The sequence below is a fragment of the Stenotrophomonas sp. 93052_Sma genome, from assembly GCF_056481145.1.
This window is the reverse complement of sequence record NZ_CM151134.1, coordinates 4,912,501-4,970,171: the sequence shown is the minus strand read 5'-3', so window position 1 is coordinate 4,970,171 and position 57,671 is coordinate 4,912,501. Positions and strand designations below refer to the sequence as shown.

Genomic DNA, 57,671 nt, shown 5'->3' with positions numbered 1-57,671 from the left:
ATGGATGGCTCAGACTACCACCGAGCGCCCGCCTTCGGAATGCTTGTCCCCTACTTATTCACAAAAACATCCACAGCTATTGCACAGCCCGGTGAATTCGCGTAGCTGCCAGGGGTTGACTTGGGGCAGGGTACCTCTCTAGAATTTCCGGTTCTTTCCGTCCCATTCATACGAGAGGCCCCCAATGGCCACGAAGCGCACCTACCAGCCCAGCAACCTCAAGCGTAAGCGCGACCACGGCTTCCGTGCCCGTATGAAGACCGCTGACGGCCGCAAGATCCTGTCGCGTCGCCGCGCCAAGGGCCGCAAAGTCCTGAGCGCCTGATTGCCATGCCGCACATCGCGGCAGACGCAATCCCTTCGACAGTGAATACTGCAGACCCGCGCAAGCGATTCCCTCGCTCTGCGCGGGTTCGCACGCGTGCCGAATACTCAACGGTCTTCAACGGCGCCCGCCGTGTGTCCGATCCGCTGATGACCCTGCACTGGCTGCCGGCTGACCGGCCGGCCAGGCTGGGTCTGGCGGTTTCCCGCAAGGTTGATCCGAACGCCGTCGGGCGTAACCGGATCAAGCGCGTCCTGCGCGACATCCTGCGTCAGACACGTACCGACATCCAGCCAGGCGACTTTGTCGTCGTGGCTCGAAGTGCTGCGCGTTCCGCCAGCAACGACGAGATCCGCCAGGCCTTCCTGCGCCTGCTGCGTCGCCTGCGTGCATTGCCCACGCCGGGCGTGGACGGCACAATGCCGCCGCCTGATGGCATCGCAACTCCTTCTTTGACCGAGCCGGCATCGCGTCCCGGCCCCGCCGAGCCTGTCCGCTGATGAACCAGACCCGCGTATTCCTCATTTTTGCCTGGCTGATGGTGGCCGTGCTGCTGTGGATGGAGTGGAGCCGTGAAAAGGCTGCTCCGACCCCGGCACCGACGACCACGTCGGCCCCGGCCGCCGCACAGAGCGTTCCGGGCGCAACCCCGGGCGCCATCCCCAGCGCCCAGGTGCCGGGTGCCCCCGGCCAGGCCGCCGTGCAGGCCCAGGCCAGCGCCACGCCGGCCAGCCAGCGCGTGACCGTCACCACCGACGTGCTGCGTCTGGTGCTCGACGGCGGTCGCGTGCTCGATGCCGAGCTGCTGCAGTTCCCGCAGACCAAGGACGAAGGCAGCCCGCCGGTCCGCCTGCTGACCGAAGACCCCGCGCACCCGTACAGCGCGATCAGTGGCTGGGCCAGCGAAGACAAGAACACCCCGGTCCCCGGCGCCGACGGCTTCAAGCTGGTCGGTGACACCAAGGACTTCGTGCTGGCCAAGGGCCAGAACGAGCTGCAGATCCCGTTCGTGTGGACCGCCGACAACGGCGTGACCATCAAGCGCACGCTGACCGTCTCGCGCAACGAGTATGCCGTGCGCTTCAAGGATGAAGTCAGCAACGCCGGCGCCGCGCCGTGGAACGGCTACGTCTACCGCACCCTGGACCGCACCCCGACCATCCTGTCGCGGAGCATGACCAACCCGGATTCCTTCAGCTTCAACGGTGCCACCTGGTACGACAACGACAAGAAGTACCAGCGTCGTGCGTTCAAGGACTACCTGGAAGACGGCACGCTGAACCAGAACATCACCGGCGGCTGGCTGGCGATGCTCCAGCACCACTTCTTCACCGCCTGGATCCCGCAGAAGGACCAGACCGCACACTACGTGCTGTCGCAGGTGGCCGGTCGTGACCTGATCGAAGCGCGTGGTCCGGCCTTCACTGTGGCCCCGGGCCAGTCCACCAGCACCGAAGCCCGCCTGTGGGTCGGCCCGAAGCTGGTCAACCTGATCGCCAAGGAAGACGTGCCGGGCCTGGACCGCGTGGTCGACTACAGCCGCTTTTCGATGATGGCGGTGATCGGCCAGGGCCTGTTCTGGGTGCTGAACCAGGTGCACAAGCTGGTCGGCAACTGGGGCTGGGCGATTGTCGGCCTGGTGGTGCTGCTGAAGCTGGTGCTGTATCCGCTGTCGGCGACCCAGTACAAGAGCGGCGCCAAGATGCGTCGTTTCCAGCCGCGCATCGCGCAGCTGAAGGAACGCTATGGCGATGACCGCCAGAAGTTCCAGACCGCGATGATGGAGCTGTACAAGAAGGAAAAGATCAATCCGATGGGCGGCTGCCTGCCGATCCTCATCCAGATGCCGATCTTCTTCGCCCTGTACTGGGTGCTGGTGGAATCGGTCGAACTGCGCCAGGCGCCCTGGTTCGGCTGGATCCAGGACCTGACAGCACGCGACCCGTACTTCATCCTGCCGGTGATCAACGTGGCGGTGATGTGGTTCACGCAGAAGCTGACCCCGGCACCGGGCATGGACCCGATGCAGCAGAAGATGATGCAGTTCATGCCGCTGGTGTTCGGCGTCATGATGGCCTTCATGCCGTCCGGCCTGGTCCTGTACTGGGTGGTCAACGGCGGCCTGGGCCTGCTGCAGCAGTGGTGGATGACCAAGCGCCACGGCGGCGAGCCAGTCCCGGCCACCACCGCCCCGGCCCCGGTCAAAAAGAAGTAATCCGACCGGCAGGTCGCCGGCTTTGTAGAGTCGACCTTGGTCGACTGCCATTGAGCCCCGACCGACCCGCAGAAGCCCGCCGCAAGGCGGGCTTTTCGCATGCGGCGTTAGAATCGCCGGCACACCGTTCCTCCATCCATCGAGTCCGCCATGCCGCGTGCGTCGTCGTTCCGCCTGTTCCTGCCCTCGCTGTTGTTGACCCTGGTCGTTGCCGGCTGTGGCGACAAAGACGCGAAGGCACCGGTAACCGGCGTGACCCAGCCCAGCGCGCAGGCCGCGGCCGCCGCCGACCCGGCCGCCGCGCCGTTGCTGGCTGCGCTGCAGAAGCAGCTCGACGGTTACCGTCGGATCATCGTGCTGCTGGCCGACGAAGAACAGCAGTCGGCCGCCGACCGCGGCACCTCCACGCGTGTGGGCCAGCAGCTGTTCCATGATGGCCTGGAGCAACGTACGGCCATCGCCGCGCAGTTCGACACCCTGCTGCGCGGTTCCAGTCCGCAGCGCTTCGCCACCCTGGGTACCGTGCTGGACTACATCGAGTCCGCGCCGGAACTGTTCGATGCCGACCGCCTGGCCTTCCGCGAAGTGCTGCGTGATCTGCATGAGCGGGTCGGTACCAATTCGTCGCTGCCGGCGGTGAAGCTGCACCAGCGCATCGGCGAGGACCTGGAGGCGCTCGACGAGATCGAACGCAACTACAACCAGGAACTGACCCGCATCTTCAGCCGCTTCGAGCGCACCCGCGCCATCGAGCTGAAGCGCGAGAAGTGGGACGATTACATCGCGCACCTGCACAAGGACTACAGCCGCGAAGCGATCCTGCGCGACTACGGGGTGATCGAGCCGTACCCGATGTCCATGAAGGACAGCGACCGCGAAATCTTCGGCCGCGACCTGCCGGCCAAGACCGTGGTGCTGACCTTCGACGATGGCCCGCACAAGGCCTACACCGATGAAGTGGTGGCCATCCTCAAGCGCTACGACGTGCCGGGCGTGTTCTTCGAAGTGGGCCGAAACCTGGGCAAGGTCGAGGCCGATGGCAAGGTCAGCCTGGGCCCGATGGCGAAGATCAGCCGTAACCTGATGGAGGAGGGCTATGCGGTCGGCAACCACAGCCTGACCCACGCGCAGCTGTCGCGCACCACCGGCGACGCGCTGCGCCAGCAGGTGCTGGACACCGACACGCTGCTGAAGGACGTGGACAGCAAGCGCGCGCCCTGTTCCGCTTCCCGTACGGCGCGCAACGCCGAAGGCCTGCAGCTGCTCAACGAGGCCGGGCTGAAGTCGATCATGTGGAACATCGACTCGATGGACTGGGCCGACCCGGTACCGGAGTCGATCGTGCAGCGCGTGCTCGACCAGGTGAACAAGGAACAGCGCGGCATCATCCTGTTCCACGACATCCACGATCGTGCGGTGAAGGCGCTGCCGCAGATCCTCGACCGGCTGATCGCCGATGGCTACCAGTTCGCTGGCTGGAACGGCCGCGACTTCACGGTCGCCCGTGCGCGCAAGGGCGATACCGGTGCCGCCACCGTCACCACCGGCTACGAGAAGTCCTGGGCGATCGTGGTCGGCATCGACAACTACGCCAAGTGGCCGAAGCTGGAGTACGCCAGCCACGATGCGCAGGCGGTGGCCGATACCCTGACCGGGCAGTTCGGCTTCCCGTCCTCGCAGGTGATCGTGCTGAAGAACGAGCAGGCCACGCGCAACAACATCTTGGCTGCCTTCCACGACCGCCTGGCCGATGACCGCACTGGCAAGAACGATCGCGTGTTCGTGTTCTTCGCCGGCCATGGCGCGACCCGCCAGCTCGCCTCCGGGCGCGACCTCGGCTACATCATCCCGGTCGATTCGGACCCGAAGGAATTCGCTACCGACGCCATCGCGATGACCGACATCCAGAACATCGCCGAGAGCATGCAGGCCAAGCACGTGATGTTCGTGATGGATGCCTGCTACAGCGGCCTGGGCCTGACCCGTGGCGGTCCATCGTCGTCGTCGTTCCTGCGCGAGAACGCGCGGCGCAGCGCGCGGCAGATGCTGACCGCCGGCGGTGCCGACCAGCAGGTGGCCGACGCCGGTCCGAACGGCCACTCGGTGTTCACCTGGGTGCTGCTGCAGGCATTGGCCGGCAAGGGCGACCTCAACGGCGATGGGCTGATCACCGGTACCGAACTGGCCGCCTACGTTGCGCCGGCCGTCTCAGCCGTTTCACACCAGACCCCGGCCTTCGGCAGCCTGCCCGGTTCGCAGGGCGGCGAGTTCGTGTTCCAGGTGCCGGACAGCCAGGAGTTCCTCAATGCCGATACGCGCCAGTTGACCGCCGATGCGATCGCACTGAACAACAAGGTTGAAGCCGCCAGCGAAGCCAAGGGCAGCCAGGCGCCGGTGACGGTGGCCGACCTGCAGGGCGGCAAGGCCAAGCTGGTGGTGCCGACTGCGGGACCGGCGTCGGATCGCCAGCGTGCGCAGCAGGCCAATGACCGCGGCCTGCAGCTGTACCGCGAGAAGCAGTACGACGAGGCGGTGGCGCAGTTCACCGAGGCACTGAAGCTGCGTCCGGACTTCGCCCAGGCCGCCAACAACCTCGGCTTCGTCTACTACCGCCAGCAGCGCTATGCCGAAGCGGCGCGCTGGCTGGAGAACACGCTGAAGATCGACCCCTCGCGTGCAGTGGCCTATCTCAACCTGGGTGATGCCTACTTCAACGCCGGCGACAAGGCCAAGGCCAAGCAGGCCTACACCACCTACCTGGCCTTGCAGCCGCAGGGCAGTGGCGCGGCACAGGCGCGCACAGCTGGAGAAGCTCTGAGCCATGAACGACGCGATCCGCACCGACACCATCGTCGCCATCGCCAGTGCCCCTGGCGCCGGCGGTGTCGGCCTGCTGCGCCTGTCCGGCCCGCGTGCTGCGGCCATCGCCAATGCACTGGGTGCACCTGCACTGCGTCCGCGCCACGCGCACTACGCGCGCCTGCGTGATGCCGAAGGCGAGGTCATCGACGATGGCATCGTGCTGTGGTTCCCGGCACCGAACAGCTTCACCGGCGAGGAAGTGGTGGAACTGCAGGGCCACGGCAGCCCGGTGCTGCTGCAGCAGCTGGTCGCGCGCTGCATCGCGCTCGGCGCGCCAGGCGCGGCCGGGTGAGTTCAGTGAACGGGCATTCCTCAACGGCAAGCTCGACCTGGCCCAGGCCGAGGCCATCGCCGACCTGATCGCCGCGGGCGACAACCGCGCCGCGCGCGCGGCACGTCGCTCGCTGGATGGCGTGTTCTCGCGCCGCATCGACGCCGTGGTCGAGCAGCTGGTGCTGCTGCGCATCCACGTGGAAGCGGCCATCGATTTTGCCGACGAACCGCTGGATACGCTCGGTGGCGCGCAGGTGCGGCGTGGGCTGGAACAGGCGCGCAGCGATCTGGCCCTGCTGCGCCGCGATGCCGAACGCGGCCGTCGCCTGCGCGACGGCCTGCACGCGGTGCTGATCGGTCCGCCGAACGCGGGCAAGAGCTCATTGCTCAACGCGCTGGCCGGTAGCGAGCGCGCCATCGTCACCGACATCGCCGGCACCACCCGCGACACCCTGCGCGAGACCATCCGCCTGGACGGCCTGGAGCTGACCCTGGTCGACACTGCGGGCCTGCGCGACGGCGGCGACGCCATCGAACGCGAAGGCATGCGCCGCGCACACGTGGAAATCGAGCGTACCGACCTGGCGCTGATCGTGCTGGATGCGCGCGATCCGGCTGCGGGTGAAGCGGCGCTTGGCGATGCCGTGGCGGCGGTGCCGCACAAGGTCTACATCCACAACAAGTCGGATCTGCTGACGGCGCTGCCGACGCTGGACGATCCGGACCGCGTGTTCGTTTCGGCCGCCACCGGCGCCGGACTCGAAGATCTGCACGCGCGCCTGCGCTCGATTGCGTCGGCCGGGGCAGGCGAGCAGGTGGATGGCGAGTTTTCCGCGCGCACGCGGCATGTGGATGCAATCGAGCGTGCGCAGGAGCACGCGCAGCGCGCCGACGGCGAGCTGGCGCACGAGCACCTGGAGCTGGCCGCCGAGGAACTGCGGCTGGCGCATGACGCGCTGGGCGAGATCACCGGGCAGATGAGTGCCGATGACCTGCTGGGCAGGATCTTCTCCAGCTTCTGCATCGGCAAGTAAGGCGGAGCTCTGGTAGGTGCCAACCTTGGTTGGCACAGGGCGTCCGGGTCATCGACGCCCGCTGGCAGAGCGCCGACCAAGGTCGGCGACTACCAGATACATGGGTCGGAGCCCCTGCGGGGATCCGACCCCAGGTCCCCCACCTGTCACATTGCCGCCGCATACTGACGCCCATCACATACCGCTTGGGGAAGTCGCAGTGAAGTCGTGGGGTTGTGCGTTGCTGTTGTCGCTGGCCGTGGCACCATCGGTGGCCATGAGTGCTGAATCCTCCACCCCGGCCGCGCACAAGGTGTCGGTCTATGGCCACCGCGGGGCGAGCGCACTGCTGCCCGAGCACACCCTGGCGGCCTATGCGCAGGCCATCGCCGATGGCGCCGACTACATCGAACCGGACCTGGTGATGACCAAGGACGGGGTGATGGTGGCCCGCCACGAGAACGAGATCAGTGGCACCACCGATGTCGCCTCGCATCCGGAATTCGCCAGCCGCCGCACCAGCAAGGTCATCGACGGGCAGAAGGTCGATGGCTGGTTCACCGAAGACTTCACCCTGGCCGAGCTGAAGACGCTGTACGCGCGTGAGCGCCTGCCGGAACTGCGCAGCACCGCATACGATGGCCAGTTCCGCATCGCCAGCCTGGACGAGATCCTCGCATTCCTTGTCCAGCAGGCCGGGCGTGCCAACCGTGGCATCGGCCTGGTGCCGGAGATCAAGCATCCGACCTACTTCCAGTCGATCGGCCTGCCGATGGAAGACAAGCTCCTGACCGCGCTGCGCGGCAATGCCTATACCAACGTGGGCCCGGTCACCATCCAGTCGTTCGAGACCGCCAACCTGCGCTACCTGCGCGGCAAGATCGGGCGGGGCAGCAACATCCGCCTGCTGCAGCTGCTGTGGAAAGGCGATACGCAGCCGGCCGACATCGCCAAGGCCGGTGGCAAGCTGACCTACGCGCAGATGATGACGCCGGCCGGACTGAAGGACATTGCCAGCTACGCCGACAGCATCGGCCCGGAGCTGCGCTCGATCATTCCGCTGGACGCCAAGGGTGCACTGGGGACACCGACCACGCTGGTACAGGACGCACATGCAGTGGGCCTGATGGTGATTCCGTACACCTTCCGTCCGGAGAACCACTTCCAGGCCAGCAACCTGCGCAAGGGCGCCGACAACGCGCGCAATGCCGAGGGTTCGATTGCCGAGATGCGTGCCTATCTGGCTACCGGCATCGATGCCTTCTTCACCGATGACCCGGCACTGGGCCGGCAGGCGGTGGATGGCATGGGCGCGGCAGGGAATGCGGCGAACTGACGGACTCTGGTAGGTGCCAACCTTGGTTGGCGCACAACAACCGCGCCGACCAAGGTCGGCTACTACCGGTTCATGAGGGTGCCGGCCAGCGGCCGGCACTACCGGGGCATTTTCAGCCGCGCGGCTCGTCCGGCCGGCGGAACGGGATCACCACGTAGTCCTGGCCCTCGCGCGGCTGCCACAGCACCGGCACGCGCTGCGGTGACGGCGGCTCCAGCTCGTCGTCGGCCAGCGGTTCGACGTCTTCTTCTTCGTCTTCCCAGCTGTAGCGCGGGCGCGGCGGCAGCGGGTCGGCGTTGCGGAACAGCAGCGCAGCAATGATGCCGGCGAAGGCGCCGCCCATGTGCGACTGCCAGGACACACCATCGGCGTGCGGCAGGATGGTCATCAGCATGCCGCCGTAGAACAGCATGCCGATCAGGCCGGTGGCGATGGCCGCGCGGTCGCGGCGCAGCAGGCCCAGGCTGGCCAGCAGGAACATCAGGCCGTGGGTCACGCCGCTGGCGCCCAGGTGCACGCTGCCCGGATTGCCCAGCATCCACGCACCGATGCCCGAGCCCAGCCACAGCAGGGGCAGGGCGCGCACGGTGGCTTTCGGGTAGACGCTGCCGGCCAGCGTGCCGAGGATCAGGATCGCGATGCTGTTGGCGGCGATGTGCTCGACCGAGGCATGCAGCATCGGGCCGCCGATCAGGCCAAGCAGGCCCTTGGCTTCCAGCGGCGCGACCGCCCAGGGCCGCCAGTCGAAGGTGCCCTGCAGGGCGAACACGGCCACCAGCACCAGCACGGCGGCCAGGCTGACATTGAACGCCCGCAGGATGCGCGAGCGGTCATTGCGGGGGGCCGGTACGTCGCCGGCGGGCAGGGGCGCGTTGTTGTCCATACCTCAGCAATGGCGGTGACTGGCGCGAAACCAAGGCCACCGCAACGGGAGAGTGGGTGCGGCCGGCGGGACAATCCCGCCGGCCGGCCATGATCAGGCGTGGCCGGAGCCTTCCTTCGGCGGGTACTTCAGGCTCAGTACCACGGTGGCGGCGATGATCACCGCGACCACGCCCAGCGACACCGGGGTCGGGATCTTGAACAGGTCGATGATCATCATCTTGATGCCGATGAAGCCCAGCACCAGCGCCAGGCCATACGGCAGCAGGTGGAAGCGGTCGGCCATGCCGGCCAGCAGGAAGAACATCGCGCGCAGGCCCAGCACCGCGAACACGTTGGAGGTGAGCACGATGAACGGGTCGGTGGTGATCGCGAAGATCGCCGGGATGCTGTCCACGGCGAAGATCACGTCGGTGACCGCGATCAGGATCAGCACCGCGAACAGCGGGGTGAACCAGCGCACGCCGTCGCGCTTCACGCTCAGTGCGTTGCCGGCATAGTCCGGCAGCAGGCGCAGGTGCTTGCGCATCCAGCGCAGGGCGGGATTGGTCTCCAGGTCCGGCTCCTGGCCGGCGGCGAACCACATCTTCCAGCCGGTGAACAGCAGGAAGGCACCGAACACGTAAAGCAGCCAATGGAACTGGCTGATCAGCACGCTGCCGGCGAAGATCATGATCGTACGCAGCACGATCGCGCCCAGGATGCCGATGATCAGCACCTTCTGGCGCTGCTCCTCCGGCACCGCGAAGTAGCTCATGATCATCAGGAACACAAAGATGTTGTCGACCGCCAGCGCCTTCTCGACCAGGTAGCCGGTCAGGAACTCGAGGCCGACCTTGTTGGCCACCACCTGGCCGGCGGTCTCATTCAGGTAGTACCAGAGGCCCGCATTGAACAGCAGGGCCAGCGCGACCCAGCCGATCGACCACCACAGGGCCTCCTTGAAGGTGACCTTGTGCGGTCCACCATGGCGCATCAAAACGAGGTCGACCAGCAGGGCGATGACCACCACCGCTGCGAAGCCGCCCCACAACCACACGTTACCGATCGTCTGCATTGGGAATGTCCGTTGGAAAGATGAATGCCAGGCCGGACGGCGAGGATCTGCAACGGAGGATCGGGAGGGGGATCCAGGGACAGAGCTTCGCCAGTACGGCGAAGGTCTCGCTCGCAGTTCCAGTCGGCTGGAACTGCCGTTGCACCGGAGCCTGCGGGCTCGAAATGACGGCGACAACGTCTGGGAGCTACTCCCCTTCTGGCGCCGATTCTGCGGCCTGGCCGGGCTGCCGTCAAATGCCGGGTGGCCGGGGCCCCCGCCCTGGTAGATGCCAACCTTGGTTGGCACGCCTTGCCCGGGCCGTTCAGCAACGCCCGTCGCGCCAGCTCGACTCTACGAAAGCGCCCCCCGGCTACAATAGGTGGATGAATACCCCCCTTCCGATTGTCCGCCTCAAGAATGCGTGGCGTTCCAGCCACCCGTGGATCTTCCAGAAACTGGTCGAGAAACCGACCGTCCGGCCCAAGCCCGGTTCCATCGTCGACGTGGTCGGCATCGATGGCGAGTTCATTGGCCGCGGGTTCTACAACGGGCACTCGCGCATCGCCGTGCGCATCCTCGAAACCGACCAGAACGTGCCGGTCGATGCCGGCTGGTTCTCGCGCAAGATCGCCCAGGCGGTGTCGCTGCGCCGTGAGGTGCTGAAGCTCGACGCGGTCTCCGACGCCTGGCGCGTGGTGCACAGCGAAGGCGACGGCCTGTCCGGCCTGGTGGTGGATCGCTACGGAGACCTGGTGGTGGTCGAGTTCTTCGCCGCCGGCATGTTCCGCCACCGCGAATGGATCTACGACGCCCTGCGCGAGCAGTTCCCGGGCTGCCGTTTCCACAGCTTCGCCGACGAACACGTGCAGAAGCAGGAGAGCTTCGACTTCCACGGCAACACCACCACCGAAGCGTCGGTGATCACCGAGTACGGCATCAAGTTCCGCGCCGACCCGGCCGGCGCGCACAAGACCGGTTTCTTCGCCGACCAGCGCGAGAACCGCGAGTGGCTGAGCCAGCAGGTGGAAGGCAAGAGCGTGCTGGACCTGTGCTGCAACACCGGCGGTTTTGCCGTGTATGCCGCTGCGCGTGGCGCTTCGGAAGTGGTCGGCATCGACATCGATGAGGACGTCATCCAGATCGCCAAGGGCAATTCGCGCCTGAACAACGTGCGCCCGAAGTTCATCCAGTCCGACATCTTCCCGTGGCTGCGCGACGCCGCCAACCGCGGCGAGCAGTACGACGTGGTGATCCTGGATCCGGCGAAGATGACCCGCGACCGCGACCAGGTCATCACCGCGCTGAAGAAGTATCTGGACATGAATAAGCTGGCGCTGGGCGTGGTCAAGCCGGGTGGCCTGTTCGCCACGTTCTCCTGCACCGGCCTGGTGGCCGAGGACCAGTTCCTCGACATGCTGCGCCGCGCGGCCTACTTCTCCGGTCGCACGATCCAGATCCTGAAGGTGGCCGGCGCCGGCCCGGATCATCCGTTCATGGCCCACGTGCAGGAATCGCGTTACCTCAAGGCCGTGTTCTGCCGCGTGGTGGACTGATTTCCAGATGTAGAGTCGAGCGATGCTCGACTCGCGGTGCCTGATCAGTCGAGCACAGTTCGACTCTACAAATCCGCGGTCCGCAGCGCTATGGTCGGGCTCTTCCCATTGCCGGTGAGAGCCCATGCCATCGTTGCGCCACCTGTCCGTCGTGCTTGCCCTGGCGCTGTGCGCGCCACTGTCCGCCCACGCCATCGAGTTCAGCGCGCAGGAGCTGGCCCGTGCCAAAGCGCTGCAACAGCGCCTGGTCACCCTCGACAGCCATCTGGATACGCCGGCCAACTTCGGTCGCAGCGGCTTCGACATCGAACAGCGGCATGACCGAAACGCGCTTTCGCAGGTGGACTACCCGCGCATGGTCGAAGGTGCGCTGGACGGCGGCTTCTGGGCGATCTACACCGATCAGGGCGATCGCAGCCCCGCCGCGCACCTCGCCGAGCGTGACCATGGCCTGCAGCGGCTGCTGGAGATCCGCGAAATGCTGGCGGCCAACCCCGAGCGCTTCGCGCTGGCATTGACCGCCGATGACGCGGCGCGGATCAAGGCCGCCGGCAAGCGCGTGGTCTACATCAGCATGGAAAACGCCAGCCCGCTGGTGGAAGACCCGAGCCTGCTGTCGTTCTACCACCGCGCCGGCCTGCGCCTGCTCAGCACCGTGCACTTCGCCAACAACGAGTTCGCCGATTCGGCCACCGACCCCAAGGGTGCGGAGTGGAAAGGCCTGAGCCCGGCCGGCAAGGATCTGGTGCGGCAGGCGGTGAAGCTGGGCATCGTGATCGACCAATCGCATGCGTCGGACGCGGTGTTCGACGACCTGCTGGCGATGATGCCGGTGCCGTTCGTGCTCTCGCACAGCTCGGCCAAGGCGGTCTACAACCACCCGCGCAATCTGGATGACGCGCGCCTGCGCAAGCTGGCCAAGGCCGGCGGTGTGATCCAGGTGAACGCCTATGGTGGCTATCTGATCGACACCGCAAAGACGCCCGAGCGCAAGCAGGCCGAGGAAGCGCTGAGCAAGCAGCTGGGTGGCTGGGAAGGCATGGGCATCGAACAGGGCGTTACCCTGCTGAAGGCCGAGCAGGCGCTGGACCACGAGCACCCGGTGCGCCATGCCAGCCTCGACGACTTCTTCGCCCACTTCGAGCACATCCTCAAGGTGGTCGGCCCCGAGCACGTGGGCATCGGCCTGGACTGGGATGGCGGCGGTGGCCTGAGCGACCTGCCCGATGTCAGCCAGCTGCCGAAGATCACCGCGTGGCTGCTGCGCAAGGGCTATACCGAGAAGCAGATTGCCGGCATCTGGGGCGGCAACCTGCTGCGCGTGATGCGCCAGGCGCAGGACTACGCTGCAAAGCAGGGCGGTTGACCGCCCGGCGGTAGTGCCGGCCGCTGGCCGGCATTGCCCGTATCAACAGGATGCGAGGTGCCTGCCAGCGGCCGGCACTACCGGTGAATCCGGTTATTTCGCGATCAGCGCGTGGCGGCGGCTGTACAGGAAGTACAGCACCAGGCCGGCCAGGTTCCACAGCAGGAAGTACAGCTGGGTGCTGTGCGGCAGGCTGAGGAACAGATAGATGCAGCCCAGCGCGGCCAGCGGACCAACCACGAAGGCCAGCGGGGTACGGAAGGTACGTTCGCGGTTCGGCTCGCGCAGGCGCAGCACCACCAGGCAGATGCCCACGGCGGTGAACGCGGCGAGGGTGCCGGCATTGGCCAGGGCGGCGATCTCGTCCAGGCGGGCCACGCCGGCCAGCGCCGACACCACTACCGCGGTGAACAGCGTGGTCGCCACCGGCGTGCCGGTGCGTGCGTTGACCTTGGACAGGCCACGCGGCAGCAGGCCATCGCGGCTCATCACGAAGAAGATGCGGCTCTGGCCGTACAGGAAGGCCAGCAGCACCGTCGGCAGCGCGATGATCGCGATCACGCCGATCACCATCGCCGCGGTCGGATGGCCCAGCTGGCGCATGATCAGGGCCAGCGGCTCGGCGCTGTGGCCGAACACCGCGTAGCTCATCGCACCGACCGCGGCCAGCGCCACCAGCACGTAGACGATGGTGCAGCCGATCATCGAACCGATGATGCCGATCGACAGGTCGCGGCCGGGGTTCTTGGTTTCCTCGGCGGCGGTGGAGATCGCGTCGAAGCCGTAGAAGGCGAAGAAGATGATCGCTGCCGCCGCCATTACGCCGTGTTCGACGCCATCAGGGCCCATCGACTTGGCAAAGCCATACGGCATGAACGGCTGCAGGTTGGCGCTGTCGAAGGCGGGCAGGGCCACGGCCACGAAGATGGCCAGCGCGATCAGCTTGAACACCACCAGGATGGCATTGAGGGTGGCGCTTTCCTTGGTGCCGGCCATCAGCATGCCGGCCACCAGCCAGGTGATGACGATCGCCGGCAGGTTGATCATGCCGCCTTCCACGTGCGGGCCGGCTGCGAGCCACGCTGGCAGGTGCACGTTCCAGCCGAACTGGGTGTGGACCCATTCGAGGAAGCCGACGAAGTAGCCGGACCAGCCCACCGCCACCGTACTCACCACCAGTGAGTACTCCAGGATCAGGCTCCAGCCCACCACCCAGGCGAACACCTCGCCCAGCGCGCTGTAGCTGTAGGTGTAGGCACTGCCGGCGGCCGGCATCATCGTCGACAGCTCGGCGTAGGACAGTGCCGCGCAGGCGCAGACCGCACCGGCGATGGCGAAGGAGATCAGCACGGCCGGGCCGGCCAGGTTGGCACCGACGCCGATCAGCGTGTAGATGCCGGTACCGACGATGGCGCCGATACCCAGCGCGATCAGGTGCGGCCAGCTGAGCGTCGGGATCAGGCGCCTGCCGGCTTCATGGACGGTGACGGAATCTAGGGACTTGCGCCGGAACAGGGACATGCAGGCCTCGGAAGGGGTGACTAAGAACGACAAGTTCCCGAGTGTGACCGAACGCAGCGCAGCATTACCACTGACGGGGGTCATGCGAGGGTCAGATGCGTCACCGGCGCGGCTGTACTCCGAGCATTCTGCCGGAATCGGCACAAATGCCGGCAGGATTCGAAATGATTCGATCCCTCAAGGCGAGCCGGGAGGCGCTTGAAGCGTGAGAGCAGGGGCCAGATCGATGCTGACCCGCTGCGGATCGACCACTGGCGCCGCACCTTGGGTTCTCAACTGGGCCACCAGTACTTCGAAGCCCTGCGCGCGGCCGAACGCGTGCTCGTCCAGGGTCAACGGCAGCAGCTGCAGGAAGTCGAATCGTCCCGATGGCAGTTGCTGGGGTCCCGGGAAATGCAACGACGGAACGAAGACGGCCGCCTGCAGCATGCTCCCTGCGTGATCCACCGGCCCCCCCAGCTTCAGCCGGTCCCATGGCGCCAACGGATTGCCGGGCATGCGTGAGTGGCACAGCAGCAGGTGGTACGCGGTGAACCAGCGCAAGGTGGTCAGTGCCCAGGTCGCTTCTTCCTGCGTCTCAAGCATCAGTTCGATGCCCCACCCCGAATCGCCATCTTCGTGCCGCCCTTCCCAGGGGTTGGACAGGCCGGAGCTGACATAGATCCAGTGCCTTCGATCACCGTGCGGAGGGCAGGCATTGACGCCGACATGCAGCCAGCGCGGGTCGATCTGGTCCTGCTTGAAGACGTTGCGCAGCAGATCCATGTCGATCGGATAGATCCCCGGCCCGGTATCGCCGAACAACCGCCGGTACAGCGTCTCCTCCCGATATTCCCAGCTGCGCTCCAGCAGGGTGTCGTCGTCCATGGTGCTCACTCGGCCACCTTGCCGGGCCAGCGGCAGCCGTCTTCCTGCCAGGCCTCGACGTCATCGTGGAAGGTGGTGCGACGTCCGTCGCGGCTACGCTCGTAGCTCAGGTCCAGCACCAGCGCGCCCTGCGTGCTCAGCAGGTAGCGGCCGTTGAGGCGCCCGTTGATGCGCTCTTCCCAGACGCTGTCGAACTGGTAGGGGCGGTCTTCGGCCAGCACCGTGGTCTCCATTGAAACCCGGCGCAGCAGCAGGCGTTCGCGCTGCCCGGCATAGCGAACGTCGGCCTGGCCGTCATCCAGCCAACGCCATTCCAGATGGATGCCGTCATTGCGGCCGCCGCTCAGGCAGCGATGATCCTGTGCGGTGGCCGCCGGGGCGCTCGTGTTGGCCAGAAGCAGCAGGGCGCCCATCGCCGTCGGCCAGGGTTTCATCCGTTCAACCCCAACCGGATGCCGAACCCGACAAGGAACAGGCCGGCCACCCGGCGCAGCGCATCGCTGATGCGCGGATGCTGGATCAGGCGGCGACGGGCCAGGTTGCCCACGCCGATCAGCATCGAGCAGTAGGCGATGCTGACCACCAGGATGATGCCGGCCAGGGCCGCGAAGGTAGCGATGCCCTGGTGTGCCTTCGGATCGATGAACAGCGGCAGGAAGGCCATGTAGAACAGGATCGCCTTCGGGTTGAGCAGGCTGACCAGGATCGCCTGCTGGAAGTAGCGGCCCGGCTGCATGCGGATCGGACCAGCATCACCGCCCTCGTGCTTCGGCGTGCGCAGCAGGCTGATGCCTACCCATACCAGGTAGGCCGCACCCAGGTACTGCACAGCGTGGAAGACCAAGGGGTTGGCCTTCAGCAGTGCGGCCACACCGGCCAGCGCCAGCCACATCAGGATCTGATCGCCGACCAGCAGTCCGGCCAGTGCGGTGTAGCCGCCGCGCACGCCGCCCCGGCCGGTGGCGGTCAGCAGGGTGAAGGTGCCGGGGCCAGGCAGGGCGAGAAACACCAGCACGGCGACCAGAAACGTCCACAGGTCCTGGATGCCCATCCACGGCATGGCGGTGTTCTCTCTTACGGGGGGCCGCCATTGTCGGCCAGCACCGGGGTGGGCGACAGGGGGCGGAGAAGTCCATCGGGCATGCCAGACAGCAGCGGTTGCAGGTGCTGGCGCAGCTGCGCGTGCAGTTGCCGTACCGCGGGCGAGAACTGCTTGCGGTGCGGGCATACCAGCTGCAACGGAATGCTGCTGCCAACACCGTCGAGCAGCAGCTGCAGGCGCCCTGCCAGCACGTCCTCGCGCAGGTCCAGCCAGGACTTGTAAGTGATGCCTTCGCCGGCCACGGCCCAGCGTCGCACTACATCGGCGTCGTCGCAGACCAGCGGACCGCGCACCGGAATCACGCTGCGACGCCCGTCGACCTCGAATGACCAGCGATCGTAGGCGCGGCCGTTGAGTTGATAGACCAGGCAGTCGTGCTCGCGCAGATCCTCCAGGCGGGTGGGCGTGCCACGCCGCTGCAGGTAGCCGGGCGAGGCGGCCAGCACGCGTCGATTGCCTTCCAGCAGCGGCAGGGCGACGTAGTTGGCGTCGTCGAAGTGGCCGATGCGGATGGCCACGTCGACCGGGTCGCGGAATACATCGGCCACCTCGTCGGACAGGCGCAGGTGCAGGCGCAGCCGCGGGTGCGCGGCGCGGAAGGCGCTCAGCCAGGGCAGCAGCAGGTTGCGGCCGAGGTCCGAGGGCGCCGACAGCTGCAGGGTGCCGTGCAGCTCGGTGTCCTCGCCCTGCACGCGGGCCTGTCCCTCGCGCAGGGTGGCCAGTACCTCCTGCGCATACGGCAGGTACAGCGCACCCTCGCCGGTGAGGCGCAGGCTGCGGGTGGTGCGCACGAACAGGCGCAGGTCCAGCTCGCGTTCCAGCCGCGCCACCGCCGCGGCGACCTGCCCGGGCAGCAGGTCGGCCTCGCGCGCCGCCTGCGAGAAGCTGCCCAGTGCGGCAGTACGAACGAACAGCTGCAGATCGTCGAAGCGGATCATCTTCATTGCCAGAGTGAAAGTGCTGCCCGATTCTGCGCCTTTCTGCGGGAGCGCGTGCGGCGCAACCTGTCGCCTCCTTCCCCACTGGACCGCTGCCATGCGCGCCATTGCCTACACCCAAGCCGGCCTGCCGATCGATGATGCCCAGGCCCTGATCGACATCGAACTGGAGCTGCCGCAGCCTGGCCCGCGTGACCTGCGCGTGGCGGTACGTGCGGTGGCGGTGAACCCGGTCGACACCAAGGTCCGTCGCGGCGTGGCCACCGATGGCCCACGCGTGCTGGGCTGGGATGCGGTCGGCATCGTCGACGCGGTGGGCAGCGAGGTGACCCTGTTCCAGCCCGGCGATGCGGTCTACTACGCCGGCGTCATCGATCGCCCGGGCAGCAACGCCGAGTACCAGCTGGTGGACGAACGCAGCGTCGGCCGCAAGCCGGCCAGCCTCGACGATGCCGCCGCCGCCGCGCTGCCACTGACCGCGATCACCGCCTGGGAACTGCTGTTCGACCGCCTGCGCATCCCCGAGGGCGGTGGCGAAGGCCAGACCCTGCTGGTGATCGGCGCTGCCGGCGGTGTCGGTTCGATCCTGGTGCAGCTGGCGCGGAAGCTGACGAAACTGACGGTGATCGGCACCGCCTCGCGTCCGGATACCCAGGACTGGGCGTACGCAATGGGCGCACACCATGTGATCGACCACAGCCTGCCGCTGGCCGAGGGCCTGGCGCGGCTCGGCATCAGCGAGGTGCAGCACGTGGCCAGCCTGACCCACTCCGACCAGCACTACGCGCAGATCGTGGAACTGCTGGCGCCGCAGGGCCAGCTGGGGCTGATCGATGATCCCGGCCAGGTCGACGTGATGGCGCTCAAGCGCAAGGCGTTGTCACTGCACTGGGAGTCGATGTTCACCCGGCCGCTGTACAAGACCGCCGACATGCAGCGCCAGCATGACCTGTTGAACCGAGTGGCCGAGCTGATCGACACAGGCGTGCTGCAGACCACCCTGGGCGAGCATTTCGGGCGCATCGACGCAGCCAACCTGCGGCGTGCCCACGCGCTGCTGGAGAGCCATCGCGCCAAGGGCAAGATCGTGCTTGAAGGCTGGTAAGGCCCGGTTTTTCCTGTGGAGCCGAGCCTGCGCCCGGCTCTACAGCGCTTCATCCACGCATGGCGTGGATCAGCCGTGTCGACCAAGGTCGACACCTGCCAACAGCTGCAGAAGCCACTGCTCAGGCCACACCGTTGTCGACGTACTCGGCGAAACCGGGCTGCTGGCGCAGGCGTTCGAACCAGGCATCTACGTGTGCCAGTACCGGCTTGCTGCCCGGCGTGCTGCACCAGCGTTGGGTCGACAGCCCGAGCACGATGTCGGCCAGAGTGAAGGTGTTGCCCGCCACGTAGCCGTCGGTAGTGGCCAGCTGTGCATCAAGGACGCCCATCAGCCGGTTCCACTGCGCCAGGCTGGCCTCGGCACGGGCGTCATCCGGATAGTCCGGATGCTGGCGCACGCGCGCCATGAACACATGGCGCCATGCGCTGTTGAGGTCGCTGGCCTGCCAGTCCATCCACTGCTCCACCCGGGCCCGGTCCTTTGCTGCATGTGGCAGCAGATCCTCGCGACCGGCGCGCGGCCAGGTAGCGGCAGATGCTGTTGGATTCCCACAGCACGAAGTCGCCATCACGCAGCACCGGCACCTGCCGGTTGGGGTTCAGCGTGGCCAGCAGGTCCGGCGAGGGGGCCGGTTCGTGGTGCAGGGGCAGATCCAGCCCCGCGCACAGCCACAGCACTTTACGCACATTGATGGAGGTGGGCTTTCCGTAGAGGACGACCATGGTCCTGACGCAGCAGTTGAGACTCGGCCAGCCTACACTTGCCCCATGCAAACCGAATATCTGCTCATTGGCGGCCTTCTATTGGCCGTGCTCATCCTGCAGCTGGTCGCCCTGCTGCGCCGCCCGCCGCATGACCGCCTGGAACAGGCGGTGCGCGAGGAGGCGCGGGCCGGGCGCAGCGAGCTGCGCGAACAGCTCGATGGCTTCGCCCGCGCGCTGACCGATCTGTCCACCCGCACCGACCAGCGCCTCGACCTGCTGCGCGAAGCGCTGGGCGAAGATGCCCGCAAGGCGCGCGCCGAAGCGGCCGAGAGCCAGCAGCGCGGCGCGGCGTTGATGGGACAGCGGCTGCAGGAGCTGCGCGGCCAGCTGGAGACCTTCGGCCAGCAGCAGGAAGCCCGCATCCATGCGTTTGGCCAGCAGCTGCAGGAGCTCACCGGGCGTACCGATACCCAGCTCGGCGCGCTGCGGCAGACCCTGGTGGACGATGCACGCAAGGGCCGCGAGGAGGGCGCGCAGTCGCAGCAGCGCCTGACTGAAAGCCTTGGCCTGCGCCTGCAGGAACTGACCCAGCGCAACGAGCAGCGCATCGCCGAGATGCGCACGACGCTGGAAGAGCAGCTGCGCGCGCTGCAGAGCGACAATGCGCAGAAGCTGGAACAGATGCGCGTGACGGTGGATGAGAAGTTGCAGTCCACCCTGGAAACACGCCTTGGCCAGTCCTTCAAACTGGTCTCGGAGCGCCTGGAGCAGGTGCAGCGCGGCCTCGGCGAGATGCAGCAGCTGGCCACCGGCGTGGGTGACCTCAAGCGCGTGCTGACCAACGTCAAGACGCGCGGCAGCTGGGGTGAAGTACAGCTGGAGAACATCCTCGAGCAGACCCTGATCCAGGAGCAGTACGCGCGGGGTGAAGGTACGCCCGGATAGTGGCGAAATGGTCGACATCGCCGTGCGCCTGCCGGGTCGCAGCAGCGATGACACGCCGGTGTGGCTGCCGATCGACTCCAAGTTCCCACGCGAAGACTACGAGCGCCTGCTGGACGCACAGGAGCAGGGTGATGCCGAACTGGTACGCGTGCAGGGTGCGCAGCTGGAGCGTGCGGTGAAGGTGCAGGCCAAGTCGATCTGCGAGAAGTACATCGTGCCGCCGCACACCACCGACTTCGCGGTGATGTTCCTGCCTACCGAAGGCCTGTATGCCGAGGTGATCCGGCGCCCCGGCCTGGTCGATCTGCTGCAGCGCGACCACCGCGTGGTGGTCGCCGGGCCGACCACGATCACCGCACTGCTCAACAGCCTGCAGATGGGCTTCCGCACGCTGGCCATCGAGAAGCGATCCAGCGAGGTGTGGAGCCTGCTGGGTGCGGTGAAGACCGAGTTCGGCAAGTTCGGTGATGTACTGGACAACGTGAAGGCCAAGCTGGACCAGGCCAGCAAGCAGATCGACCAGACCGGGGTGCGCACCCGCGCGATCGCCCGCAAGCTGAGGGATGTCGAGTCGCTGCCGGTTGAGCAGAGCCGCCAGTTGCTGCCGGACGCGCTGCCAGCAGAGGAAGGCAGTGACGGCGACGAGGCCTGAGCCACGCTGACACGCCGCCTGCATCGCCGATGCGTATGCTGGCGGCCTGTCCGCCTCGATCAGGTATCGTCATGCGCCTGCGCCGCTTCACCAGCCTTGTCCTGACCGCGCTGCTTGCCGCCTGCAGCAGCGCACCACCGGCTGCCGATACGACCGCGGCACCTGCCGTAGCCACCAGCCCTGAAGCGGCCGAGGCGTATCGCGAAGCGCGCGACGTCGACTGCCAGGCCGCCGGTGGCAGCCTGCAGCGGCTCGGCCGGCTGCAGCGCGAGCAGTGCGTGATTCCCTATGCCGATGCCGGCAAGGCCTGCAGCCGCAAAAGCGACTGCACGGGCCAGTGCCTGGCCGGTCCCGAGGTGGCCGCTGGCAGCGCCGCTACCGGTACCTGCCAGCGCGATGTGCGCCAGAACTTCGGCTGCCGCCAGCGCATTGATGACGGCAAGGCGCAGGGCACGATCTGCGTGGACTGATCGTAGTGCCGGCCGCTGGCCGGCAACCGCATGAACCCTTGCGAACGGTCGCACGATTGCCGGCCAGCGGCCGGCACTACCGCCATCGCGCGGCGCTATGCTGGTGGGCCATTCCCCGCTGTTGCCGGAGCCCCCGCGTGAGCACCCCGATCCAGGACATTTCCCTCACCACCATCGACGGCCAGCCGTCCTCGCTTGCCGACTACCAGGGCAAGGTACTGCTGCTGGTCAACGTCGCCTCCAAGTGCGGCCTGACACCGCAGTACGAAGGCCTGCAGGCGCTGTATGCGGAAAAGCACGCGCAGGGTCTGGAAGTACTGGGCTTCCCCGCCAACAACTTCCTCGGCCAGGAGCCGGGCAGCGAGGCGGAGATCCAGCAGTTCTGCCAGCTCACCTACGACGTCAGCTTCCCGATGTTCTCCAAGATCAGCGTGGCCGGTGACGATACCCATCCGCTGTACCAGCAGCTGACCGCCGCCCAGCCGCAGTCGATCGGCGAAGGCCCGCTGCGTGAGCGCCTGGCCAGCAAGGAGATCCCGATCCACGCAGCACCGGCGGTGCTGTGGAACTTCGAGAAGTTCCTGGTTGGCCGCGACGGCAAGGTCATCGCGCGTTTCGCCCCGGACGTGGCTGCCGATGACGCGCGCCTGCGCGAGGCCATCGAGGCAGCGCTGGCAGCCTGAGGAAAGCGTGCCAACCAAGGTTGGCACCTACCGGAAAAGAAAAACCCCGCCGAGGCGGGGTTTTTCATGCGCTGCAGACCGGACTCAGTGCGTCCACTGCGGCATCGGCATCGCATCGACCGGGATCGGCGAATTGGCATCGTCGTGGCCACGGTCGCGCTTGCTGCGCAGATCGTTCTCGATCTGGTAGTTGCGGCGCTGCATCCACGCATCGCGTACCAGCGAGTACTCGTCCACGGCGGTGTCACGCAGGTCGTCGATCGCCAGCAGCTGCGCGCGGGTATCGACCAGCTGCATGCCCTGCAGGCCGATGCGGATCTTGTCCTCTTCGATGCGGCGGATCGGCGACAGCGGAATGTCACCGGCCAGGCCGAACACATCGCGCACGGTGCGAGGGCCGAAGAACGGCAGTTCCACGTAACGCGAACGACGCCAGCCCCAGGCACCCAGGGTCTGGCCGAAGTCCTCATTGCGACGCGGCACCATCGCCTTGCTGGCCGGATCGAACAGGCCGCCGATACCCAGCGTGCTGTTCATCAGGAAGCGGCCGAGGCTGTCCCACGCATCGGCACCGCGGCCCTGCAGCAGCTGGTTGGTGATGGTCACCGGTGCGCGCAGGTTGCTGAAGAAGTTGCTGACGCCGGTGCGGGCGAAGCGCGGCACCACGTGGGTGTAAGCCGTGGCCAGCGGGCGGGCGATGCCACGGTCAACCGCGTTGTTGAACGTGTGCACCTTGCGGTTGAACGGTTCCCACGGATCGTAGGCTGCCGCGCTGCCAGTGTTGCCGGCACCGCCGTAGAGGGCATCGAAGTCGTCGTCACCGCCGGGTGCGGTCGCCGCCGCGGCCCTGGCCGCATCGGTGTCGGCGCTGCGGGCCGGCGCGGATGGCGGCGTGGCCGGCGCAGGTGCGGCAACCACGGCTGTTGCCGGTGCGGCATCGACCGTAGCGGTATCGGCGGTGGCGGCAGAGACCTCGGCGATGGTGCTGGCCGGGACCACGGTGCTGGCTGCGGGCGCATCGCTGCGTGCGGGCTTGCCGGCGCAGGCGGTCAGGGCGGTGGCCAGGACGATCAGGGGGAAAGTGCGTACGACGTTCATGTCAGCTCGCAGCAGAAGTAGCGTTGAAATCCAGGTCGGGCGACAGCCGGTAGGCTGCGCTCAGCTCGTTGTAGCCGGCCGGCGCGCCGGAGACTGCCAGCGGGTGACCGCTCTTGCGCGCACGTGCGGCCAGCTCGGCCAGCAGCGCCAGGCCGGCGCTGTCCACGCGTTCGACCTCACCCAGCTCCAGCCGTGACAGCTTTGCCGGCAGGGCCTGCAGCTGCGGCCACAGTGCGATCACCGCGGCACGGTCGAGCACCCCGCGCAGGCGCAGGGTGTCGCCTTCCAGCAGCGCCAGTGCGTTACTTGCCATTGCCCGCGGGCCCGGCCTGCATGCTGCCGCTGTGCAGTTCGTTGGCCACCTGCTTGATGCCCTTCTGGCGCAGCGGGGTGTCGAACTGGTTGCGGAAGGTCTGCACGTAGGAAATGCCTTCGATGTTGACGTCGAAGATCTTCCACTGGCCGTTCACGTTGCGCATCCAGTATTCGACCGGGGTCGGTTCGTTGCCGGCGCGCACCAGTTCGGTGCTCACGCGCACGCCACGATTGCCCGGCAGCGGGCTTTCACCCTTCAGGCGGAAGCTCGGCTTGCCCTGGATGTTGAGCAGGGTGGAGCCGTAGCGCTGCATCAGGCTGTCGGCCATGGCATCGGCGAACAGCTTGATGTCGGCGTCGGAGGCGCCGCGGGCGTGCGGGCCCAGCACCAGGCGCGCGGCGTAGTCGCGGTCGAAGGTGCGGGTCAGCTCGCTGTCGATGTAGCTGCGCAGGCTGGCCGGGTTGCTGGTGAACTCGCTCTTGCGCTGCTGCAGCGTGGACAGGATGCGGCTGCTGGCATCGATCACCACCTTGCCGGCCTGGCTCTGCGTTGCGGCAGCGGCCGGCGCAGCGGCCTGGGCCTGGGCCAGGAACGGGGTGGCCGCCAGCAGCGCCGAGGCGAGCAGGGCCGGGATCAGTTTCATCTTCATGGTTGCGGTTCCGTTGCAGGCGCCTGCGCGCCATCGTTGGGCTTCTGAGCAGCGCCGCCACCGGCACCGCCACTGAACATGTACTTGCCGACCAGCTGGATCAGGTCCACCGCCGGCTGGGTGAAGACGATCTCGTCACCGGCCTTCAGCACGTCCGGATCACCGCCCGGCTGCAGACCGATATAGCTCTCGCCGAGCAAACCGCTGGTGAAGATGCCGGCCGAAGTGTCCGCCGGCAGGTCCTTGACCTTGCTGTCCATGCGCAGGGTGACGATCGATTCGAACTTCACCGGGTCCAGGTCGATCGAAGCGACCTGGCCGACAGTGACGCCGCCGATCTTCACTGGCGCCTGCTTGCGCAGCTGGCCGACCTGGGAGAAGCGTGCCTTCAGGTCGTAGCCTTCGCTGCCCCAGCTCCAGCGCTGGTTGGTCGAGGCCACGGCCAGCACCATCAGCGAGGCCAGGGCCAGCAGCAGGAAGGCGCCGACGGAAAATTCGAGTCTGGGACCGCGGATGGCCATGTGGATTACCTGATCGAGTCGTTGTGGCCGCGCGCGCCTGCGCACCGCCGGTGGAGGGGTTAGGTGAACAACATTGCCGACAGCACGAAGTTGAACATCAGCACCAGCAGTGAAGCGTTGACCACCGCACGGGTGGTCGCCACCGAAGTGCCTTCAATGGTCGGCTCGGCGTGGAAACCCACATAGGCGGCAACCAGCGCGGCAGTGCCGCCGAAGATCGCCGACTTCAGCATTGCCACGCCGAAGTCGTCCCAGAAGTCCACGCTGTTGCGCAGCGCCGACCAGAACACGCCGTTGTCCAGGCCCAGCACGTGCACCGCTTCGAAGTAGCTGGCACTGATTGCAAGCGAACAGAAGATGCCGGTCAGCAGCGGCACGGTCAGCACCGCCGCCCAGAAGCGCGGCGCCACCGCCTTGGCCACCGGGTCGATCGCCATCAGCTCCAGCGCCTTGATCTGGTCGGTGGCACGCATCAGGCCCAGTTCGGCGGCGATCGAGCTGCCAGCGCGGCCAATGAACAGCAGCGCGGTCAGCACCGGTGCCAGTTCGCGGTACAGCGACAGGCCGAGCAGGGTCGACAGTGCGTCGGCCGCACCGAAAGTGGTCAGCGTGCGGTAGCCCTGCAGGGTCAGCACCAGGCCGACGAAGGCACCGCCGACGGCGATGATCGGCAGCGAGCGCGCACCGATCTTGTAGATCTCGCGGGTCAACTCGGCCAGGAAATCACGGGTCGGCAGCGAACCGCGCAGCACGGTCAGCGAGAACAGGCCGGCACGACCCAGCGAGCGGGTGGCTTGAACGAACGGCATCAGGCGACCCTCGCGCGCGGCGCGGCATCGAACGGGATGGGGCCATCGGGCTGGCCGTGCAGGAACTGCCGCAGCAGCGGGTCCTGGCTGGACTGCAGTGCCTCGGGCGTGCCCTGGAACACGATGCCGCCATTGGCGATCGCGATCACCTGGTCGCAGATCGGCAGGGTCTCGTGCACGTGGTGGCTGACGATGATGCTGGTCAGGCCCAGACTGTGGTTGAGGCGCTGGATCAGGCTCATGATCACCCCCGAGGCGATCGGGTCCAGCCCGGTCAGCGGCTCGTCGTAGATCATCAGCGGCGGGTCCAGCGCCAGCGCACGGGCCAGCGCCACGCGGCGCGCCATGCCGCCGGACAGCTCACGCGGCCAGGCATCGGCGGCGGCCAGCAGGCCCACCGAATGCAGCTTCATCTGCACCAGCCGGCGCAGCACGGCGGTCGGCAGGCGGGTGTGCGTACGCAGCGGCAGCGCCACGTTTTCCGCCACGGTCAGGTCGGTCAGCAGGCCGTTGCCCTGCAGCAGCACGCCCACGCTCTTGCGCATTTCCAGCAGCGCGCCGCTGTCATGCGGAATCGGCTTGCCGAACAGGGTGACCTCGCCGGCGACCGGGCGCAGTTCGCCGGTCAGCGCCGCCAGCAGGGTCGACTTGCCGCTGCCGGACGGACCCAGAACGGCGGTGATGCTGCCCTTGGGTACCTGCAGCGACACGTCGCGCAGGATCGTGCGTCCGCTCCGGTCGATGCGGACGTTGGATAACTGCACCAGACTGGAGGTGGAAGCCGACATGGGCACCATTAACGTTTTTTAGACATCGAAGGATCGGGCCCGTCGGCTGAACATAAGCAGACTGGACGGTGCAGTATTGTTGCACGACAAGCCTCGGCGGAGGCCGGGACAATCGGCCGGCGTCCCGGAACAATCCGTACCGCTGGCGGCCCAACCATTGAATACTGCCTGCTGTCCTGCACACTGTGCATGATGAGTGACCCAGGCAGCGATTTCCGCCTCTACCATTCCAACTCCCTGGACGTGCTGGCCGCGCTGCTGGCGCGCAATGTGCGGGCGCCCGTTCCTGGCCAGCCGCTGCTGGCACCGGAAGTGGTGCTGATCCCGCAGGTAGCGATGCGGCGTTGGCTGCAAGCGACACTGGCCGCCGAGTTCGGTGTGGCTGCGAACCTCGAATTCCTCACCCCGGGTGAGTTCGTGGCGCGCGCGCTGAAGGCCAACGTCAGCGGCGAGCAGGACGACCTGGACGCGGCCGGCCTGCATTGGAAGCTGTACCAGGCCCTGCGCGACCCGGCGTTGCTGGCGCAGCCACCGATGCGCGCGCTGCAGTCCTATCTTGCCGGCGATGACGCATTGAAGCCGTGGGCGCTGGCTGGCGAGCTGGCCTCGGTGTTCGAGAAGTACCAGGCGTGGCGCCGCGACTGGCTGCTGCGCTGGGCGGCCGGTGCCGATCCGTCCGATCCGCAGGCGATCCTGTGGCGCGCCATCACCCACGGCCACGACTACCGCGCGCCGCATCCAGGAGTACCTGGACCGCTTCGAAGGGGCCGGCCAACCCTTGCCGAAGGGCTTGCCACCGCGCATGTCTGCGTTCGCGACGCTCAACATCTCGCCCGATGTGCTGCGGGTGATGGCCACCCAGGCACGTGTTGGCGAGCTGCACTTCTATATGCCCACCCCGGTGCAGTCGTACTGGGGCGATCTGCAGACCCTGGCCGAGCGCCTGCGCAGCGGCGCGCCCGATCCCTTCGGCGAAGCAGCCGGCGAGAACCGCCTGCTGGAAGCCTGGGGCGCGGCCGGGCGCGACTTCATGGCGGTGCTGGGCAGCTACGAGGTGGTGCACCCGGCCGGCGAGATTGCGGCCTATTCCGATCCGGAGGACGACACCCGGCCGACCCTGGACGAAGGCGGCCTGTCCGACAGCCTGCTGCATCGCCTGCAGCGTGACCTGTTCCACCGCCGCGCACTGCCCTCGGGTGAGCTGCGTGACGGGCTTCGCAGCGACGACCCCAGCCTGCAGGTGCACGCCTGCCACACCCGCCTGCGCGAGTTGCAGGTGCTGCACGACCAGCTGCGCAGCCTGCTGCAGGACCCGCGCTTCGACCCGCCGCTGCAGGCGCGCGAGATCGCGGTGCTGGCGCCGGACATCGATCCCTACGTGCCGTACCTGGAAGCGGTGTTCGGCGGCCGTGGTGGCGAGGAGGAGCACATCCCCTATGCGCTGGCCGACAGCAGCCCGCTGGCCGGTGAACCGCTGGCTGATGTGTTCGTGCACCTGCTGGGCCTGCCGGTCTCGCGCTTTGGCCTGAATGAAGTGCTGGACCTGCTGGCCAGCGCGCCGCTGGCCGAAGCGGCCGGGCTGGAAGCGGTGGACTTCGACCGCCTGCATGGCTGGCTGCAGCAGGCCGGTGCACGCTGGGGCCTGGATGCGAAGCACCGCCACCAGCACCAGGCGCCGGCCGACGACGCCTACACCTGGCAGTTCGCGCTGGATCGCCTGGTGCTCGGCCATGCCACCGGCAGCGAGGCCGACCTGGCGGGTGTCGCACCGTGGATCGAACTGGAAGGCGGCGCGCTGGACGCGCTGGACCGGCTGCTGCGCCTGTTGCGCGTGCTGGCGGTCTACCAGCGTCGCCTCGGTGAGCTGCTGACCCCGGCGCAATGGCGACAGCGCCTGCTGTCGTTGCTGGATGCACTGCTGCCCACCGCGCCCAGCTCGCCCAACAGCCAGCGCGCTGGAGCGCCTGCGCAAGCTGCTCAACCAGTTCGCCGAGGATGCTGCCAAGGCCGGCTTCGCGGAAGGCGTGCCGCCGGAGGTGGTACGTGCGCACTTCGCCGGTGCGCTGGGCGAGGCCGATACGCGCGCACCGCTGCTGACCGGTGGCATCAGTTTCGGCCGCATGGTGCCGATGCGACTGCTGCCATTCCGGGTGATCTGCGTGCTGGGCCTCAATGATGGCGATTTCCCGCGCCGTGACCCGGCGGCCGGTCTCAACCAGCTCACCGCCGAACTGGACACGCCGCGCCGCCGACCGGGCGACCGCTCCACCCGCGAAGACGACCGTTTCCTGTTCCTGCAGCTGTTCGCCGCCGCGCAGGAGGTGTTCTACCTCAGCTACCTCGGTGCCGATCCGCGCGATGGCAGCGTGCGCGAGCCGTCGGTGCTGGTCAGTGAACTGATCGATGCCGCCGCCGCGTATCACCTCGATCCGCCTGCGGCGGTCCGCGACTTCACCGTGCGCCATGCCTTGCAGCCGTTCTCGCCCGCCGCGTTCGGTGACGGCGACCCCCGCCGCTTCAGCTATCGCCGCCAGTGGCATCCGGCGGCCGGTCGCCTCACTGGCCAGCGCGGTGGACTGCAGCCGTGGTTCGACGCACCGCTGCCACCGCCGCTCGACGATGCGGTGGAGGACGACGTCGCACTCGATACCCTGCGCCGTTTCCTGTGCGACCCGGCCGGACAGTTCCTCGCACAGTCGCTGGGCCTGCGCCTGGCCGACGATGTCGAGGAGGTCGATGACCTGGAACCGCTGGTGCTGTCATCGCGCGGCCCGGAAAAGCGCAGCGTGCAGGCGGCGGTGGTGCGTGCCACGCTCAGCGGCGATACCGAGCCGTTGTACCCGCGGCTGCGCGCGCGCGGCCTGCTGCCGTCCGGCCCATTGGGCGAGCGCCAGTTCGAGGGGGAGCAGTTGAAGACGCGCCCGTATGCCAGTGCGTTGCTGGGCTGGATGCAAGGCGAACCGCTGGAAAGCCGTCGCTACGAAGTGGACATCGACGGCGTGCGCCTGCATGGCCGCGTGGCCGATCGGCATCCCGAGGGCCTGGTGCGCCTGCGCGCCGGTACCCTCAATGGCAATGCAGTGATCCGCCAGGGCCTGGACTGGCTGCTGGCCAACGCCGCCGGCGATGCGCTGCCGCTGGTGCAGTTCCACGATGGCGGTGACGCCGGTCCCGGCCCGCATGTGCTGCCGGCACTGAGCGCTCCCGCTGCACGCGCCGCACTGCGTGCACTGCTGCAGCTGCGCCAGCGTGGCCTGCGCGAGCCGCTGCGCTTTGCCCCGTACACCGGCTGGGTGCTGTACAACGCGCCGGCAGAAAAACAACGCAGCGAAGGCTGGAAGCAGTGGCATGGCAGCGACCGCAGCTGGGGCGAATCCAGCAGCGACGCCTGGCAGCTGCTGTTGCGCGGTGCCGACCCGTTTGCCACCGACGCCAGCTATGCCGACCTGCTGCGCAACAGCCAGCTGGTCTTCAGCGCGGTGCGCGAAGGCCGCGCTCTCGGCGCCGAAGCACGCCAGGAGGGCGACGCATGAACACCGCCATCGCCGAAGACGGCCTCGAATCCCTCAGCCGCGATCCCTATCTGGCGCTGTCGCTGGAGGGCATCCGGCTGATCGAAGCCAGCGCAGGCACCGGCAAGACCTTCACCCTGGCCACGCTGTTCACCCGCCTGGTGGTGGAGCAGGGCCTGCGTATCGGCCAGATCCTGGCAGTGACCTTCACCGATGCCGCCACCCAGGAACTGCGCAAGCGCATCCGCGAGCGCCTGGCGCTGGCCGCGCGCCTGGTCGATCTGGAACCGGCCGAGGGTGAAGCGCCAGACCTGCGGTTGACCCGCGAGGTACTGCAGCGCCATCTACAGGGCGGAACCGAGAGCGCGGTCGCACTGAAACGCCGCCTGCAGGTGGCTGCCGACGAGATCGATCTGGCGTCCATCTTCACCATCCATGGCTTCTGCACCCGCGTGCTGCGCGAGCATGCACTGGAAAGCGGCCATACCTTTGATCCGCCGGAACTGCTGGCCAGCGATCGTGAACTGTTGGAGGAGCTGGCCGCTGATCTGTGGCGCGTGCATGCCAATGACCCGGCCACATTGGAGCCGCTGACCTGGCTGTGGTCCAACCCGGACGCGCTGGCCGCCGATCTGCGCGCTGCTGGGCACGCCGCCCCTGCACCCGTTGCCACAGCCGGTGACGCTGGCTGATCCACACCCGGCCTTGCAGGCCACCGCCGCCGAACTGCAGCAGGCGCTTCGCGAGCATGGCGAGCAGTTCTTCATCGACCTCTGCGATGCCGTCGACAACAAGTGGATCAACGGCGTGTCCTACAAGCTGGGCTGGCTGCACCCGCTGGGCCGACAGCTGCTGGCCTGGGCTGAGCGCGGCGACCCGCGCGAGATGCTGGCCAGCGAGCGCCTGCCGGCACTGCTGCCGGAGGTGCTGGCCGACAAGACCAACAAGAAATTCCCCGATCGCACGCCATCGTCGCCATTGCAGGCGCCGTTGGCGCGCTATGTCGCGCTGCTGGCCGAACGCGATGCCTGGTTGCGTGGTACCGCGTTGAACTTCCTGCACGCGCTTCGCGCCGAAGCCATGCAACGCCTGCAGGCGCTGAAGCGCACGCGCCGGGTACAGACCTACGACGACCTGATCGATGGCGTGGCGTTGGCACTGGAAGGCCCGCAACGGTTGACGCTGGTGAAACAACTGCGTGCGCAGTACCGCATCGCGCTGGTCGATGAGTTCCAGGACACCGACGATCGCCAGTGGGGCATCTTCCACACCGTGTTCGGCGATTCGCCGGAGGTGCGTGAACTCGGCCTGCCACCGGCGCTGTTCCTGATCGGCGACCCCAAGCAGGCGATCTACGGCTTCCGCGGCGGTGATATCCACACCTACCTGAAGGCCAAGCAGGTGGCACAGCAGGCGCCGGTGCTGGACCAGAACTTCCGCTCGCGACCGGCTGTGCTGCGTGCGTTGCAGGCGCTGTACGACAACGGTGGCGAAGACGCCTTCCTCGAACGCGACATCCAGTTCGAGCCGGTGCGCCCCGGTGGCGTGCGCATCGACGAGGACTACCAGCGTGATGGCCATGCCGCCACGGCACTCACCCTGCGCGTGCTGCGCAGTGGCGGTGACAAGGCGATGAGTGCGGACGCCTCGCGTGATGCCGCGACCCAGGCCTGCGTGGCTGCGATTCACCAGATCCTGGTCGAGGCGCGTGCGGGCAATGCCGTGTTGCGTGGGCGCCCGGTTCAACCCGGTGATATCGCGGTGCTGGTGCGCTCGCATCGCGAGGCCACGCTGGTGCAGCGCGCTGGCGGCGGTCGGCATTCCCGCGGTGGCAGCCGGCAAGCAGAGCCTGTTCGCCACCGCTGAAGCGCGCGATCTTCGTGCGCTGCTGCTGGCGCTGCTGCAACCGGCTGACGAAGGCCGCCTGCGTGCAGCGTTGGCCACTGTCCTGCTCGGTCAACGCGCCAGCGCGATCGCGGCGATGGAGCGCGAGGGCGACCTGCAACGCGAGTTCCAGGCACAGCTGCTGCACTGGCGCGAGCGCTGGCAGCGCGGCGGACCGTTCGCGGTGATCGCCGATGTCTGTGCCGCACAGGGCGAACGCCTGCTGGCGCTGATCGACGGCGAGCGCCGCCTGACCAATTACCTGCAGCTGGGCGAACTGCTGCAGGAAGCCTCGGCGCAGGCGCTGGGCATGCACGGCCTGCTGGATTGGCTGCAGGGGCAGATGGCCAGCGCCGATCAGGATGACGAGCAACAGCTGCTGCGCCTGGAATCGGATGCGCGCCGGGTACAGATCATCACCCTGCACAAGAGCAAGGGCTTGGAGTACCCGCTGGTGTTCCTGCCGTTCGTCGGCATCGACGGCGGCGCGCCGAACACGTCGTCGCACTGCACGGTGCATGTGGATGGCCAGCGCCAGCTGCACTGGAAGCTGGACAAGGACGAAGCCTGGGAAGCGGCCAGCAACCAACGTGAGCGCGAGCAGCGCGCCGAGGATGCGCGCCTGCTGTATGTGGGACTGACCCGTGCCGAGCATGCGCTGTGGATCGCCGTGGGTGATCTGGCCGGGCTCGGCAAGACGCGGCTGGCGCCGCTGCTGGGTGACCTGCAGGCGCTGCGCGCGCACGCCGATGTGCACATCGATGACAGTGAGGCAGCGGCCGCGCTGCCGCAGCTGGCGGCCGAAGTGGAAGGCGACCTTCCGGCGGTGCGTGCCCTGACCCGGCGCGTCCCGCACGACTGGTGGGTGTACAGCTTCACCCAGCTGGCCCACGCCGATGCCGGCGCGGGCAGTGATATCGAAGCCGCCGCCACCGAGCTGCCGGCGCCCGCTGCCGACGAACCCGCTGGCCCGGAACTGCCACTGGAACCGGCGTTGCCGGAACCCGCCGCGGCGGCCGAAGACAGCACACCGATCGACCCGCGCTTCATGGGCAGTCGCTTCGGCAACGTGCTGCACGAAGCGATGGAGAACGTCGACTTCGCCGCATGGGGTGATTGGCAGCCAGGTCTGCAAGCCCCTGAGGGACAGGCCGAGGTACTGCGCAAGGCACTGCACGACGAAGGATATGCTGACGTCGATCTGGATGATGGCGTGTCCGTACTGGTGCCGCTGGTCGGCCACACGCTCACCGTGCCGCTGCCCGAAGGCGGTGCGCTGCACAGCCTGGGTGAAGGCGAGCGCCGCGCGGAAATCGACTTCCATTTCGCCATCGAGCCGACCACGGTGCCGGCGCTGCTGCAGGTGCTGCATGCGCACGGTGTTTCCAGCACGCGACGCGGCTTCGGCCAGCGCCGCCGGTTGGAAGGGCTGATGACCGGCATGATCGACCTGACCTATGTGCGCGATGGGCGCTGGTACGTGCTCGACTACAAGTCCAACCGCCTGCCTGGTTACAGCCCGGACCTGCTGGCCATTGCCATGCGCCACAGCGAGTACGACCTGCAGGCGCTGATCTACACCGTGGCCCTGCATCGCTGGCTGCGTTTCCGCCTGGGTGCGGCCTACGACTACGAGCGCGACATGGGCGGCATCCGCTATCTGTTCTGCCGTGGCCTGGATGCCGCCGGCAACGGTGTGCATGTGGACCGCTTCCCGTTGGCGCTGGTGGATGCCCTGGATGCGTTGTTCGCCGGTGGCGAACAGGCCCAGGCCGAACTGGCTGCGCGTGCCCGTGGAGCCAGTGCATGAGCCTGCTGCAGGAGCTGTATCGCAACGGCCAGCTGCGCACTCTCGATCACGCACTGGCGACCAGCCTGCAACGCTTGCGGGAGGACACCCCTGACAGCGTGGCAGTGGCGGCCGCACTCGCCTCGCTGGCGGTGTCGCAGGGCCACGCCGGTTTCGATCCGGCGCAACCGCAGCGACTGCTGGAAGGCGTGCCGGAGTGGCCTGCCGCGCAGGACTGGCTGGCGCAGCTGCGCGCATCGCCGTGGGTGGCGACGCCGGAGCAGGCCGATGCCATCGCCGAGGATGCACCGCTGGTGCTGGAAAACGGGCTGCTCTACCTGCGCCGCTATCGTGAGTACGAGCGCCAGCTGGCGGCCGGGCTGCAGCGGATCGGCCGGCATCCGCTGCCGGCACCGGACATGGCCGCGCTGGCACCGTTGTTCGCGCAGCTGTTCCCGCAGGCACTGGGCGGCGAAGATCATCAGGCACGCGCCGCCGGCGTGACCCTGCGCCATCCGCTGGCGTTGGTCACCGGCGGCCCCGGCACCGGCAAGACCACCACCATCGCGCGCCTGTTGCTGCTGCTGGCCGCGCAGGCCCGGCACGTCGGCCAGCCGCTGCCCGAGGTGGCGCTGGCCGCTCCCACCGGGCGTGCCGCCGAGCGCATGGCCGAGAGCCTTCGCGTCGCCGTGCAACGGCTGCAGGAACAAGGACTGGACCCGGCGCTGTGCGCGGCACTGCCCAGCACCGGCACCACCCTGCATCGCCTGCTCGGCGTGATTCCCGATTCACCGCGCTTCCGCCACCACGCCGACAATCCGCTGCCGGTGGATGTGGTCGTGGTCGACGAAGCCTCGATGATCGATCTGCCGATGATGGCCAAGCTGGTCGACGCAATCGCCAGCGGCACCCGGCTGATCCTGCTCGGCGATCCCGATCAGTTGCCCTCGGTCGAGGCCGGTGATGTGCTCAGCGCGATCCTGCGTGCCAGCGGCGACGGCATCGGCACCCGTGCCGACGACGCGCAGGCGCTGCACGGCCTGCTGGCGCCGGCCACCTTGCAGCCACAGGCCGCACCACGCGCCTTCGCCGGGCGCCGCGTGCAGCTGCAGCGCGGCTACCGGCAGAGCAATGCGCTGGACCTGGCACCGCTGGCCCATGCCGTGCGCGAGGGCGACAGCAGCACCGCGCTGCAGCTGCTGCGCAGTGGTGAACTGGCCGGCGTGCATTTCCACGAAGGCGAAGCCGATCCGCTGCGCGGCCAGCGCGAGCACCTGCTGGGCCACTGGCGCCGCTGGCCGACGCCGCCGATCCGGTACTTGCCCTGCAGCAGGCCGGGCGCCTGCGCGTGCTGACCGCACTGCGCGAAGGCCCGCAGGGCGCGCGCGGGCTCAACAGCCGCATCGAACAGCTGCTGGCCGGCAACACCCCCGGCTACTTCCAGGGTCGCCTGCTGCTGGTCACCGAGAACAGCTACCGGCATCGTCTGTTCAACGGCGATATCGGCATCTGCCTGCGCGATGGTAGCGGCGCGATGGTGGCCTGGTTCCCCGGAGATACCGTTGATCAGCCGCGCGCCTTCCACCCGGCCGCACTGCCCGCGCACGAAAGCGCCTTCGCGATGACCGTGCACAAGGCACAGGGCCTGGAGTTCGATGAAGTGTGGTTGCAGCTGCCGCGCCAGGACAGCCGCGTGCTGTCGCGCGAACTGGTCTACACCGGCCTGACCCGCGCCCGCCAGGTGCTGCATGTGGCGGGCAGCGCCGACGTGCTGCAGGCCGCATTGAAGCGCCATGCCAGCCGGTTGGGTGGTCTGGCCTGGCGGCTGGGTGCGGAGGCAGTGGCCGAAGCACCGGCGCACATCGAACAGCCCACCGTGCAGGGCACATTGTTCTGAAACGGGCGCGATGCGCCCCTGTAGAGTCGAGCCATGCTCGACTGCGCTGCAATAATGCAGTGCCGAGCCATGCTCGGCTGATGGGCCATGGAGTCGAGCATGGCTCGACTCTACAAAAGAGCGTCCTGATCGCTTCGGCGTTCATCCACGCATGGCGTGGATCTACGCGATCAGTACCAGGCCATCGGGGAAAACGATCGCCGCTTCATCAGCGCTCACGTCGAAGAAGCCCACACCGTGCTTCTCGGCCAGGTCCTGCACGCGGCCGTGCGCACGTTCGGCCACCGAATAGGCGAACGCGCCGTAGATCACCTGACTACCGATGCTGTACTCGGTCACCTCGGCACGTTCGTCATCGTCGTTGCTCAATGGGCCGTTCAACGGCGGGAATTCCTGCGCCATCTCCGCGAACCACGCCTGCAGCGCCGGGCTGCTCACCGCCGGGTCGTCGTACTCGTGGCGCTCGTTCCACTGCGTCTGCTTCTCGAACCAGGCGATGAAGGCCGCCGCTTCACGCGGGGCGGCGCTGGCCTCGAACACCATCATGTCGTAACTCATTGAACCGTCCTGTTGCAGCGCCAGGGTCGGATCCCTCTCCGCAGGAGAGGGCTCTGACCCCTGTGCGGAGTCTGTGGACGCACAGGGTAGCGCGCTACGGCTGCGTCGCTGTGCGCATCGCCAGCCCCGGTGCCAATGCCTTCGCCTCCGGGAACAGCGCGAAGCGCAGGCCGATCAGGCCCATCAGGGCTTCATCGCGGGCCTTGCAGGCGGCCACACTGCCGACCCGTCCCAGCGAGGTATCCAGCCGCTCGCGCAGCGCCTCGGCCGCCACAATCGGTTTGCGCGCGGCGATCTGCCGGCGGTAGTGCACGGCGACCTCTTCCAGGATGTGCTCGACCGCTTCGCGGCTGCGCTCGGGCAGTTCCAGCCGGGCGCGGCGCAGCTGCAGGATGTTCAGGCCGATGCGTGCTTCATTGAGCATGTCCACCGACGCGATGTCGCTGCCCTCCGGCGTCGCCGCCAGGCGCGGCGCGAGCAGGCCCAGCAGATCGAGCATGCGCGCGCGCGGCGAAGCGCTGGCGGTCCTGCTGGCCACGACCTTCGGCGGCTTCGGCCAGCGTGGTCCAGCCCTGCCGCACCAGCCGGCGCGCGGTCCACTCGGCGCCCACCGAACGGAACAGGCGGGTCATCACCACCGCAAAGCCAATGCCGATGAACATCGCGATGGACGAGTTGAGGAAGGTCTGGATGTTGGCGCTGTAGGTGTTCTGCAGGCTCAGCAGCGCGGCCAGGTTCACCGTCAACGGCAACGCGAACAGCGCGCTCTTGGGGTGGTGCAGCATCAAGCCCAGCGGCAGGAACGCCACCGCCAGCACCAATGCCAGCAGGCCGAAGTCGTGCACCGCCGGGAACACGCCGAACAGGTACACACCGGCCACCACCGAGGCGACCATCGCCCACACCAGGAACGACACCATGCTCGGTGCCGGGTCGTCCTGTGCAGCGAAGAATGCAGCGGTCACCGCGGCCATCATCGCGCCGTTGCCACCACCTTCCCAACCCAGCGCGATCCACAGCACGCAGTAGCTCATCAGCGCCACGCCGACACTGAGCGCGGAGAACAGCGCCATGCCGTAGTCGACGTGCTTGTCGGCGGCCACGCGTTCGGTTCGGATGCGGTAGTGCGCGCGGTCCAGCGGCGCGGTGCCGTGGTCGATCGCGTGCTGCAGCGTGCGGCAGTCCTGCCACAGGTCCACCAGTTCCTCCAGGCGCAGCAGCAGGCTGGCCAGCTGCAGGTGCTGCAGGTCGCGGTCCACCTGCGGCTTCAGTGCGCTGATGCGCGCGCGCAGGCGGGCGTACTCGCTGGCGTTGGTCGGCCCGTCCAGCCAGTCGTGGATATCGTCGACCAGTGCCGGCAGCCCTTCCGGCAGGGCCTGTCCGTCGCTGCGCAGCGCACTCAGGCGGTCGGCAATCGAGGACAGCACCGGCAACAGCAGCAGCATGCGCTCGCGCAGGCGCTCCATCGACACCGCCGAACCGGCATGGCGTGGATCATCGCGGCGCAGGAACTCGATCAGCGCCTCGAACTGCACCAGGTCGGCGGCCAGCCGGTTGCGCGGCGCATGCGCGCGGCCACGTTCAAGGATCTGCCGGCACCACTGCGCGGCGTCCTCCATCCAGTTGCCGATGCGCGCGCGCAGCATCGGACGTACCGAGGCCGGGAACAGCAGCGACGCGAACAGCACCGCCACCACCGTGCCGAGGATGATCTCCTCGCTGCGTGCCACCACCGTGTCGAAGATGGTTTCCGGCGAGGTCACCGCCGGGAAGCCGATGAAGGCGGTGGTGTAGCCGGCCAGCAGGAACGCGTAGCCGCGCGGCCCGCGGCTGAGCAGGGCCATGAACAGGCAGCCGGCCAGCCAGATCGACATTGCCGCGCTCAGCACCAGCGGCGTCTCCACCAGAGCCGGCAGCACCAGCAGGGTGGCCAGGCCGGCCACCAGGGTGCCGACGATGCGGTACACGCCCTTGGCCCGGGTTGGGCCCAGCAGCGGCTGGCTGACGATGTACACCGTGCCCATCGCCCAGTACGGGCGCGACAGGTTGCCGGCCATGGCGATGTACAGCGCGGCCACCGCGGCCAGGTAGGTCTTGATCGAGAACAGCCAGGCCTGGCGGTCGGTCAGCGCGTTCATGGCTTACTTCGCTGCGGTCGAGGCGTTGGGCGCGGCGGCGCTGGCCTGCCAGCCACCACCCAGCACCAGGAACAGGTGGATCTGGTCGCGCGAGACCTGCGCTTCGGCGGCGGCCAGGGTGGCATCGCTGGTGGCCAGGCTGCGGTCGGCATCCAGGCTGGACAGGTACGGCGTGCGGCCGCCCTGGTACAGCCGACGGTTCTGCTCGGCGGCCAGTGCGGCCTGCTCCTGCGCGATGCGCAGCGACTGCAGCCGCCGCAGATCCTGCGCATAGCGGTCCAGCGCGGTCTGGGTCTCGCGCAGCGCCTGCAGCACGGTGTGGTCAAACTCGGCCAGCGCGGCATCAGCACCGGCTTCGGCGGCGTGGATGCGCGCGTGGGTGCCCGAGGACGGCAGCGTCCACGAGATCAGCGGGCCAATCGACCACTGCTGGGTCATCGGCGTGCCGAAGTCTTCCAGCAGGCCGGCGGCACCGAGCGAGGCACCCAGGCGGATGTCCGGGTACAGCTCGGCGGTGGCGACACCAATCCGCGCCGTGGCCGAGGCCAGCTTGCGCTCGGCCTGGCGCACGTCCGGGCGACGCTGCAGCAGTGCACGGCCATCACCGACCGGCAGCGGCTGCGCCAGGCTGGGGGCATGTGCACAGTCGATCACACCGGCCGGCAGCTGGCCCGGGGTCTGCCCCAGCAGCGCGGCCAGCGAATAGGCGGCGGCCGAGCGCTGCGCCTGCAGCGGCGGGAGTGCAGCTTCCAGCAGCGCCACCTGGGCATTGGCGCGGGCCAGTTCCGGCGGCGTGCCGCGGCCGGCCGCGATCAGGCGCTCGGTGACCGTGCGGCTGCGCTGCTGCAGCTGCAGCGAATGCTCGGCCACGTGCAGCTCGTGGTTGGCGTGGCAGATTTCCAGATAGCTGTCGGCGACCTGCGCGACCACGCTGACCTGGGCCAGGTCGCGCGCCGCAGCGACCGACTGCTCGTCGGCACGCGCCGCTTCGGCGCCGCGCTTGAGCTTGCCGAACAGGTCGAACTGGTAGCTGACCGCGAACTTGCCATCGGCCAGGTTGATCACCGGCAGCTCGTGTTCCTGCAGGAACGATTCGGCCGACAGCTGCGCGCGGCTGACGCCGGCCTCGGCCTCGTACTCGAAGCCACCGGCGTCCAGCGCCTGTTCGTACACCGCCGCCGCACGACGCAGGTGCGCATCGGCGGCTTTCAGTTCAACGTTGTCGCGCAGCGCCTGGGTGATCAGGCCATCCAGCATCGGGTCGTTGTACAGCGACCACCAGCGGTCGGGCAGCGCCTGGTTGGCGGCGATCTGCGGGTTCTGGGTATCGATGAAGGCGGCATTGGCCGCCGGGCGCTTGAACGCCGAGCCCTCCGGCAATGCATAGTCCGGGCCGACGGTCCTGCACGCGGCCAGGCTGGCCAGCGCGACGATCAGGCCGAGACGGGGCAGGGCGGCGTTCACAGGCCCGCCTGTGTCGGCGCGGTGCCGGCCTTGTTGTTGTGCGGATGGCGGCCGGTGTCCACGGTCACCGTGGCGGTGCGGCCGGCGATCAGTTCCACGCCCTTGGGCACCTCGTCGATGGCGATGCGCACCGGGATGCGCTGGGCCAGGCGCACCCAATCGAAGGCCGGGGTCACGTTCGGCAGCAGGGTGCTGCCATTGCTGCGGTAACGGTCCTCGATGCCGGCGGCGATGCTTTCGACATGGCCACGCAGCGGGGTCGATTCGCCCATCAGGCGGATGTCCACGGCTTGTCCCGGGGCCACGCCACGCAGGCGGGTTTCCTCGAAGTAACCATCGATGCGGAACGAGCCGGTATCCAGCAGCGCCAGCACCGGCTTGCCGGCCACCACGTAGTCGCCCACGCGCATGGTGCGGTCGTTGACCCGGCCATCGGCCGGTGCGCGCACCTCGGTGCGCCCCAGGTTGAGCTCGGCCAGGTCGACCGCCGCCTGTGCGGTGGCCAGCGCGGCCTGTGCGGCCTGCAGCTTGGCGCGGCGCACTTCGGCGTCCTCGGCGGCGACCAGGTCCTGCAGGCTGCGGTCACGGCCGATCTCGCGGCGCAGCTGTGCCACCGAGGCCTGGCGCTCGCCCAGGCTGGCCTTGGCCTGTTCCAGCGCGATGCGGTAACGGGCACGGTCGACCACGAACAGCAGGTCACCCTTCTTCACCGCCTGGTTGTCGGCCACCTGCACCGTTTCCACCAGCCCGGACACGTCCGGCGCCACCTGCACCACGTCGGCACCGACATGGGCATCGCGGGTCCATGGCTCATCCATGTAATAGACCCACAGCTGGCGCAGCACCAGCAGGGCGATGATCACGGCTGCGCTGGTGAGCAGCACCGGCAGGGTCTTCTTCACGATCTTGTTCACGATTGCATCCAACGCAGGAGGTGGAACAGCAGGCCCAGCACGATTCCGTACAGCGCCAGGTTGAACAGCGCCGGGTGCCATACATGGCGATAGGCGCCGGCACGCTGCAGCAGCGCGTGCAGGCCGCTGTTGACCAGATAGGCCAACAACATCAACCCGAGCAGGGTCGGGACGAACACTCCGTGGAGACTGAATTCACCGGGCATCGGTAGGGGCGGGGGCGAGGTGGGGGAGGGGAGGAGCAAAGAAACAGCAGCAACGGGTAAAAGCCGCTGGCGTGTGCACGGCAGCGGCGGTATTCGGGGGCAGCGGTCTTACGTGATGCGGTCGGCAGCCTCGGCCAGCAGGCGCCATGCCTTCAGCACGGCGTGCAGTTCATCCATGGAAAGCTCGCCGAACACGTCCTGGCGCAGTCCGATCAACTGGTCTTCCAGCTCGCTGACCAGCGCGTGTCCCGCGTCGGTCAGCCACAGCAGGTTGGCGCGGCGGTCGCTGGCGTCGCTCTCGCGGCGGACCAGGTCGCTGGCGCACAACTTGTCCAGCAGGCGCACCAGCGAGGGACCTTCCATGCCCAGCTGCTGCGCCAGCGCCACCTGACGGATGCCACCGCCGGAGCGGCCGATCATCAGCAGCGGCATGGTGCAGGCGGTGGAGATGCCGTAGCTGCCGAGCCGGCTGTCGGCCAGGCGCTGCCACTGCCGCCCTGCGTACAGCAGGCCGGAGCTGAGCTGCATCTGCAGCACGGTGCGCTCGTCGAGGGGTCGGTCCATAAGAGATAGATAGGATACTACTAATTTCATTCCTATCAATGGGTTTTTATGAATGGGCGGGTGTGTTGAGTAAAGCGTTGCGCCACGTTGCTACGGGTGGGGCAGCGGGGGCCGGACGGGGCAGGACACGCCGTGAACCCCCCTCCGGGGTCCGGCCCAGCCGCTGGCGGCTGTGCGTTCGGGCGCTTGCGAGGCATGCCTCGCAAGCAAGCGCCCTCACCCTTGGGGGCTCGGCCGCGGCTTGCTCGTGTGCGCGTCCTGCGCACACGGCAAGACCGGCGTTGGGCGTCCTGCCCAACCCGCCCGAGGCATGCCTCGGGCCCATGCCGCGGACGGTCCTGCCCCGCCCGGCCCCCGCTGCCCGCCCATCACCCCGCGGGCGCGGTGGGTTGGCTCTTTAAAAGCAAGGGCAGAAGCAGTGCGGACCAAGGTCCGCACCCACCAAAGCAGAAGACACCACAGCAGTCGCGCAGTCGCGCGTGGTGCTTCCGAAGCCATGACCCCCCGCTTTTGACCCGCTTTCGGGCGGTCCGGCCGCGCCCGCAGGAAACTGTCAGGGGGGGAGAGGGGGAGAGGGGGCTGCGCAGGACCGTTGGCGCCATGGATGGCGCCATCGAGCCCCCAGGGACGGGTTTACGGCGTGTCCTGCGCAGTCCCCTTTCCCCCTCCAAACCGATAGCAACGACGCGCCAACAACGACCCCCCGATGAACCGTCCCAACAGGACGACCCACCCCCCGGTCGGGTACGATGCTCGCCCCCCGTTCGGGACGCTGTACGCAATGAGCAAGAACAACGAAAAGGCCGCCCCGCAGGGCGACGTGACCCAGGACCAGGCCGAGGATGCCGTGCGCACCCTGCTGCGCTGGGCCGGTGAGGACCCGTCCCGTGAAGGCCTGCTGGATACCCCCCGCCGTGTCGCCGAAGCCTATGGCGACTGGTTCAGCGGTTACCGCGACGACCCGCGCGCCTACATGGAGCGGACCTTCGAGGAAGTGGCCGGCTATGACGAACTGATCGTCCTGCGCGACATCGAGTACGAAAGCCACTGCGAACACCACATGGCGCCGATCATCGGCCGCGTGCACGTCGGCTACCTGCCGGCCGGCAAGGTGGTGGGCATCAGCAAGCTGGCCCGCGTCGTCGAAGCCTATGCCCGCCGTTTCCAGGTGCAGGAGAAGATGACCGCGCAGATCGCCCAGTGCATCCAGGATGTGCTGCAGCCAATCGGTGTCGGCGTGGTCGTCGAAGGCGCCCACGAATGCATGACCACCCGTGGCATCCACAAGCGCGGCGTCAGCATGGTCACCTCGAAGATGCTGGGCAGCTTCCGCGACGACGCGCGTACCCGCGCCGAGTTCCTGCGCTTCATCGAAGTGGGCGGCAAGCGCTGAGCCGCTTGCCCGCACCACGCCGGCCCCTGCGGGCCGGCATGCCCACGGCTGCCCGCGCGGCCGCCGTGCGTGGCTGCTCGTCCCCGCCAGCCCTCATGACTCCTTTCGCTGCATGAAGCATCGCGAACGCATCTCCCGTTACCGCCATCTGCGCGAACAGCCCCAGTGGAAGCTGCTCGCCGCCGACCACGCTCCGGAAATCATCGGCCTGCTGCAGGGGCTGCTGATGGACGGCGAGCGCACGCTGTCGTCGTCGGTGCTCAACGAGCGCCTGCAACGTGCGCTGGACCAGCTCAACGGCGACGAACTGTCGCGCGACCTGCCGCGTACCGCGCAGGCCTACATCGCGCACTGGCTGGCCCAGGGTTGGCTGGAACGCCGCCTGCCCGAAGGTGCCGACCAGGAGCAGTACGAGCTGTCGACCGCGGCACTGCAGGCGATCCGCTTCGCCGATGGCCTGGAGCAGGCCCGCGTGGCTGCCACCGAAAGCCGCCTGGCGCTGGTCATCGAACAGCTCTCGCAGCTGGCCGCGCAGACCGAGTCCGATCCGGATGCGCGCCTGTCGGCGCTGCGCGACGAGCGCGACCGCATCGACGCCGAGATCGCCCGCGTCGGCGCTGGCCGCGTGATCGCGCTGGATGGCAAGCGCGCACTGGAACGTGCGCGCCAGATCATCGGCCTGGCCGACGAGCTGACCGAAGACTTCCGCCGCGTGCGCGACGACTTCGAGCAGCTCAACCGCGATTTCCGCGAACGCATCATCGACGATGAGGGCGAGCGCGGCGATGTGCTGTCGCAGCTGTTCGAAGGCGTGGATGTGATCGGCGAGAGCGATGCCGGCCGCAGCTTCCAGGCGTTCTGGCGCCTGCTCAACGACGCCGAACAGAGCGCACAGCTTGATGCTGCGCTGGAAGCGGTGCTGGCGCGTGGCTTTGCGCGCCGCCTGGACCGCAACGAGCGCAACTTCCTGCGCGGCTTCACCAGCACCATGCTCGAGCGCGGTGGCCAGGTGCACGATGTGCTGCAGAACTTCGCGCGCAGCCTGCGTGGCTTCGTGCAGAGCCGTGGCTACCTGGAACAGCGCCGCCTCAACCAGCTGCTGAAGCAGGCGCAGTCCGAAGCACTGGCCCTGCGCGACGAGTTCCCCGCACAGCGAGGCATCGGCCGTGACCTGCAGCTGACCACCAGCCGCCTGCGCTCGTGGTCGCAGTGGAGGCTGCACGATCCACGCAGCGCCCAGGTCGATGGCAACGTCGAGTACAACGACGCGGCCGCGATCAGCCTGGAAAGCGTCGGCGATCTGGTCGCTTCGTCCGAAATCGACTTCCGCACCCTGCGCCGTGACCTGCACGACCTGCTCGATGCACAGCCGCGGCTCAGCATCGCCCAGGCCCTGTCGCAGCGCGAGGCGCCGCAGGGTCTTGGCAGCGTCGTCGGCTACCTGTCGCTGGGCACGCGCTTCGGCAACGTGGTCGCCGGCGAGCAGGAGCTTGCCGAATGGCGTGGTGGCGACGGCCAGATCCGTCGCGCCCGCATCCCGCTGGTTTGGTTTACCCAGGAGAGACGCCATGAGCTGGCATGAAGATCCCATCGACGCAGCGCAGGCCGACGTGGCGGAAGACGCCTACGAAGCCGAGCCGGTGGCGGCCGTGGCGCAGTCCCGCCGTGGCAACGACGTGTATTACCTCGGCGATACCGGGCGCCTGCCGCTGGATGCGCGCCGCGCGCTGTGCGCAGCTGCTGATCGGCCCCAGCATCGACCAGCTGCGCCACGCCAAGCTGTGGCCGGCGCTGATCCGCAGCGAGGCGGCCATCCGCTCGTCGCTGGCGGACCTGTTCCTGGAACTGGTGCTCGACCGTGACAGCGGCGTGGCGTTCACCCGCCAGGCCGATACCGAAGACGTGGATGCGCCGGTGCTGCTGCGCACCTCGCCGCTGACCTTCATCGATTCGGTGCTGCTGCTGTACCTGCGCCAGCAGCTGGCCGAGGCCGATGCGCGCGGCAACCGCGCGGTGGTCGCCGACGCCGAGATGGCCGAAGCGCTGGCCATCTACGAGAAGAACCTGTCCACCGACCGCGCCGGCTTCAACCGCCGCGTCGCCTCGGCGGTGCAGAAGATGAAGGACAACCACATCCTGACCCGCCTCAGCGGCCAGGAAGACCGCCACGAAGTCTCGCCGGCGCTGAAGCTGCTGTTCTCCGCCGAAGACGTGTCCCAGCTTTCGGCGGTGTACCGCCAGCTGCGCGAAACCCCGGCCGCCGAGGCCTGAGAGACCCGACCATCGCATGGCTATCTCCAAGCACACTCCCGCACTGTTCAACGAAGGCCTGCCGGACCCGCGCCTGCAGCAGTTCCGCATGCGCCGCCTGCAGGTGCACAACTGGGGCACCTTCAACGGCCTGACCGAAGTGCCAATCGCCGAGCGCGGCTTCCTGTTCGTCGGCCGTTCCGGCTCGGGCAAGTCGACCCTGCTCGATGCCATGTCCGCGCTGCTGACGCCGCCGGCCATCGTCGACTTCAACGCCGCCGCGCGTGAAGCCGAGCGCAGCGGCCGCGACCGCAACCTGGTGTCCTACGTGCGTGGCGCGTGGGCCGACCAGCAGGACAGCGGCACCGGCGAAATCGCCACCCAGTACCTGCGCAAGGGCGCGACCTGGACCGCACTGGTGCTGGAATACCGCGCCGGCGATGGCCGCGTGGTCAGCCTGGTGCGCCTGCTGTGGATCTCCGGCAACGGCACCTCGGCCGGTGACGTGCGCAAGCACTACATGATTGCCGAGCGCCCGTTCGACATCGCCAAGGATCTTGGCGGTTTCGACCTGGACCTGCGCAAGCTCAAGCAGAAGCTGTCCGACCTGCATCACTTCGACACCTTCTCCGGCTATGCCGAGCGCTTCCGCGACCTGCTCGGCATCGACAACGAGATGGCGCTGCGCCTGCTGCACAAGACGCAGTCGGCAAAGAACCTGGGCGACCTCAACGTCTTCCTGCGCGACTTCATGCTCGACACGCCGAAGACCTTCGACGCCGCCGAGCGCCTGGTCAGCGACTTCGCCGAGCTCGATGGCGCGCACCAGGCCGTGGTCACCGCGCGCCGCCAGGTGGAAACCCTGCTGCCGGCACGCGCCTACTACAACGACCTGAAGGAAATGCACCGCCAGCGCGGCGACGACGAAGCGCTGAAGCTCGGCGTCGACAGCTTCCGCGAAAGCCGCCGCCAGGCGCTGATCGAAGCGCGCCTGCGCGAGATGGACGTGCGTGATCGTGGCCTGCTCGGCGAAGAGGCCCAGCGCCGCGCCGCGCTCGACAACCACACCGAGCGCCTGGCCGAACTGGAACTGCAGCGCCGCCAGCAGGGCGGTGAACGTATCGAGGAACTGGAGCGCGAGCAGGGCCGCGCCGAAGCCGAGCGCGACCGCCGCAAGGCCAAGCGTGACCAGGCCCAGGAGGCGGCACAGCAGCTGCAGGCCGAACTGCCCGACGATGCACATGGTTTCGCCGAGCTGGTCGAGCGCGCACAGAACGAACTGCAGGACCGCCAGCGTGCCTCGGCGGCACTGGACGATGCGATCAGCGATCGCCTCGGCGGCAAGCGCGATGACGAGCGCCGCTTCGGTGAAGTGCGCAGCGAACTTGAAGCGATGCAGCGCACCCCCTCCAACATCCCGGCGCCGATGCAGAAGCTGCGCGCGCCTGGCCGAGGAAACCGGCATCGCCGAAGCGGCGCTGCCCTTCGTCGGCGAGCTGATCCAGGTCCGCTCGGAAGAGCAGGGCTGGCAGGGCGCCATCGAACGTGTGCTGGGTGGCTTCGCGCTGTCACTGCTGGTCGACGACAAGCATTACAACGACGTCGCCGAGTGGGTGAACCGCACCCACCTGGGCATGCGATTCACCTACTACCGCGTGCGCCGCAACGACGATGCGTTCGCGCGCGAGCCGTCGGCGAAGTCGCTGCTGCACAAGCTGGAACTGCGCGAGCATGTGTTCGAAAGCTGGCTGCGCCGCGAGCTCGGCAAGCGATTCGACTACGAGTGCGTGGATGCCAAGCAGCTGCGCAACGTCGACCGCGGCATCACCCGCGAAGGTCAGGTCAAGCATCCGGGCGACCGTTTCGAGAAGGATGACCGCAGTGCGGTGGGCGACCGCCGTCGCTGGATCCTTGGTTTCAACAACCACGACAAGGTGGGCGCCTTCGAGCGCGAAGCACAGGAACTGGCCAAGCGCATCGCCAGCTGCGAGACCGATATCGCACGCCTGCGCGGCCAGCGCGACCGCGACAATGAGCGCCGCCTGGCCTGCCACGAGCTGGTCAGCATCAGCTGGAACGAGATCGACATCGCTGCCCCGCAGCAGCGCCTGAGCGATATCGAAGCGACTCTGCGCGACCTGCGTGAAGGCAACGCCGACCTCGCCAAGCTGGCCAAGCAGATCGACGCCGTGCGCGCCGACATCGAGCAGGCCCGCCGCACCTATGAAGACGTCCGCGTCGAGCGCGGGCAGCTGGTCAAGGAACGCGACCGCCTGGACCGCGCCCGCCAGCAGAGCCGTGCGCTGGTGCTGCCGAGCCTGGCCCAGGAGCAGGAAGCCGGGCTGGCCGAGCGCCTGCAGGAGCAGGGCCCGCTCAGCCTGGAAACGCTGGAAGCGCACATGCGCCAGGTCAGCAACGCGCTGAACGAGCAGCTGTCGTCCTCGCAGCAGGACCTCAACCGCATCGAGAACCAGCTGATCGGCTGCTTCCGTCGCTTCATCCAGCAGTGGCCGGAGGAATCGGGTGACTTCACCGTCTCGGTGGCCTCGGCCGAGGACTTCCTCGCCCGCCTCGAACGACTGGAGCGCGACGGCCTGCCGCAGCACGAAGAGCGCTTCTTCGATCTGTTGCAGAACCAGAGCAAGAACAACCTGCTGGCCCTGCAGCGCCACAGCGCCGAGGCCCGCAAGTCGATCGGCCAGCGCCTGGACGAGGTGAACGCCAGCCTGGAACAGGTGCCGTTCAACCGTGGCACGCTGCTGACCATTGAACTGAGCGACCGCCGCCTGCCGGAAGTCGGTGAGTTCCACCTGCAGCTGCGCGAGGTGCTGTCGCAGCAGCAGACCGAGCAGCGCGAGCTGGCCGAATCGCAGTTCACCGTGCTGCGCCAGCTGGTCAACCGCCTGGGTTCGCAGGAAGGCGAAGACAAGCGCTGGCGCGAACTGGTGCTGGACGTGCGCATGCACGTGGAGTTCATCGGCGTCGAGCTGGATGCGGAAACGCGCCAGCAGGTCGAGATCTACCGCAGCGGCGCCGGCAAGTCCGGCGGCCAGCGCCAGAAGCTGGCTACCACCTGCCTGGCGGCAGCGCTGCGCTACCAGCTCGGCGGTGCCGACAGCCAGCTGCCCAGTTACGCCGCGGTCGTGCTTGACGAAGCCTTCGACAAGGCCGACAACGAGTTCACCGCACTGGCGATGAACATCTTCGACAACTTCGGCTTCCAGATGGTGGTGGCCACCCCGCTGAAGTCGGTGATGACGCTGGAACCGTTCATCGGCGGTGCCTGCTTCGTCGAAATCAGCGGCCGTCACGACTCCGGCGTGCTGCTGATCGAGTACGACGAAGAAGGCAAGCGCCTGAAGCTGCCCGAGCGCAGCCGCCAGCAGGCCAACGAACCGGAAGAAGCGGAGGCCTGACCCGGCCGATTGAATGGGAATGCCGGCCAGCGGCCGGCACTACCCATGGGCGGGGTTCATGACCCGGTAGTGCCGGCCGCTGGCCGGCAACCGCACTCACGCTCCGCGCAACGTATCCCACGCCATCCGCGCGATCAGCACCACCACCAGCCCCACGAACAGCTTGCGGATGAACGGCGTGCCGCCCTTCAGCGCCAACCGCGTGCCCACCACCGAACCGATGATGTTGGCCGCCGCCATCGGCAGCGCGAACAGCCACAGGATGTTGCCGGTCGGCACGAAGAACGAGATCGCCGCCACATTGGTCGCCAGGTTCACCACCTTCGACGCGGCCGATGCGCGCAGGAAATCCAGTCCGAAGAAGCGCACGAACAGGAAGATCAGGAAGCTGCCCGTACCCGGCCCGAAGAAGCCATCGTAGAAGCCGATCGCCGCACCAATGGCCAGTGCGATGGTCAGCTCGCGGCGGCCGATTTCCTGCGGCCGGTGCAGCGCGCCGAAGTCCTTTTTCCACAACGTGTAGGCCAGCATCGCGATCAGCAGCACCAGCACCAGTGGGCGCACCGCGTCCTTGGGCAGCAGGCTCACCGCGGTGGCCCCGGCGAAGGAGAAGATGAAGGCGGTGCCGGCCGCGAACAGCACCGGCTTCCACGGGAAGCGCACGTTGCGCGCATAGCGCCAGGCAGCCGCACCGGTGCCGAACATCGAACTGAACTTGTTGGTACCGAACAGCATCGCCGGCGTCTGCTGCGGCAGCACCGTGAACAGGCCGGGCAGCTGAACCAGGCCACCGCCACCCACGGCGGCATCCACAAGACCGGCGATGAAGGCGATCACCACCAGCCACCACAACTCAGGGGGAACCAGTTCCAGCACGGCGATCAATCAAGGTGGGGGCGCGACAGCATACGCCTGTCCTGCTTCAGCTGGCCCGTGCCGTGCGTGGATCAATCCGCACAACCCGGCGACAATGCCGGCATGAGCCGAAAACCCGCCGATCCCTGCCCCTGTGGCCTGCCTGCCGACTATGCCGCCTGCTGCGGCCGTTTCCACGCAGGTGAAGCCGCACCCGATGCCGAGCATCTGATGCGTTCGCGCTACAGCGCGTATGTGCGGGGCCTGGCCGACTACCTGCGCCAGACCTGGCACCCGGACACGCGTCCGGCCGAGCTGTCACTGGATGAAGCACCCGGCCAGCGCACGCATTGGCTGGGCCTGACCGTGCACGAGCACACCGTCACCGGTGCCGACAGCGCCGACGTCCGCTTCACCGCGCGCTATCGCGTCGGCGGCGGCAGTGCGGTCAAGATGACCGAACACAGCCGCTTCCAGCGCATCGACGGCCGCTGGTACTACCTCGACGCGGTCTGAGCCCTACACGCTGCGCGCAGCCAGCACGCGCTGGCCGCCGTGCGCGTGCACCTGGTTGCGGCCGCCGTCCTTGGCCACGTACAGCGCCTGGTCGGCGGCCTTGACCACCGCCATTGGGCGCGGATCCACGCGGCTGTCGGCCAGCCCGATGCTCACCGTCACCTGTACCACCTGGCCGCTGCCACCGCGTCCGCGCTGCTGTCGGCCGGCTTCGTCATCACGGCTGCGGGTGCTGCGGTCGCGCAGCTGCATGCGGGTCTCCTCGATGCTCTGCCGCAGCGCCTCCACGGCATCCATGCAGGCCGCCGCAGGGCGGTCCAGGAACACCACCGCGAACTCCTCACCGCCATAGCGGAATGCACGGCCACCGTCGCCCACCCGCGCCAGCCGCGAGGCCACCAGGCGCAGTACATCGTCGCCGGTGTCGTGGCCATGGGTGTCGTTGAATGACTTGAAGTGGTCCACGTCCACCATCGCGATGCTGTAGGTGCCGCGTGCCCGCTGCAGGGTCTCGTTGAATGCCCGTCGCCCCGGCAGGCCGGTCAACTCATCGCGGAAGGCCATGTGGAAGGACTCCTGCAGCATCGCGCCCAGCATCAACAGCAGGGCGGCGCTGCTCAGCGCCGGCAGCAGTACCGGGTGCAGGAAGATCCGCGGCAGCATCCACCACAGGCACAGCAGGGCCAGCAGCATCGCCGTGTGCAGTGGCCGAGGATGCCGCCACGCCTGCCAGCCCAACGCTGCGGTCGCCAGCAGGAACAGCAGCGCCGGCAGCTGCGCCAGCGCGTTCCAGTCGGCGGGAATCCAGGCCCAGTGACGGTTCGACAGCAGATCGTGCATGCCGCGCGGCTGCTGTGTGGCTAGCAGCAGGAAGATCATCACCGCGGTGCCGCTGGCAATACCGCGCAGCAGCAGGTCCTGGCGCCGCCGTCCGCGCTCCGGCCACAACGCAAGGCCGGCAGACAACAGCGGCAACCAGGCCGAGATGGCGTGGAAGCGCAGCGGTGTCAGCGTGGTGACATGGCCATTGCGCAGGTAGCCAGCGACGTCCTGGTGCAGCAGCGCGAACATCACCGCCACAACCATCAGCAGGCACAACGTGCGCACCTGGTGGTAGAGCAGGGCCAGGCCGGCACCGAGGCAGGCCATCAGCCAGGGCAGGACGCGCTGCGCCGGGCTGGCCACGTCTGCGGTATCCAATGCGGTCCACACCACCACGGCAACCAGCACGGCAGGCAGCACGAACAGGTAATGCGCAGGCTGGCGGAGCGGATGCAGGGGCAAGCAGGAATTCCAGCGCGGTGACGACGCGGCCGCAGCATTGCCGTTAGCGGCGTTCGTGGTGGCTTCTTGAATGCGGCAGGCTCATCCATGTGAACGAAGTGACGCCGAACCATGACATCGCACTCACCGTCCAGCGCCGATGCTGCCCACATGGACAGCGTACCCGCCGCCGTCGCTGCCCCGCAGCACGATCTCGCCCGCCAGTTCGCCCATGTACGGACGCGCAGCCTGCAGCTGGCCGCGCCGCTCAGCGCCGAGGACGCCATGCTGCAGAGCATGGCTGACGCCAGCCCGAGCAAATGGCACCTGGCCCACACCACCTGGTTCTTCGAACGCTTTGTGCTGGCGGGTTTCGGCACCGCGCCAGCGCATGACCCGGCCTGGGACTACCTGTTCAACAGCTACTACAAGAGCATCGGCCCGGCGCATGCGCGGCCACAGCGCGGGTTGCTGTCGCGGCCCTCGCTGCAGCAGGTGCGCGACTACCGCCAGCAGGTCGATGCGCAGGTGCAATCGCGGTTGGCGGCGGGCGATCTCGATGAACAGGCACTGCAACATCTGCAGCTGGGCCTGCAGCACGAGCAGCAGCACCAGGAACTGCTGCTCACCGACATCAAGCATGCGTTCTGGTGCAACCCATTGCAGCCCGCCTACCGCGAGGACCTGCAGCCTGCCACCAGCGCTGCCAGTGCGCAGGGCTGGATCGAATCACCCGAGCGCATCGTCACCGTCGGCGCCGCGGCATGGCCGCAGCAGGCCGCGTTCGCCTATGACAACGAATCGCCAGCGCACCGCGTGCTGCTCCCCGCGCACGCATTGGCCGAGCGTCCCGTCAGCAATGCCGAGTATCGGGCCTTCATCGACGCCGGTGGCTATCGCGAACCGCGCTGGTGGCTCAGCGAAGGCTGGGCGCTGCGCGAAGCCGAGGGCTGGCAGCACCCGCTGTACTGGGATGACGCCCTGCAGCGCGAGTACACCCTGGGCGGTTGGCGCGAACTGGATCCGCACGCGCCGGTCTGCCACCTCAGCTACTACGAGGCCGATGCCTGCGCCCGCTGGTCCGGCGCGCCTGCCCAGCGAGTACGAATGGGAAGCCGCCGCTGCGTCGCAGCCGCTGCGCGGCCATTTCGCCGATGACGACCGGCTGCATCCGCTGGCAGCGCAGGGCAGTGGAATACGGCAGCTGTTCGGCGATGTCTGGGAGTGGACCCACAGCGCGTATGGCGCCTATCCGGGCTTCCGTCCCTTCGCCGGCAACCTCGGTGAGTACAACGGCAAGTTCATGTGCGGGCAGTGGGTGCTGCGTGGCGGCAGCTGCGCGACACCCCGCGGCCATGTGCGCGCCAGCTACCGCAACTTCTTCATGCCGCCGGCGCGCTGGCAGTTCTCCGGGCTGCGCCTGGCCAGGGACCTCACATGAGCACCGTGCATGACGCGCTGCAGGCATTGACCGATCTCACTCCCGGCCGCCAGCAGATCCTGGCCGACGTAGTGGCCGGACTCTCACGTACGCCGCGCCAGCTGCCGTCCAAGTACTTCTACGATGCGCGTGGCTCGCGACTGTTCGAGCAGATCACGCAGACCCCCGAGTACTACCCCACGCGCACCGAGCTGGCCCTGCTGAAGCGTGTGCTGCCGGACGTCGCCCGCACCGTTGGCCCGCACCTGCACGTGGTGGAACTGGGCAGCGGCAGTGGCCGCAAGACCGCGTTGCTGCTGGCTGCCCTGCACGACCCGGTGGCCTACACGCCGATTGAAATCTCGCGTGCCGCGCTGCTGTCCAGCATCGACCATCTGGCGCCGGCGTTGCCGGAGGTGGAGATGCTGCCGGTCTGTGCCGACTTCACCCGCCCCGTCGCCGTTCCCATGCCCGAGCGCGAACCCGCGCGACGGCTGCTGTTCTTCCCCGGTTCCACGCTGGGCAACTTTGAAGGCGAAGACGCGGTCGCACTGCTGCGGGCGATGCGCCAGACGATGGGCCGCGACGGCCTGGCCCTGGTCGGCATCGATCTGCACAAGGACCCGGCGCTGATCGAAGCGGCCTACAACGACACGCAGGGTGTCACCGCCGCGTTCACTCTCAACCTGCTGGCCCGGCTCAATCGCGAGATCGGCAGCGACTTCGACCTCGACGGCTTCCACCACCGTGCCTGCTACAGCACCGCGCGGCTGCGCATCGAAACCGATCTGGTCAGCCGCTGGGCGCAGGATGTGCATCTGGACGGCCGCACCTTCCACTTCGCCGCCGACGAACCGATCCGTGTGGAGTACAGCCACAAGTACACCGACGACAGCTTCGAGGCGCTGCTGCAGCAGGCGGGCCTGCAGGTCACGCAGCGCTGGAATGCCGACAGTCCCGCCTACGGCCTGCGCCTGCTGCGTGCCATCTAGGGCGGCCGGCCAGCCGGTACCCCTTCAGGTTCTGCAGCACCGCTACCCCTAAGATGGCCGTGCAACGGCAACACGGAGGACGCCATGCCCATTCTGACCACCCTCGGCCTGGCGGCCGCTCTCGCCTCGCCCCCCGCGCTGCCTGCAGCACCGGATGCCAGCGTCGATCCGGCCTTCAGCCGCTGCCTTTCGGGCCTTCAGGCCACGGCCGCCAGCCAAGGCATCAGCGCCGAGCGCTTCAACGAAATCATCGCCGGCCTCACCCCGGACCCCAGCGTGCTCAGCCTGCTCGACGCGCAGCCGGAATTCACCACGCCGATCTGGGACTACCTGGCCGCGCTGGTCGATCGCCAGCGCGTGGCTGATGGTCGCACCATGCTGCAGCAGCATCGCGACCTGCTCGATCGAGTGTCGGCGCAGTACGGCGTCGATCCGGCCACCATCGTCGCGGTCTGGGGCGTGGAGAGCGACTACGGCCGCGTGTTCGGCAAGCGCCCCCTGCTGCAGTCACTGGCCACGCTGTCCTGCGCCGGCCGTCGCCAACCCTTCTTCCGCGGTGAATTGCTGGCACTGCTCAAGCTGATCGACCGCGGCGACCTGCAGGCACAGGGCCTCACCGGTTCCTGGGCCGGTGCCTTCGGGCATACGCAGTTCATGCCCAGCACCTACGCACGCATCGCCGTGGACGGTGATGGCGATGGCCGCCGCGATCTGGTCGGCAGCATTCCCGATGCGCTGGCCTCCACTGCCAACTACCTCAAGCGTGCCGGCTGGCGCAGTGGCGAGCCGTGGGGCATGGAAGTTCTCGTTCCCGCTGGCTTCAACGCCAGCCAGGCCGGACGTACCCAGCGTCGCGCCCTGGCCGACTGGCGTGCGCAGGGCCTGACCGCGCTGGATGGCAGTGTGCTGGCTCCGGCCAACCTGCCGGCGGATGGCGCGCCGCCCTGCTGCTGCCGGCAGGGATCAAGGGTCCGGCGCTGCTGGTGTTCCGCAACTATGACGCGATCTACAGCTACAACGCCGCCGAAAGCTATGCGCTGGCGATCGCCACGCTGGCCGACCAGCTGCGTGGCGGCAGCGGGTTGGCCACCGCCTGGCCGACCGACGACCCCGGCATCGGCCGCGATGAGCGCCGCCAGCTGCAGACCCTGCTGCTGGCCCGCGGCCACGATATCGGCAGCGCCGACGGCATGATCGGTACCGCCACCCGTCGCGCGATCCAGTCCGAGCAGCAGCGCCTGGGCTGGGCCAATGCCGATGGGCGTGCCGGCCAGCGCATCCTGCGCGCTGCAGGAAGAGGCGGCCGCCATCGCACCCGCTGCGCAGAAGGCCTTGCCCCAGGCACGCTGACCGCGACATCATCGCCGCGGTCTTCAAGGAGCGTCATCGCATGCAGTCGGATCCGGACATCAGCAGCGGCCTGTATCACGGGCTGGAGGCCTGGCACGTGCGCACCCCCAGCGCGACGGCGGTCATCAGCGTGTTCGGCGGACAGCTGCTGTCGTTCATTCCCGATGGGCAGCCCGATGTACTGTGGCTTTCACCCACGCGCGCCGAGCTGCCCACGCCCATCCGCGGTGGCGTCCCGGTGTGCTGGCCGTGGTTCGGCCGCCAGGGCCAGAACAATGATGTGCCCGCGCATGGCCTGGTGCGCACCGCGCGTTGGAAGCTTCTGCAGGCCAGCCAGAGCGATGACGGTGAGGTCGAGCTGCAGTTGGCACCTGCACCCTGCGCCGATCCCGGCCTGCGCCTGCAGATGCAGTTGCGCATCGGCCGCCAGCTGCGTCAGCAGCTCGTCACCGAGAACACCGGAACCTCGCCGGTGACCTTCACCCAGGCCCTGCACAGCTATTTCCGGGTGGGCGATGCCAACCAGGTCGAGGTCGAGGGCCTTGATGGCCTGCAGTACCTGGACAAGTACGAGGACTATGCGCAGCTTCGCCTGCAACAGGGACCGTGGTCATTGCGCGATCCGCGTGACCCCGGTCGCAGCGATCGCATCTATACCGGTGCCGGCGGCCATTACGTGCTGCGTGATCCCGTACTGCAGCGGCGGATCGAGATCCGCAGCGAAGGCAGCCAGACGCTGGTGGCCTGGAATCCCGGTGCGGAGGCGGCAGCGAAAATGGCCGATGTCGGCGATGGCTGGCACGATTACGTTTGCCTGGAAGTGGCCAACGCAGGCCCGGAGCAGATTACGCTTGCGCCGGGTGAGCGCCATCAGCTGGTGCAGACCCTGGCCAGTACCGGGCTGTAGGCGCTGGCAGCGGTTTCAGTTTGTCGATGCAGTAGCAAGGACGGAAAACATGCAGGAAGCACAATGGTGGTACGCCAATGGCAGGCAGAGCAGTGGGCCGGTGGATCTGGCCGGTCTTCGCCAGCTGCAGCGGGAAGGGACGGTCACGGCGCGAACGCTGCTCTGGTGCGAGGGCATGCCCTCGTGGCGGCCGTTGGCGGAGCTGGATCAGGCCTCAACGCAGGTCGAGGTGGCTCCGGTCCTGGATATCGACGCAGCGCCCGCGGCCGAGGGCATTGCGCCGAGCGTCGGCGATCCGTCCGATCCCTATCGTGCGCCGGTCGCTGCACCGGATGTGGCTGCGGCTGGGCTGGAGGGCGAAATGGCCTTGTACGCCAGCGTGGTCGGTGGCAACTTCCCGATCTATCGCCAGCGCTGGCGGCTGGATCAGGGCATCGCCACGGGCAGTGGCACCTGGCACTGGCCGGCATTCCTGCTCGGCCTGATCTGGATGATGTACCGCAAGATGTACCGCCTGGCGGCGATGTGGGCTGGCCTGCTGCTGTTGATCAGTGTGGTGGAGACCTTGCTGGATGTGCCGGATGGCCTGTCACTGGTCATCACCTTTGCGCTCAGCATCACCACCGGCATCTTCGGCAACAGCTGGTACCTGGCACACTGCCAGCGCCTGATCGCCCAGGCCCGTGCCGTCACCGGCGGCGATGACGCACGGCTGCGCAGCGAGCTGACCGCGCGCGGCGGCACCAGCGTGGTCGCCACACTGATCGCCATCGTCATCGCGGTGGTGCTGAGCACCGTCGGCGCCGCATTGGCGGGGTAGGGCAGGTCAGCGTCCCTGGCGGGGCCGCAGCACCAGCAGGCACAGCGCACCGGCCACCAGGCCCCAGAACGCCGAGCCGATGCCGGCCAGTGAGACGCCCGAGGCGGTCACCAGGAAGGTGACCAGTGCCGCCTCGCGGTCCCGCTCTACTGCCAGCGCACTGGCCAGGCTGTTGGCGATGGTGCCGAACAGCGCGATACCGGCCACGCAGGCCACCAGCTCTTTCGGGAACGCCGCGAACAGTGCGGCCACCGTGGCGCCGAACAGCCCGACGACAATGTAGAAGGCGCCGGCCGCCATCGCGGCGGTATAGCGTCGTGCCGGGTCCTCATGCGCATCGCGGCCCATGCAGATCGCTGCGGTGATTGCCGCCAGGTTCAGTGCGTATGCACCGAACGGTGCCAGCAGCGTATTGACCACACCGATCCAGCCGATCAGCGGCGACACCGGGGCGTCGTAGCCGGATGCGCGCATCACCGCCACGCCCGGAATGTTCTGCGAGGCCATGGTGACCACGAACAGGGGCAGGGCGATGCCAGCCACTGCAGTCCAGGACAGGGATGGGGTCACCCATTGCGGTACCGCCAGTTGCAGCTGCACCTGCTGTGCGTGCAGCAGGCCACGGCTGGCCGCCACCGCGATGCCGACCAGCAGGGTGGCGATGACCGCATAGCGCGGGAACAGGCGGCGTCCGCCCAGCCAGGTGGCGAACATGGCCAGCGCCAGTACCAGTTGGGTGTTCATGGCCACGAACACGTCCAGGCCGAAGCGCAGCAGCACCCCGGCCAGCATGCCGGCGGCCAGCGCCATCGGCACCCGCTGCATCAACCGGGCGAAGATGCCGGAGAAGCCTGCCAGCATGCCAAGCACCGCAGCGAGCAGGAATGCACCGGTGGCTTCAGCGAGCGAGGCACCGCCTGCACCGACCACCAGCATCGCCGCGCCCGGGGTTGACCACGCGGTCACCACCGGCACGCGATAGCGCAGCGACAGCCCGATGCAGGTGACACCCATGCCCAGTCCCAGTGCCCACATCCATGAGGCGATCTGTGCCTGGTTGGCACCGACGGCTTGTGCAGCCTGGAACACGATGACGGCCGAACTGGCGAAGCCGACCAGCACAGTAATGAAGCCGGCAACGAGGGCCGGTACTGAAAGGTCGCGCCACCACGCTTGCCGCACCTGCATGTTCATTGCCGTCTCTCCACTGTGCATCCGTGCATTGATAGCCCTTGTGGCGTTGACCGCGCAACGCGCGGTCAACGCCACAGTGATCTTCGAGCGTATGTCATGCGTGATGTTGCGTTGGTTCTGTCATCACCCTGCAAAAAAATGCTTGACGAAATCCGCAGGATCTCTAGAATTCGCTCCCTTGCTGCAGCGCACCGCTTCTTCGGAAACGGCACGCAGACAGCAACGCCACCACCGCCGAACGAGATGATCGAACGAAGGTGTTGACGGACTCGAAAAGTCCGGCATAATAGGCGGCTCGCAACGACGAAAGACCCCCGGGTCCAACGACGAAGCA

Annotated in this window: 37 protein-coding genes and 11 pseudogenes; 25 read left to right on the top strand and 23 right to left on the bottom strand. The window is 67.8% G+C overall.

Annotated features, from left to right (window positions below; all coding sequences use genetic code 11):
- The first annotated feature begins 184 nt into the window (after positions 1 to 184).
- From rpmH to ACZK2V_RS23110, 6 genes and pseudogenes are all read left to right on the top strand, one after another.
- Positions 185 to 325, top strand: a complete 141-nt coding sequence (gene rpmH, locus ACZK2V_RS23135; RefSeq protein ID WP_005411729.1) for a 50S ribosomal protein L34 — start codon at positions 185 to 187, stop codon at positions 323 to 325.
- Positions 326 to 330: 5 nt separating this feature from the next.
- Positions 331 to 825 carry a ribonuclease P protein component gene (rnpA, locus tag ACZK2V_RS23130; RefSeq protein WP_021203275.1) on the top strand — a complete coding sequence of 165 codons (495 nt, stop codon included), beginning with the start codon at positions 331 to 333 and terminating at the stop codon, positions 823 to 825.
- On the top strand, positions 825 to 2,540 hold the full coding sequence (gene yidC / locus ACZK2V_RS23125; RefSeq protein ID WP_049399025.1) for a membrane protein insertase YidC: 1,716 nt from the start codon (positions 825 to 827) through the stop codon (positions 2,538 to 2,540). Before rnpA ends, yidC begins: the two co-directional genes overlap by 1 nt.
- A 150-nt stretch (positions 2,541 to 2,690) precedes the next feature.
- A complete protein-coding gene (locus ACZK2V_RS23120; RefSeq protein ID WP_486322866.1) occupies positions 2,691 to 5,528 on the top strand; it encodes a caspase family protein in 2,838 nt (945 codons plus the stop codon).
- Positions 5,431 to 6,709 (top strand): annotated as a pseudogene (gene mnmE, locus ACZK2V_RS23115) (tRNA uridine-5-carboxymethylaminomethyl(34) synthesis GTPase MnmE). Before ACZK2V_RS23120 ends, mnmE begins: the two are co-directional and overlap by 98 nt.
- Positions 6,710 to 6,908: 199 nt before the next feature.
- Complete coding sequence (locus ACZK2V_RS23110) at positions 6,909 to 8,024, top strand: glycerophosphodiester phosphodiesterase (protein WP_285302175.1); 1,116 nt, start codon at positions 6,909 to 6,911, stop codon at positions 8,022 to 8,024.
- A 112-nt stretch (positions 8,025 to 8,136) separates the two neighbouring features.
- On the opposite strand, the gene ACZK2V_RS23105 is transcribed toward ACZK2V_RS23110, so the two are convergent.
- A complete protein-coding gene (locus tag ACZK2V_RS23105; protein ID WP_071228672.1) occupies positions 8,137 to 8,907 on the bottom strand; it encodes a rhomboid family intramembrane serine protease in 771 nt (256 codons plus the stop codon).
- A 93-nt stretch (positions 8,908 to 9,000) separates the two neighbouring features.
- Positions 9,001 to 9,963 (bottom strand): TerC family protein, encoded by a 963-nt coding sequence (locus ACZK2V_RS23100; RefSeq protein ID WP_005411722.1) that lies wholly within the window; start codon positions 9,961 to 9,963, stop codon positions 9,001 to 9,003.
- A 365-nt stretch (positions 9,964 to 10,328) separates the two neighbouring features.
- Here ACZK2V_RS23100 and ACZK2V_RS23095 point away from each other — a divergent pair, with 365 nt between their 5' ends.
- Complete coding sequence (locus tag ACZK2V_RS23095; protein ID WP_005411721.1) at positions 10,329 to 11,498, top strand: class I SAM-dependent rRNA methyltransferase; 1,170 nt, start codon at positions 10,329 to 10,331, stop codon at positions 11,496 to 11,498.
- 124 nt (positions 11,499 to 11,622) lie between these two features.
- Positions 11,623 to 12,864: a dipeptidase gene (locus ACZK2V_RS23090; protein ID WP_486322865.1), complete on the top strand. Its 1,242-nt coding sequence runs from the start codon at positions 11,623 to 11,625 to the stop codon at positions 12,862 to 12,864.
- A 93-nt stretch (positions 12,865 to 12,957) separates the two neighbouring features.
- Here ACZK2V_RS23090 and ACZK2V_RS23085 read toward each other — a convergent pair whose 3' ends face one another.
- The 5 genes from ACZK2V_RS23085 to ACZK2V_RS23065 form a co-directional block, all read right to left on the bottom strand.
- Entirely contained in the window at positions 12,958 to 14,385 is a 1,428-nt protein-coding gene (locus ACZK2V_RS23085) for an amino acid permease (protein WP_032128498.1), read from the bottom strand.
- A gap of 177 nt (positions 14,386 to 14,562) precedes the next feature.
- Complete coding sequence (locus tag ACZK2V_RS23080; protein ID WP_223276999.1) at positions 14,563 to 15,252, bottom strand: suppressor of fused domain protein; 690 nt, start codon at positions 15,250 to 15,252, stop codon at positions 14,563 to 14,565.
- A gap of 5 nt (positions 15,253 to 15,257) precedes the next feature.
- A complete protein-coding gene (locus tag ACZK2V_RS23075; RefSeq protein WP_154353576.1) occupies positions 15,258 to 15,686 on the bottom strand; it encodes a hypothetical protein in 429 nt (142 codons plus the stop codon).
- Complete coding sequence (gene leuE, locus ACZK2V_RS23070; protein WP_005411716.1) at positions 15,683 to 16,312, bottom strand: leucine efflux protein LeuE; 630 nt, start codon at positions 16,310 to 16,312, stop codon at positions 15,683 to 15,685. The genes ACZK2V_RS23075 and leuE overlap by 4 nt, the downstream gene beginning before the upstream one ends.
- A 14-nt stretch (positions 16,313 to 16,326) precedes the next feature.
- Positions 16,327 to 17,298: a LysR family transcriptional regulator gene (locus tag ACZK2V_RS23065; protein ID WP_132811082.1), complete on the bottom strand. Its 972-nt coding sequence runs from the start codon at positions 17,296 to 17,298 to the stop codon at positions 16,327 to 16,329.
- A 91-nt stretch (positions 17,299 to 17,389) separates the two neighbouring features.
- On the opposite strand from ACZK2V_RS23065, the gene ACZK2V_RS23060 reads away from it, so the two are divergent.
- Entirely contained in the window at positions 17,390 to 18,397 is a 1,008-nt protein-coding gene (locus ACZK2V_RS23060; protein WP_049420932.1) for a zinc-binding alcohol dehydrogenase family protein, read from the top strand.
- A gap of 121 nt (positions 18,398 to 18,518) precedes the next feature.
- On the opposite strand, the pseudogene ACZK2V_RS23055 reads toward ACZK2V_RS23060, so the two are convergent.
- Positions 18,519 to 19,122: pseudogene (locus ACZK2V_RS23055) on the bottom strand (glutathione S-transferase family protein).
- A 45-nt stretch (positions 19,123 to 19,167) separates the two neighbouring features.
- Between ACZK2V_RS23055 and ACZK2V_RS23050 the strand changes: the two are divergent.
- The 3 genes and pseudogenes from ACZK2V_RS23050 (at position 19,168) to ACZK2V_RS23040 (ending at position 21,854) form a co-directional block, all read left to right on the top strand.
- A pseudogene (locus ACZK2V_RS23050) lies at positions 19,168 to 20,701 on the top strand (DNA recombination protein RmuC).
- Between the two features lie 71 nt (positions 20,702 to 20,772).
- A complete protein-coding gene (locus tag ACZK2V_RS23045; RefSeq protein WP_107432532.1) occupies positions 20,773 to 21,171 on the top strand; it encodes a hypothetical protein in 399 nt (132 codons plus the stop codon).
- A 137-nt stretch (positions 21,172 to 21,308) separates the two neighbouring features.
- Positions 21,309 to 21,854, top strand: a complete 546-nt coding sequence (locus ACZK2V_RS23040; protein WP_010487473.1) for a glutathione peroxidase — start codon at positions 21,309 to 21,311, stop codon at positions 21,852 to 21,854.
- A gap of 84 nt (positions 21,855 to 21,938) precedes the next feature.
- Here ACZK2V_RS23040 and ACZK2V_RS23035 read toward each other — a convergent pair whose 3' ends face one another.
- Genes ACZK2V_RS23035 through ACZK2V_RS23010 form a run of 6 tightly spaced genes read right to left on the bottom strand, consistent with a single transcriptional unit; the run spans position 21,939 to position 26,035 of the window.
- Positions 21,939 to 22,952 (bottom strand): MlaA family lipoprotein, encoded by a 1,014-nt coding sequence (locus ACZK2V_RS23035; protein WP_423174621.1) that lies wholly within the window; start codon positions 22,950 to 22,952, stop codon positions 21,939 to 21,941.
- 1 nt (position 22,953) lies between these two features.
- A complete protein-coding gene (locus ACZK2V_RS23030) occupies positions 22,954 to 23,265 on the bottom strand; it encodes an STAS domain-containing protein (RefSeq protein WP_032128488.1) in 312 nt (103 codons plus the stop codon).
- On the bottom strand, positions 23,255 to 23,917 hold the full coding sequence (locus ACZK2V_RS23025) for an MlaC/ttg2D family ABC transporter substrate-binding protein (protein WP_010487479.1): 663 nt from the start codon (positions 23,915 to 23,917) through the stop codon (positions 23,255 to 23,257). The genes ACZK2V_RS23030 and ACZK2V_RS23025 overlap by 11 nt, the downstream gene beginning before the upstream one ends.
- On the bottom strand, positions 23,914 to 24,438 hold the full coding sequence (mlaD, locus tag ACZK2V_RS23020; RefSeq protein ID WP_010487482.1) for an outer membrane lipid asymmetry maintenance protein MlaD: 525 nt from the start codon (positions 24,436 to 24,438) through the stop codon (positions 23,914 to 23,916). Before mlaD ends, ACZK2V_RS23025 begins: the two co-directional genes overlap by 4 nt.
- A 59-nt stretch (positions 24,439 to 24,497) precedes the next feature.
- Positions 24,498 to 25,247 carry an MlaE family lipid ABC transporter permease subunit gene (locus ACZK2V_RS23015; protein WP_005414955.1) on the bottom strand — a complete coding sequence of 250 codons (750 nt, stop codon included), beginning with the start codon at positions 25,245 to 25,247 and terminating at the stop codon, positions 24,498 to 24,500.
- Positions 25,247 to 26,035 carry an ABC transporter ATP-binding protein gene (locus ACZK2V_RS23010; RefSeq protein ID WP_049462908.1) on the bottom strand — a complete coding sequence of 263 codons (789 nt, stop codon included), beginning with the start codon at positions 26,033 to 26,035 and terminating at the stop codon, positions 25,247 to 25,249. The genes ACZK2V_RS23015 and ACZK2V_RS23010 overlap by 1 nt, the downstream gene beginning before the upstream one ends.
- A gap of 189 nt (positions 26,036 to 26,224) precedes the next feature.
- Here ACZK2V_RS23010 and recC point away from each other — a divergent pair.
- From recC to recD, 3 pseudogenes are all read left to right on the top strand, one after another.
- Positions 26,225 to 29,568: pseudogene (recC, locus tag ACZK2V_RS23005) on the top strand (exodeoxyribonuclease V subunit gamma).
- Positions 29,565 to 33,241: pseudogene (recB, locus tag ACZK2V_RS23000) on the top strand (exodeoxyribonuclease V subunit beta). The pseudogenes recC and recB overlap by 4 nt, the downstream one beginning before the upstream one ends.
- A pseudogene (gene recD / locus ACZK2V_RS22995) lies at positions 33,238 to 35,117 on the top strand (exodeoxyribonuclease V subunit alpha). Before recB ends, recD begins: the two co-directional pseudogenes overlap by 4 nt.
- A 162-nt stretch (positions 35,118 to 35,279) precedes the next feature.
- Here recD and ACZK2V_RS22990 read toward each other — a convergent pair.
- The 6 genes and pseudogenes from ACZK2V_RS22990 to ACZK2V_RS22965 all read right to left on the bottom strand — a co-directional run bounded on the left by ACZK2V_RS22990 (position 35,280) and on the right by ACZK2V_RS22965 (position 40,961).
- Positions 35,280 to 35,675, bottom strand: coding sequence for a hypothetical protein (locus ACZK2V_RS22990; protein WP_071228684.1), 396 nt, complete (start codon positions 35,673 to 35,675; stop codon positions 35,280 to 35,282).
- 94 nt (positions 35,676 to 35,769) lie between these two features.
- Positions 35,770 to 37,813: pseudogene (locus tag ACZK2V_RS22985) on the bottom strand (FUSC family protein).
- 3 nt (positions 37,814 to 37,816) lie between these two features.
- The gene (locus ACZK2V_RS22980; RefSeq protein ID WP_486322864.1) at positions 37,817 to 39,277 is read right to left on the bottom strand and encodes an efflux transporter outer membrane subunit; all 1,461 of its coding nucleotides are present in this window, start codon (positions 39,275 to 39,277) and stop codon (positions 37,817 to 37,819) included.
- Positions 39,274 to 40,191, bottom strand: a complete 918-nt coding sequence (locus ACZK2V_RS22975; protein WP_486322863.1) for an efflux RND transporter periplasmic adaptor subunit — start codon at positions 40,189 to 40,191, stop codon at positions 39,274 to 39,276. Before ACZK2V_RS22975 ends, ACZK2V_RS22980 begins: the two co-directional genes overlap by 4 nt.
- Positions 40,188 to 40,397, bottom strand: a complete 210-nt coding sequence (locus tag ACZK2V_RS22970) for a DUF1656 domain-containing protein (RefSeq protein ID WP_010487502.1) — start codon at positions 40,395 to 40,397, stop codon at positions 40,188 to 40,190. The genes ACZK2V_RS22975 and ACZK2V_RS22970 overlap by 4 nt, the downstream gene beginning before the upstream one ends.
- Before the next feature lie 108 nt (positions 40,398 to 40,505).
- A complete protein-coding gene (locus tag ACZK2V_RS22965; protein WP_012481667.1) occupies positions 40,506 to 40,961 on the bottom strand; it encodes a MarR family winged helix-turn-helix transcriptional regulator in 456 nt (151 codons plus the stop codon).
- Positions 40,962 to 41,742: 781 nt separating this feature from the next.
- On the opposite strand from ACZK2V_RS22965, the gene folE reads away from it, so the two are divergent.
- The 4 genes and pseudogenes from folE (at position 41,743) to ACZK2V_RS22945 (ending at position 48,020) form a co-directional block, all read left to right on the top strand.
- The gene (folE, locus tag ACZK2V_RS22960; RefSeq protein ID WP_004141296.1) at positions 41,743 to 42,354 is read left to right on the top strand and encodes a GTP cyclohydrolase I FolE; all 612 of its coding nucleotides are present in this window, start codon (positions 41,743 to 41,745) and stop codon (positions 42,352 to 42,354) included.
- Between the two features lie 112 nt (positions 42,355 to 42,466).
- Positions 42,467 to 43,936, top strand: a complete 1,470-nt coding sequence (locus ACZK2V_RS22955; RefSeq protein ID WP_486322862.1) for a DUF3375 domain-containing protein — start codon at positions 42,467 to 42,469, stop codon at positions 43,934 to 43,936.
- Positions 43,923 to 44,625, top strand: a pseudogene (locus ACZK2V_RS22950) (DUF4194 domain-containing protein). Before ACZK2V_RS22955 ends, ACZK2V_RS22950 begins: the two are co-directional and overlap by 14 nt.
- Positions 44,626 to 44,641: 16 nt before the next feature.
- A pseudogene (locus tag ACZK2V_RS22945) lies at positions 44,642 to 48,020 on the top strand (ATP-binding protein).
- A 96-nt stretch (positions 48,021 to 48,116) separates the two neighbouring features.
- Here ACZK2V_RS22945 and ACZK2V_RS22940 read toward each other — a convergent pair.
- Complete coding sequence (locus ACZK2V_RS22940; RefSeq protein ID WP_071229494.1) at positions 48,117 to 48,896, bottom strand: sulfite exporter TauE/SafE family protein; 780 nt, start codon at positions 48,894 to 48,896, stop codon at positions 48,117 to 48,119.
- Positions 48,897 to 48,998: 102 nt separating this feature from the next.
- Between ACZK2V_RS22940 and ACZK2V_RS22935 the strand changes: the two genes are divergently transcribed.
- Entirely contained in the window at positions 48,999 to 49,391 is a 393-nt protein-coding gene (locus ACZK2V_RS22935) for a YchJ family protein (RefSeq protein ID WP_189720274.1), read from the top strand.
- 3 nt (positions 49,392 to 49,394) lie between these two features.
- On the opposite strand, the gene ACZK2V_RS22930 is transcribed toward ACZK2V_RS22935, so the two are convergent.
- A complete protein-coding gene (locus ACZK2V_RS22930) occupies positions 49,395 to 50,675 on the bottom strand; it encodes a GGDEF domain-containing protein (RefSeq protein ID WP_189720273.1) in 1,281 nt (426 codons plus the stop codon).
- A 150-nt stretch (positions 50,676 to 50,825) separates the two neighbouring features.
- Here ACZK2V_RS22930 and egtB point away from each other — a divergent pair.
- The 5 genes and pseudogenes from egtB (at position 50,826) to ACZK2V_RS22905 (ending at position 56,143) form a co-directional block, all read left to right on the top strand.
- Positions 50,826 to 52,095, top strand: a pseudogene (gene egtB, locus ACZK2V_RS22925) (ergothioneine biosynthesis protein EgtB).
- The gene (gene egtD / locus ACZK2V_RS22920) at positions 52,092 to 53,066 is read left to right on the top strand and encodes an L-histidine N(alpha)-methyltransferase (protein WP_486322861.1); all 975 of its coding nucleotides are present in this window, start codon (positions 52,092 to 52,094) and stop codon (positions 53,064 to 53,066) included. The pseudogene egtB and the gene egtD overlap by 4 nt, the downstream one beginning before the upstream one ends.
- Before the next feature lie 84 nt (positions 53,067 to 53,150).
- A pseudogene (locus ACZK2V_RS22915) lies at positions 53,151 to 54,356 on the top strand (lytic murein transglycosylase); the annotation flags it as partial.
- 100 nt (positions 54,357 to 54,456) lie between these two features.
- The gene (locus tag ACZK2V_RS22910) at positions 54,457 to 55,323 is read left to right on the top strand and encodes a D-hexose-6-phosphate mutarotase (protein WP_486322860.1); all 867 of its coding nucleotides are present in this window, start codon (positions 54,457 to 54,459) and stop codon (positions 55,321 to 55,323) included.
- A 49-nt stretch (positions 55,324 to 55,372) separates the two neighbouring features.
- A complete protein-coding gene (locus ACZK2V_RS22905; protein ID WP_071229488.1) occupies positions 55,373 to 56,143 on the top strand; it encodes a DUF2628 domain-containing protein in 771 nt (256 codons plus the stop codon).
- Positions 56,144 to 56,149: 6 nt separating this feature from the next.
- On the opposite strand, the gene ACZK2V_RS22900 is transcribed toward ACZK2V_RS22905, so the two are convergent.
- Positions 56,150 to 57,337 carry a benzoate/H(+) symporter BenE family transporter gene (locus tag ACZK2V_RS22900; protein ID WP_032130225.1) on the bottom strand — a complete coding sequence of 396 codons (1,188 nt, stop codon included), beginning with the start codon at positions 57,335 to 57,337 and terminating at the stop codon, positions 56,150 to 56,152.
- Positions 57,338 to 57,671: the final 334 nt, after the last annotated feature.

Excerpts from the sequence above, each read along its gene's own strand:
- rpmH (WP_005411729.1), top strand. The coding sequence starts at position 185 with ATGGCCACGAAGCGCACCTACCAGCCCAGCAACCTCAAGCGTAAGCGC.
- rnpA (WP_021203275.1), top strand. The coding sequence starts at position 331 with ATGCCGCACATCGCGGCAGACGCAATCCCTTCGACAGTGAATACTGCA.
- yidC (WP_049399025.1), top strand. The coding sequence starts at position 825 with ATGAACCAGACCCGCGTATTCCTCATTTTTGCCTGGCTGATGGTGGCC.
- ACZK2V_RS23120 (WP_486322866.1), top strand. The coding sequence starts at position 2,691 with ATGCCGCGTGCGTCGTCGTTCCGCCTGTTCCTGCCCTCGCTGTTGTTG.
- ACZK2V_RS23105 (WP_071228672.1), bottom strand. The coding sequence starts at position 8,907 with ATGGACAACAACGCGCCCCTGCCCGCCGGCGACGTACCGGCCCCCCGC.
- ACZK2V_RS23100 (WP_005411722.1), bottom strand. The coding sequence starts at position 9,963 with ATGCAGACGATCGGTAACGTGTGGTTGTGGGGCGGCTTCGCAGCGGTG.
- ACZK2V_RS23095 (WP_005411721.1), top strand. The coding sequence starts at position 10,329 with ATGAATACCCCCCTTCCGATTGTCCGCCTCAAGAATGCGTGGCGTTCC.
- ACZK2V_RS23090 (WP_486322865.1), top strand. The coding sequence starts at position 11,623 with ATGCCATCGTTGCGCCACCTGTCCGTCGTGCTTGCCCTGGCGCTGTGC.
- ACZK2V_RS23085 (WP_032128498.1), bottom strand. The coding sequence starts at position 14,385 with ATGTCCCTGTTCCGGCGCAAGTCCCTAGATTCCGTCACCGTCCATGAA.
- ACZK2V_RS23080 (WP_223276999.1), bottom strand. The coding sequence starts at position 15,252 with ATGGACGACGACACCCTGCTGGAGCGCAGCTGGGAATATCGGGAGGAG.
- ACZK2V_RS23075 (WP_154353576.1), bottom strand. The coding sequence starts at position 15,686 with ATGAAACCCTGGCCGACGGCGATGGGCGCCCTGCTGCTTCTGGCCAAC.
- leuE (WP_005411716.1), bottom strand. The coding sequence starts at position 16,312 with ATGCCGTGGATGGGCATCCAGGACCTGTGGACGTTTCTGGTCGCCGTG.
- ACZK2V_RS23065 (WP_132811082.1), bottom strand. The coding sequence starts at position 17,298 with ATGAAGATGATCCGCTTCGACGATCTGCAGCTGTTCGTTCGTACTGCC.
- ACZK2V_RS23060 (WP_049420932.1), top strand. The coding sequence starts at position 17,390 with ATGCGCGCCATTGCCTACACCCAAGCCGGCCTGCCGATCGATGATGCC.
- ACZK2V_RS23045 (WP_107432532.1), top strand. The coding sequence starts at position 20,773 with ATGCGCCTGCGCCGCTTCACCAGCCTTGTCCTGACCGCGCTGCTTGCC.
- ACZK2V_RS23035 (WP_423174621.1), bottom strand. The coding sequence starts at position 22,952 with ATGAACGTCGTACGCACTTTCCCCCTGATCGTCCTGGCCACCGCCCTG.
- ACZK2V_RS23030 (WP_032128488.1), bottom strand. The coding sequence starts at position 23,265 with ATGGCAAGTAACGCACTGGCGCTGCTGGAAGGCGACACCCTGCGCCTG.
- ACZK2V_RS23025 (WP_010487479.1), bottom strand. The coding sequence starts at position 23,917 with ATGAAGATGAAACTGATCCCGGCCCTGCTCGCCTCGGCGCTGCTGGCG.
- mlaD (WP_010487482.1), bottom strand. The coding sequence starts at position 24,438 with ATGGCCATCCGCGGTCCCAGACTCGAATTTTCCGTCGGCGCCTTCCTG.
- ACZK2V_RS23015 (WP_005414955.1), bottom strand. The coding sequence starts at position 25,247 with ATGCCGTTCGTTCAAGCCACCCGCTCGCTGGGTCGTGCCGGCCTGTTC.
- ACZK2V_RS23010 (WP_049462908.1), bottom strand. The coding sequence starts at position 26,035 with ATGTCGGCTTCCACCTCCAGTCTGGTGCAGTTATCCAACGTCCGCATC.
- ACZK2V_RS22990 (WP_071228684.1), bottom strand. The coding sequence starts at position 35,675 with ATGAGTTACGACATGATGGTGTTCGAGGCCAGCGCCGCCCCGCGTGAA.
- ACZK2V_RS22970 (WP_010487502.1), bottom strand. The coding sequence starts at position 40,397 with ATGCCCGGTGAATTCAGTCTCCACGGAGTGTTCGTCCCGACCCTGCTC.
- ACZK2V_RS22965 (WP_012481667.1), bottom strand. The coding sequence starts at position 40,961 with ATGGACCGACCCCTCGACGAGCGCACCGTGCTGCAGATGCAGCTCAGC.
- folE (WP_004141296.1), top strand. The coding sequence starts at position 41,743 with ATGAGCAAGAACAACGAAAAGGCCGCCCCGCAGGGCGACGTGACCCAG.
- ACZK2V_RS22955 (WP_486322862.1), top strand. The coding sequence starts at position 42,467 with ATGAAGCATCGCGAACGCATCTCCCGTTACCGCCATCTGCGCGAACAG.
- ACZK2V_RS22935 (WP_189720274.1), top strand. The coding sequence starts at position 48,999 with ATGAGCCGAAAACCCGCCGATCCCTGCCCCTGTGGCCTGCCTGCCGAC.
- egtD (WP_486322861.1), top strand. The coding sequence starts at position 52,092 with ATGAGCACCGTGCATGACGCGCTGCAGGCATTGACCGATCTCACTCCC.
- ACZK2V_RS22910 (WP_486322860.1), top strand. The coding sequence starts at position 54,457 with ATGCAGTCGGATCCGGACATCAGCAGCGGCCTGTATCACGGGCTGGAG.
- ACZK2V_RS22905 (WP_071229488.1), top strand. The coding sequence starts at position 55,373 with ATGCAGGAAGCACAATGGTGGTACGCCAATGGCAGGCAGAGCAGTGGG.
- ACZK2V_RS22900 (WP_032130225.1), bottom strand. The coding sequence starts at position 57,337 with ATGAACATGCAGGTGCGGCAAGCGTGGTGGCGCGACCTTTCAGTACCG.